At 70.2% G+C, this 57531-nt stretch carries 48 protein-coding genes and 4 pseudogenes (2 of these 52 running past the window's edge); 21 read left to right on the forward strand and 31 right to left on the reverse strand.

What is annotated here, in order from left to right; translation table 11 throughout:
• The 8 genes from ACFYZJ_RS27405 to ACFYZJ_RS27440 all read right to left on the reverse strand — a co-directional run.
• Positions 1-112 carry the start of a hypothetical protein gene (locus tag ACFYZJ_RS27405; RefSeq protein WP_388572203.1) on the reverse strand. 326 nt of this gene lie to the left of the window's left edge, so 112 of the gene's 438 nt are visible here — the first part of the coding sequence; its start codon is at positions 110-112; the stop codon falls past the left edge of the window.
• Between the two features lie 51 nt (positions 113-163).
• Positions 164-1024, reverse strand: coding sequence for a heavy metal-binding domain-containing protein (locus ACFYZJ_RS27410; protein WP_388572204.1), 861 nt, complete (start codon positions 1022-1024; stop codon positions 164-166).
• Positions 1025-1037: 13 nt separating this feature from the next.
• On the reverse strand, positions 1038-1979 hold the full coding sequence (locus ACFYZJ_RS27415) for a heavy metal-binding domain-containing protein (protein WP_388572206.1): 942 nt from the start codon (positions 1977-1979) through the stop codon (positions 1038-1040).
• A gap of 235 nt (positions 1980-2214) precedes the next feature.
• Positions 2215-3231: an aminotransferase class I/II-fold pyridoxal phosphate-dependent enzyme gene (locus tag ACFYZJ_RS27420; RefSeq protein ID WP_388572208.1), complete on the reverse strand. Its 1017-nt coding sequence runs from the start codon at positions 3229-3231 to the stop codon at positions 2215-2217.
• Between the two features lie 5 nt (positions 3232-3236).
• A complete protein-coding gene (locus tag ACFYZJ_RS27425; protein ID WP_388572210.1) occupies positions 3237-4253 on the reverse strand; it encodes a 3-oxoacyl-ACP synthase III family protein in 1017 nt (338 codons plus the stop codon).
• On the reverse strand, positions 4250-4900 hold the full coding sequence (locus ACFYZJ_RS27430; RefSeq protein ID WP_388572212.1) for an SRPBCC family protein: 651 nt from the start codon (positions 4898-4900) through the stop codon (positions 4250-4252). The genes ACFYZJ_RS27425 and ACFYZJ_RS27430 overlap by 4 nt, the downstream gene beginning before the upstream one ends.
• Positions 4875-6662, reverse strand: coding sequence for a thiamine pyrophosphate-binding protein (locus tag ACFYZJ_RS27435; protein ID WP_388572214.1), 1788 nt, complete (start codon positions 6660-6662; stop codon positions 4875-4877). Before ACFYZJ_RS27435 ends, ACFYZJ_RS27430 begins: the two co-directional genes overlap by 26 nt.
• Positions 6638-7654 (reverse strand): GlxA family transcriptional regulator, encoded by a 1017-nt coding sequence (locus ACFYZJ_RS27440; RefSeq protein WP_388572216.1) that lies wholly within the window; start codon positions 7652-7654, stop codon positions 6638-6640. Before ACFYZJ_RS27440 ends, ACFYZJ_RS27435 begins: the two co-directional genes overlap by 25 nt.
• A gap of 416 nt (positions 7655-8070) precedes the next feature.
• Here ACFYZJ_RS27440 and ACFYZJ_RS27445 point away from each other — a divergent pair, with 416 nt between their 5' ends.
• Complete coding sequence (locus ACFYZJ_RS27445) at positions 8071-9582, forward strand: glycoside hydrolase family 43 protein (protein WP_388572473.1); 1512 nt, start codon at positions 8071-8073, stop codon at positions 9580-9582.
• A gap of 58 nt (positions 9583-9640) precedes the next feature.
• Here ACFYZJ_RS27445 and ACFYZJ_RS27450 read toward each other — a convergent pair whose 3' ends face one another.
• Positions 9641-11905 carry an alpha-L-fucosidase gene (locus ACFYZJ_RS27450; RefSeq protein WP_388572218.1) on the reverse strand — a complete coding sequence of 755 codons (2265 nt, stop codon included), beginning with the start codon at positions 11903-11905 and terminating at the stop codon, positions 9641-9643.
• Positions 11906-12372: 467 nt separating this feature from the next.
• On the opposite strand from ACFYZJ_RS27450, the gene ACFYZJ_RS27455 reads away from it, so the two are divergent.
• The 11 genes from ACFYZJ_RS27455 (at position 12373) to ACFYZJ_RS27505 (ending at position 23629) form a co-directional block, all read left to right on the forward strand.
• Entirely contained in the window at positions 12373-13437 is a 1065-nt protein-coding gene (locus tag ACFYZJ_RS27455; protein WP_388572220.1) for a sugar ABC transporter substrate-binding protein, read from the forward strand.
• Positions 13438-13485: 48 nt separating this feature from the next.
• Positions 13486-15048 (forward strand): sugar ABC transporter ATP-binding protein, encoded by a 1563-nt coding sequence (locus ACFYZJ_RS27460; RefSeq protein ID WP_388572222.1) that lies wholly within the window; start codon positions 13486-13488, stop codon positions 15046-15048.
• Positions 15041-16084: an ABC transporter permease gene (locus ACFYZJ_RS27465; protein ID WP_388572224.1), complete on the forward strand. Its 1044-nt coding sequence runs from the start codon at positions 15041-15043 to the stop codon at positions 16082-16084. Before ACFYZJ_RS27460 ends, ACFYZJ_RS27465 begins: the two co-directional genes overlap by 8 nt.
• 92 nt (positions 16085-16176) lie before the next feature.
• Entirely contained in the window at positions 16177-17502 is a 1326-nt protein-coding gene (locus ACFYZJ_RS27470) for an L-fuconate dehydratase (RefSeq protein WP_388572226.1), read from the forward strand.
• Positions 17495-18397, forward strand: a complete 903-nt coding sequence (locus tag ACFYZJ_RS27475) for an amidohydrolase family protein (RefSeq protein WP_388572228.1) — start codon at positions 17495-17497, stop codon at positions 18395-18397. The genes ACFYZJ_RS27470 and ACFYZJ_RS27475 overlap by 8 nt, the downstream gene beginning before the upstream one ends.
• Positions 18388-18825, forward strand: a complete 438-nt coding sequence (locus tag ACFYZJ_RS27480) for an RbsD/FucU family protein (RefSeq protein WP_388572230.1) — start codon at positions 18388-18390, stop codon at positions 18823-18825. Before ACFYZJ_RS27475 ends, ACFYZJ_RS27480 begins: the two co-directional genes overlap by 10 nt.
• Complete coding sequence (locus ACFYZJ_RS27485) at positions 18822-19859, forward strand: zinc-binding dehydrogenase (protein WP_388572232.1); 1038 nt, start codon at positions 18822-18824, stop codon at positions 19857-19859. The genes ACFYZJ_RS27480 and ACFYZJ_RS27485 overlap by 4 nt, the downstream gene beginning before the upstream one ends.
• A 1-nt stretch (position 19860) precedes the next feature.
• The gene (locus tag ACFYZJ_RS27490) at positions 19861-20622 is read left to right on the forward strand and encodes an SDR family oxidoreductase (protein ID WP_388572233.1); all 762 of its coding nucleotides are present in this window, start codon (positions 19861-19863) and stop codon (positions 20620-20622) included.
• 31 nt (positions 20623-20653) lie between these two features.
• A complete protein-coding gene (locus tag ACFYZJ_RS27495; protein ID WP_388572235.1) occupies positions 20654-21865 on the forward strand; it encodes a PfkB family carbohydrate kinase in 1212 nt (403 codons plus the stop codon).
• A 41-nt stretch (positions 21866-21906) separates the two neighbouring features.
• A complete protein-coding gene (locus ACFYZJ_RS27500) occupies positions 21907-22953 on the forward strand; it encodes an aldo/keto reductase (protein ID WP_388572237.1) in 1047 nt (348 codons plus the stop codon).
• Positions 22928-23629, forward strand: coding sequence for a FadR/GntR family transcriptional regulator (locus tag ACFYZJ_RS27505; protein WP_388572239.1), 702 nt, complete (start codon positions 22928-22930; stop codon positions 23627-23629). Before ACFYZJ_RS27500 ends, ACFYZJ_RS27505 begins: the two co-directional genes overlap by 26 nt.
• Before the next feature lie 613 nt (positions 23630-24242).
• On the opposite strand, the gene ACFYZJ_RS27510 is transcribed toward ACFYZJ_RS27505, so the two are convergent.
• Entirely contained in the window at positions 24243-25946 is a 1704-nt protein-coding gene (locus ACFYZJ_RS27510; protein WP_388572241.1) for an LCP family protein, read from the reverse strand.
• A gap of 482 nt (positions 25947-26428) precedes the next feature.
• Here ACFYZJ_RS27510 and ACFYZJ_RS27515 point away from each other — a divergent pair, with 482 nt between their 5' ends.
• The gene (locus ACFYZJ_RS27515; protein WP_388572243.1) at positions 26429-26791 is read left to right on the forward strand and encodes an ArsR/SmtB family transcription factor; all 363 of its coding nucleotides are present in this window, start codon (positions 26429-26431) and stop codon (positions 26789-26791) included.
• A gap of 160 nt (positions 26792-26951) precedes the next feature.
• On the opposite strand, the gene rodA is transcribed toward ACFYZJ_RS27515, so the two are convergent.
• Together rodA and ACFYZJ_RS27525 are read right to left on the reverse strand one after the other, a co-directional pair.
• Positions 26952-28151: a rod shape-determining protein RodA gene (rodA, locus tag ACFYZJ_RS27520; RefSeq protein ID WP_388572245.1), complete on the reverse strand. Its 1200-nt coding sequence runs from the start codon at positions 28149-28151 to the stop codon at positions 26952-26954.
• Positions 28152-28314: 163 nt separating this feature from the next.
• Positions 28315-29157 (reverse strand): heavy metal transporter, encoded by an 843-nt coding sequence (locus ACFYZJ_RS27525; RefSeq protein ID WP_388572247.1) that lies wholly within the window; start codon positions 29155-29157, stop codon positions 28315-28317.
• A 164-nt stretch (positions 29158-29321) separates the two neighbouring features.
• Between ACFYZJ_RS27525 and ACFYZJ_RS27530 the strand changes: the two genes are divergently transcribed.
• Positions 29322-30728, forward strand: a complete 1407-nt coding sequence (locus ACFYZJ_RS27530; RefSeq protein WP_388572248.1) for an FtsW/RodA/SpoVE family cell cycle protein — start codon at positions 29322-29324, stop codon at positions 30726-30728.
• 611 nt (positions 30729-31339) lie between these two features.
• Complete coding sequence (locus tag ACFYZJ_RS27535) at positions 31340-31855, forward strand: hypothetical protein (protein WP_388572250.1); 516 nt, start codon at positions 31340-31342, stop codon at positions 31853-31855.
• Between the two features lie 48 nt (positions 31856-31903).
• Here the strand turns inward: ACFYZJ_RS27535 and ACFYZJ_RS27540 are convergent, their stop codons facing one another.
• Positions 31904-32812 carry a TolB family protein gene (locus ACFYZJ_RS27540; protein ID WP_388572252.1) on the reverse strand — a complete coding sequence of 303 codons (909 nt, stop codon included), beginning with the start codon at positions 32810-32812 and terminating at the stop codon, positions 31904-31906.
• A gap of 223 nt (positions 32813-33035) precedes the next feature.
• Positions 33036-33173 (reverse strand): annotated as a pseudogene (locus ACFYZJ_RS27545) (S1 family peptidase); the annotation flags it as partial.
• A 196-nt stretch (positions 33174-33369) separates the two neighbouring features.
• Between ACFYZJ_RS27545 and ACFYZJ_RS27550 the strand changes: the two are divergent.
• Positions 33370-34431, forward strand: a complete 1062-nt coding sequence (locus tag ACFYZJ_RS27550) for an alpha/beta hydrolase (protein WP_388572254.1) — start codon at positions 33370-33372, stop codon at positions 34429-34431.
• Between the two features lie 47 nt (positions 34432-34478).
• On the opposite strand, the gene ACFYZJ_RS27555 is transcribed toward ACFYZJ_RS27550, so the two are convergent.
• Positions 34479-35093, reverse strand: a complete 615-nt coding sequence (locus tag ACFYZJ_RS27555; RefSeq protein ID WP_388572483.1) for a hypothetical protein — start codon at positions 35091-35093, stop codon at positions 34479-34481.
• Between ACFYZJ_RS27555 and ACFYZJ_RS27560 the strand changes: the two are divergent.
• The 3 genes and pseudogenes from ACFYZJ_RS27560 to ACFYZJ_RS27570 all read left to right on the forward strand — a co-directional run.
• Positions 35071-35297 (forward strand): annotated as a pseudogene (locus ACFYZJ_RS27560) (hypothetical protein); the annotation flags it as partial. The gene ACFYZJ_RS27555 and the pseudogene ACFYZJ_RS27560 overlap by 23 nt on opposite strands.
• Before the next feature lie 9 nt (positions 35298-35306).
• Positions 35307-35459 (forward strand): hypothetical protein, encoded by a 153-nt coding sequence (locus tag ACFYZJ_RS27565; RefSeq protein WP_388572484.1) that lies wholly within the window; start codon positions 35307-35309, stop codon positions 35457-35459.
• Positions 35460-35546: 87 nt separating this feature from the next.
• Positions 35547-36461 (forward strand): RNA repair domain-containing protein, encoded by a 915-nt coding sequence (locus tag ACFYZJ_RS27570; RefSeq protein ID WP_388572256.1) that lies wholly within the window; start codon positions 35547-35549, stop codon positions 36459-36461.
• Between the two features lie 164 nt (positions 36462-36625).
• Here the strand turns inward: ACFYZJ_RS27570 and ACFYZJ_RS27575 are convergent, their stop codons facing one another.
• The 6 genes and pseudogenes from ACFYZJ_RS27575 to ACFYZJ_RS27600 all read right to left on the reverse strand — a co-directional run.
• Positions 36626-37216 carry an SUKH-4 family immunity protein gene (locus ACFYZJ_RS27575; protein WP_388572257.1) on the reverse strand — a complete coding sequence of 197 codons (591 nt, stop codon included), beginning with the start codon at positions 37214-37216 and terminating at the stop codon, positions 36626-36628.
• Between the two features lie 46 nt (positions 37217-37262).
• Complete coding sequence (locus ACFYZJ_RS27580; protein WP_388572259.1) at positions 37263-38054, reverse strand: nucleic acid/nucleotide deaminase domain-containing protein; 792 nt, start codon at positions 38052-38054, stop codon at positions 37263-37265.
• Positions 38051-38779, reverse strand: a complete 729-nt coding sequence (locus ACFYZJ_RS27585) for a WXG100 family type VII secretion target (protein ID WP_388572261.1) — start codon at positions 38777-38779, stop codon at positions 38051-38053. Before ACFYZJ_RS27585 ends, ACFYZJ_RS27580 begins: the two co-directional genes overlap by 4 nt.
• Before the next feature lie 192 nt (positions 38780-38971).
• Positions 38972-40780, reverse strand: coding sequence for a hypothetical protein (locus tag ACFYZJ_RS27590; RefSeq protein ID WP_388572263.1), 1809 nt, complete (start codon positions 40778-40780; stop codon positions 38972-38974).
• Positions 40777-41622, reverse strand: a complete 846-nt coding sequence (locus tag ACFYZJ_RS27595) for a nucleic acid/nucleotide deaminase domain-containing protein (RefSeq protein WP_388572265.1) — start codon at positions 41620-41622, stop codon at positions 40777-40779. The genes ACFYZJ_RS27590 and ACFYZJ_RS27595 overlap by 4 nt, the downstream gene beginning before the upstream one ends.
• 167 nt (positions 41623-41789) lie before the next feature.
• Positions 41790-41912 (reverse strand): annotated as a pseudogene (locus tag ACFYZJ_RS27600) (aldo/keto reductase); the annotation flags it as partial.
• Here ACFYZJ_RS27600 and ACFYZJ_RS27605 point away from each other — a divergent pair.
• Positions 41905-42075 (forward strand): annotated as a pseudogene (locus ACFYZJ_RS27605) (ABC transporter permease); the annotation flags it as partial. The pseudogenes ACFYZJ_RS27600 and ACFYZJ_RS27605 overlap by 8 nt on opposite strands.
• Positions 42076-42148: 73 nt before the next feature.
• On the opposite strand, the gene ACFYZJ_RS27610 reads toward ACFYZJ_RS27605, so the two are convergent.
• The 6 genes from ACFYZJ_RS27610 to ACFYZJ_RS27635 form a co-directional block, all read right to left on the reverse strand.
• Positions 42149-42454 carry a hypothetical protein gene (locus ACFYZJ_RS27610; RefSeq protein WP_388572486.1) on the reverse strand — a complete coding sequence of 102 codons (306 nt, stop codon included), beginning with the start codon at positions 42452-42454 and terminating at the stop codon, positions 42149-42151.
• On the reverse strand, positions 42399-43118 hold the full coding sequence (locus ACFYZJ_RS27615; protein WP_388572267.1) for a hypothetical protein: 720 nt from the start codon (positions 43116-43118) through the stop codon (positions 42399-42401). The genes ACFYZJ_RS27610 and ACFYZJ_RS27615 overlap by 56 nt, the downstream gene beginning before the upstream one ends.
• Before the next feature lie 861 nt (positions 43119-43979).
• Positions 43980-45410 (reverse strand): M1 family metallopeptidase, encoded by a 1431-nt coding sequence (locus tag ACFYZJ_RS27620; protein WP_388572269.1) that lies wholly within the window; start codon positions 45408-45410, stop codon positions 43980-43982.
• Positions 45407-49366, reverse strand: a complete 3960-nt coding sequence (locus ACFYZJ_RS27625) for a Pls/PosA family non-ribosomal peptide synthetase (RefSeq protein ID WP_388572271.1) — start codon at positions 49364-49366, stop codon at positions 45407-45409. Before ACFYZJ_RS27625 ends, ACFYZJ_RS27620 begins: the two co-directional genes overlap by 4 nt.
• A gap of 773 nt (positions 49367-50139) precedes the next feature.
• A complete protein-coding gene (locus tag ACFYZJ_RS27630) occupies positions 50140-50526 on the reverse strand; it encodes a hypothetical protein (protein ID WP_388572273.1) in 387 nt (128 codons plus the stop codon).
• A 398-nt stretch (positions 50527-50924) separates the two neighbouring features.
• On the reverse strand, positions 50925-52487 hold the full coding sequence (locus ACFYZJ_RS27635; RefSeq protein WP_388572275.1) for an FtsW/RodA/SpoVE family cell cycle protein: 1563 nt from the start codon (positions 52485-52487) through the stop codon (positions 50925-50927).
• On the opposite strand from ACFYZJ_RS27635, the gene ACFYZJ_RS27640 reads away from it, so the two are divergent.
• Complete coding sequence (locus ACFYZJ_RS27640) at positions 52474-52992, forward strand: hypothetical protein (RefSeq protein WP_388572277.1); 519 nt, start codon at positions 52474-52476, stop codon at positions 52990-52992. The genes ACFYZJ_RS27635 and ACFYZJ_RS27640 overlap by 14 nt on opposite strands.
• Positions 52993-53645: 653 nt before the next feature.
• Here ACFYZJ_RS27640 and ACFYZJ_RS27645 read toward each other — a convergent pair.
• The 4 genes from ACFYZJ_RS27645 to ACFYZJ_RS27660 all read right to left on the reverse strand — a co-directional run.
• The gene (locus ACFYZJ_RS27645; protein ID WP_388572279.1) at positions 53646-55391 is read right to left on the reverse strand and encodes a TIGR03767 family metallophosphoesterase; all 1746 of its coding nucleotides are present in this window, start codon (positions 55389-55391) and stop codon (positions 53646-53648) included.
• Positions 55392-56006: 615 nt separating this feature from the next.
• Entirely contained in the window at positions 56007-56273 is a 267-nt protein-coding gene (locus ACFYZJ_RS27650; RefSeq protein ID WP_388572281.1) for a hypothetical protein, read from the reverse strand.
• Between the two features lie 3 nt (positions 56274-56276).
• Positions 56277-56402, reverse strand: coding sequence for a hypothetical protein (locus tag ACFYZJ_RS27655; RefSeq protein WP_388572283.1), 126 nt, complete (start codon positions 56400-56402; stop codon positions 56277-56279).
• 598 nt (positions 56403-57000) lie between these two features.
• A protein-coding gene (locus ACFYZJ_RS27660) for an ATP-binding protein (protein WP_388572285.1) crosses the window boundary here: on the reverse strand, positions 57001-57531 show its 3' portion. It continues 417 nt past the right edge of the window; 531 of the gene's 948 nt are visible here — the last part of the coding sequence; its start codon lies beyond the right edge, outside the window; the stop codon is at positions 57001-57003.

A 57531-nucleotide genomic window follows, 5' to 3' on the forward strand; every position in this document is an offset into this window, starting at 1 on the left:
GGGCGTAGACCTCCAGGTCGGCGGCGTCCCTGCGGAGCGCGGCCGTCAGCAGGTCGAGGGAATCCGATTCCCCGCCGGGCTCGAACGGGACGGGGTGGTGTGGGGAGGTCATCGCGGGGCCTCTCGTGGTGTGCGGTTGATCCGGGTCTGCTGGGCCGGGCGCTCAGCCGTCCAGGCTGAGAACCATCGTCGGGCGCTCGATGACGTGGTCCTCGCGCAGTGGCCGCACGGCCGTGCCGATCGCGAAGAACTCGGTGGTGTGACCGCCCCAGCGGTGGTTGTGCGCATTGAGCTGCACGCCGACGACGCCCTCCGCCTGCAGTTCCTCCGCCTCGTGCTGCATACGCGCCATCGCCAGCTCCCGCGCGTCGTACAGCGCCTGCGTGAACTGCTCGATCTCCACGTTCTTGCCGAGGTTGGAGAACATCTGCCCCATCCGCTGGTGCGCGATGTGGTAGACACAGGTACCCATCACCATGCCCAGCGGTGCGTAGCCGGCGCGGATGAGCGTCCAGAAGTCCTGGCCGTTGAGGTCGGAGGTGAACGGCTGGCCCTTGAGGTTGCGCCAGCTGCCGCCGTTCCCGCCCGGTGCCGGGTGCTCGGCCTTGACGGCGGTACCGACCGCGATGAACTCCGCGATGTCACTGCCGAATTCACGGGCCTCGACGCTGAGCCGCACGCCGACGATGCCGTCGGCGCCCAGCTGGGCCGCCTCCGCCTCCATGCGGGTCATCGCCAGCTCACGGGCGTGGTACATCGCCTGGCTGAGCGTCGTCAGCTCCTGGTTCTTGCCCCAGCGTCCCAGCTGGATGCCCACGTGGTAGATCGAGCTGCCCAGTACGAGGCCGATGGGCCGGAATCCCGCCTCGCGCACCAGCAGGAACTCATTGACCGACAGGTCGCTGGTGAAGATGGAACCCGGCCTGCCCGGCTGCAGCTCGGCGAGCCGCCGCATGGCGTCGGCCGGCACGCCCTGGGCGGAGATGCCGTCGGGACTGCCGTCGGCGGGGTTGAAGACGGTCATGAACGGGTTCCCCTCATCGCATGTCGGTGGCGGTGCGGCGGGTGCTCCGCCGGCGTCGTTCCGGGTCGAGCGGCATCACGGTGAGTGTGCGGGGCGGCTCTTCGCGTGCCGTGAAGCGGGCGACGGTGGTACCCAGCAGCGTCGCCTCGGCCACGTGGTCCTTCTGGTCGTCGTTGCTTCTGCGCAGGCACGACTCGCCCCAGATGCGCAGGCGACCCGCGGAGAGGATCACGCCGTCGCCGCCCCGCCGCCCCGTCTGCGCCCCCAGATGCGCACGGGCGTCGGAGCGCACCGCCTGCACTAGCTCGGTCCAGCCGCTGACCTCGGTGTTGTTCCACGAGCGCGTCTGTGCGCGGGTGCGGTAGTCGTCGTGGCGCACGCCGATGGACATCCCGTACAGCAGCTCCACCGGGACCCATCCTGCGGTCACCAGCTTCGCGAACGCCCGGCCGTCGAGGTGGCAGGTGAACGGCTGCGGTGCCCGTACCGTTCCGGCCGCGCGCACCGCGGTCCCGATCACCTTGAACTCGAGGCAGTTGGGCTGCGCCACGAAGGGCGCGACGGTCAGCTGTGCCGCGACGACGCCATCGCCGCCGAGGGACGAGCACTCCGCGATCATCCGCTCGAGGGCCGAGCGACGCGCCTGGTCGAGCACCTCGACGAGCCCGGCGGACGGGGCGCCGCGCCCGGAGAGGGTTATGGGCGCCGGGGCGGTGCTGAAGACGGACTGCATGCCCCCGTAAAGGCAGTCGTGATAGCCCCAGTACCGGCCGCTGCGGCCCACGTGGTAGACGGCCGAGCCCATCACCTGGCCCACCGGCTCGAACCCCACGGCGCGCAGTGCGGCGAACTCACCGGTGGACAGCGCCGAGGACCACGTGCCGCTGCTCCGCACCTCCGCGATGCGCGCGGCTGCCTCCGGGGGCAGCCCAGCCCCCGTCCATTCCCCGCTCATGGACACCAACTTCCCGCCCCGTGCCCTGCCCAGGGGCATAGCGGGTCGAGTCTACGCCCGGCCGCCGGGGGGAACCGCGGTAGGTCCGCGTCGGACTGCCGAGGGACCGGCAGACGGTTGCGCCCCGGCCGGCCGGGGTCGGCCGGCGCGCTGTTGCGCCGGCCGTTCGCCGGTGCTCAGGCTGTAGGTGACGGCCCCGGCACACGTTCAGGCGCACCGGCGTGCGAGCGCCCGCTCACCGATCCGTGACCTCCCCTCGCACCGGCGCCAGGGCGGACAGCACCGCATCCCCGTCCTCCGGACGGCCGACCGTCAGCCGTACCCCCTGCCCGGCCCAGTGACGGACCTGGATCCGGGCGGTGTCGAGCGTGTGCGCCGCATGGTCGGTGCCGGAACCGGGTCCGGCGGGGAGCCAGAGGAAATTGGCCTGGCTGGGCAGGACGGGCAGCCCGTACCTCGTGAGCCGGCGGTGCAGGCGTTCCCGTTCGCCGATGACGGCGTCCACGCGTGCGGCGAGTTCCTGGCCGGCCTCCACCGTGGCCTCCACCGCGGCGGCGGCCACGGCGTTGATGCCGTAGGGCAGTTGCTGCTTGCGTACGCGTGCCACCAGACGGGGATCGCCCAGGCCGTAGCCCACCCGCAGGGCGGCCAGTCCGTAGGCCTTGGAGAAGGTCCGCAGCACCAGGAGGTTCGGCCGGCCGGCGAGCAGGGGGAGACTGTCGGGGGCCGCGGGGTGGCGCACGAACTCGATGTACGCCTCGTCCAGCAGCACGGTGACATGCTCCGGTACGCGGGCGAGGAACTCCGCGAGCTCGGGCGCGGTGACGAGGCTGCCCGTCGGGTTGTGCGGATTGCAGACCACCACGACGCCGGTGGTCACGTCGATCGCCCCGGCCAGGGCGGCCAGGTTCTGTCGCCCGTCGGGCAGCAGTGGCACGGGAACCGGCTCGGCGCCCGCCATGGTGGCCAGCATCGGATAGGCGTCGAACCCCGGCCAGGCGTACACCATGCGGTCTCCCGGCCGGATCACGGCCCGGAGGAGTTGGAGCGCCACGCCCACCGAGCCGCTGCCGACCGCGACGGCGTCGCCGTCAACACCGCACCAGCCGGCGATCCGCCGGGCCAGTCGGTCGGGGTGGAACGGTGGGTACCGGTGGGCCCGGTCGGCGGTGTCCCGGATCGCCTTCCAGACGGACGGCAGCGGCGGGTACGGGCTCTCGTTGAGTCCCAGGAGGCGCGGGGAGGGGGACACCGCGGTCACCATCCCTGCCCCCAGCGGATCGCGGCGGCCCCGGCGTAGTCCCCGGCGTGGGCGAATCCGGCCAGCACCACCAGGTCGCCCTCCCGGATCCGCCGGGAGCGGATCGCGTCGTCGAGTGTGATGGGCATCGCCGCGCCGAAGAGGTTGCCGTACCGGTCGAAGGTGTCGGGGTGGCGCTCGGCGGGCAGGCCCAGGGCGTCACGCCAGTTGCGCAAGAAGGTGCGGTTGGGCTGGTTGGTGATCAGGTGGTCGATGTCGGTGGTCTTCCTTCCCAGGCGACGGATCAGGTCTCGCGCGACCTGCGGCACCAGGCGGTTGCCCCGCTGAAGCACGTGGGTGACTCCGGTCTCGGTGAACCCGATGTGGACCTGGGCTTCGCCTGCCTCCCAGTACTTGCGCCCGTCGTCACGCACCATGGTCATGTCGCCGGCATGGGCGGCGATGTGCCGGCTCTCGATCCCGAGGACAGGGGCGTGTGCGGAGGTTGTCACGTAGCCGACTCCGCATCCGTCCCCCGGGATGGCGGCCTGGGACAGACCGCGCACCTGTGACTGGGTGAACAACTGGCCCGCGGCGCTCTGGGCATTGCAGATCAGGGCCGTGCGGGCGTCGCCGTGGAGCAGGATCTGCCGGGCGAGGTCGAGCATGTGCACGAAGGAGGCACAGCCGGCGTTGGCCACGTCGATCAGCCACCGGGGCGTCAGACCCAGTCGGCGCGCCACTTCGGTGCCGGCGCCCACGAAGGGCTGGTCCGGTAGTTGGCTGTGCACGAGCAGGACGTCGACGCGGCGGATCGCCGCGCGGCCGTGCCGTTCGATCAGCGGCTGGACGGCACGCTCGACCATGTCCGCGTTGGTCTCGTCGGGCGCCACGTGGTGGCGTGCCGGGGGCACCTTGAACATGGGGCTGTCGCGCAGCTTGTCCTCCGCCGCCGGGTGCTCGGTGAAGAAGGCGGCGGGTACGGGCTCGCCGGGGAGGTAGGTGGAGACGTCGGTCAGGCTCACTGACGTCATCGGGCCACCCGCTTGGCCGGGGAGGTGCTGACGGGAAGACCGTTGCGGTGCCGGTGCTCGAGAATCGCCTTGAGGTTGCGCATTTCGAGGGTGTGACCGGCGTAGAACAGGTCCCAGTACTCGCCCACCCAGCGCCGGTCGGGGTGTGGCGCCAGGTCCGGGTGGGGATTGCGCCGGTAGTACGGGTGACGGCAGTTGGTCCAGGTGATCACCGATCCGGGGCGGCCGAGGACGAGGGCGGCCGGAACCACCCTCATCAGGTAGACCATCCACAGCGCGTCGCCCTGGTCCCAGGCACAGTGGTAGTCGACGGTCATCGCACCGGGGTGCGCCTCGGTCCGGCAGTAGATCCGGGTGCCTTTCTCCAGCAGGTCGTGGCCCACCCACAGCCCCGGTGCGCCCGCGGGCTCGAACCCCCGCAGGCTGCACGTCCACTCCTCCAGATGGTGGCCGCGGCTGAGATATTCGTACGTCGCCTCCGGCGGGCAGTCGACGTACTCCTGGATGGTGCAGTACTCGCCGTAGACCTGCTGGTGCGGGTAGGCGTCCGAGGTCATCTCCAGGCAGCGGGCGGCCAGTTCCTCGGGGCCGGTGTTCTCCACCCGCACGAGGCCCGGGATGTCAGCCAACGTGGATCGGTCGGTCATGGGTGTGTGTCTCCTCGTCGTGGATCGGCCGGTGTCCGGGCGCGACGGCGGCGCCCCGACCGGCTGCGGAGGTGGTCAGGAAGGGCTGGAACGGTGGTGTCTCGCGGTGGTCCAGGTCCATGGCGACCAGGGCCGGCCCACCGCCGTCGTTGCTGTGCAGCAACGCGGACCGCAACTGTGCGGGATTGCCGGCCGAGGCGACGCGCAGCCTGGGGAACATCGCCGACGCGCCGGCTGCTATGCGCGACGGGTGGAAGACGTTCTCGCGGCGGGCGCCGCCTTGGAAGAGCTCCTCGCGCGTGACGCACATGGCGTGCGCGTTGTTGTTGAGGACGACGAAGGTGACCGGCGCGTCGTACTCGACGGCGGTGTGCATCTCCATACCGTGCATGAAGAACGCCCCGTCACCGGCCACCACATAGGTCCGCCGGCCCGTGGCCAACGCGGCGCCGATCCCGGCGCCGAAGGTGTAGCCCATGCCTCCCATGCCCACCGCCACGACGAAGCGGCCGTCGCGGGGGGCCGGCAGAGCGTGGATGGCGGCGGCCCCCACGTTGCCGGCGTCCACGAAGACATGCGCGTCCTGTGGCAGCGCCTCGGCGATCGCGCCGACCGCTGAGGTGTAGCCGGGGGCCGCACCGGAGTCCGCAGCGGGGCCGAGGAGGGACGGCGGGTGATGGGCCGGGCAGGCCTCTGGCCGCGGTGGCAGACGGCGCCCCAGCGTCCGCAGAGTGTCGGCCACCGGCCCGAGCAGAGGGACTCCCGGCACGAAGGGCGGCTCCGGATCGACGCAGACCACGGGCATCCCGGTGAGCAGCGACTCCAGTCCGCCCCGCGCCAGGACGGGAAGGCGCGTGCCCACCAGCAGGCAGGCGTCGGCCCGGCGCAGGCAGTCCTCGACCTCGGGATGGCCCATCACCCCCGCCACGCCCACGAACCGGGGACTGCGGTTGTCGTAGACATCCTTGGCGTCCGGCGACACGGCAACGCAGGCGCCGAGGTGCCGCACCAGGCCGGCCAGTTCCTCGCGCGCCCTCGTCCCGGCCGCACCTTCCCCGGCGATCACCATGACGTGGGAGGCTTGCGCCAGCACACCGACCGCCTCGGCCAGGCAGGCGGGATCCGGCCGTGGGGCGGCGGGCGCGTGCGGCGCCCCTGCCGTCTGCGCCGCCCTGCCCGCTCCTCTCACGGCGTGGGGCACCTCCAGGTGTCCTTGCTGGGCGTCCTTGGGCAGGATCAGCACGGCGGGGCCCCGGGGCTCGGTCTGTGCCACGGTGATCGCGCGGGCCAGCAGCCCGGGGATCGCGTCCGGTTCGGTCACTCGGGCGCAGAAGCGTGAGACGGGTGCGAAGACGTCCAGCGCGTCGAAGGAGCCCCCCTTGCCGCTGGAGTCCTGGAAGGCGCCCCGGCCTTCCTGAAAGGTGGGTGGCTGTCCCACCAGGGCCAGGACCGGGATGCGTGAGGCGTGGGCCTCCGCCAGTCCCGGTACCAGATTCATCGCACCGCCCCCCGACGTGGCCGCGACGACGCCGAGACGCCCGGTGGCCCGGGCGTACCCGTCCGCCATCGTGACCGCGGAGAACTCGTGTTTGGCCACGACACCGCGGATGCGACCGGGGGCACGGTGCACCGCCTCGTACAAGTCCTCGATGTTGGCCCCACCCACACCGAACACGTACCGGACACCGGCCCGTTCCAGTTCGGCGGCGACGTAGTCCACCAGACGCATCCGGCAGGTCATGCGGACCTCCGTTCCGCCCATGCCTGCTCGATGGTCGGGCCGGAGTGCGTCCGCAGCTGGAAGTGGTGCCGGTACTGTGCCGGGGTGAGACCGACGACGGCGGCGAAGGCGCGCAGGAACGTCTCGATCGCGGTGAACCCGCAGCGGCTCGCGATCTGGCGCACCGACAGATCGGTCGCCTCCAGGAGTTGACGGGCCCGGGCGATACGTAATCGCCGCACGTACTGGCCCGGCGTCATCCCCACCGCCTGCGCGAAGACGCGGGCGAAATGACGTGGACTCATGTTCGCGCGTTCGGCGAGTTCGGGCACCGTCAGCGTGCGATGGAGGTTCTCCTGGATCCAGTCCTGAACGGACCGGATCGGCTCCTGATCGGTCAGCTGTGTGTCGAGAACCATGCTGAACTGGGTCTGGCCGCCGGGCCGTTTGAAGTACAGCACCAGGAACTTCGCCACCTCCAGGGCGCACGCCGCTCCGAGGTCGTCCTCCACCAGGGCCAGGGCCATGTCGATACCGGTGGACACCCCCGCGGAGGTGATGTACGGGCCGTCCCGGACGTAGATCGGCTCGGCATCCACCGTCACCTCGGGGTAGCGACGCGCCATCTGCTCCCCGAAGGCCCAGTGTGTGGTGGCCCGTCGTCCGTCGAGGAGACCGGCCTCCGCCAGCAGGAACGCCCCGCCGCACACGGAGGCCACGCGTCGGGACCGTGCCGCGGCCCGCCTGATCCACGCGACGAAGGACGTGTCCGTCAACGCCTCTTTGAGGCCCGGTCCACCGGGCACGACGAGGGTGTCGATCGCCCCCTCCGCCGCCTCCAGGGGATCGGCCTGCACGACGAGTCCCGTCGACGTGGCCACTGACGGGGAATCAGGGGAAACGCACCGCAGACGGTAGGCGCTTCCGTGCTCGGCCATGAGCCGGTTCACCGTGTCGAAGACTTCGAGCGGTCCGCTCACGTCCAGGGTCTGGGCACCGGGGTAGACCACGATAACAACACGTCGTTGTCTCATGGTGACAGCCTGTTCCCGGCGGAGGACCGTCCACAATGACAGGCAGTTGACGATTCCTGCCACGCGCCGGGCTCACTGCGCTGACCGGGCAAAAGACTTTCAGGCGAGCGCAGGGTGAAACAGATCACGAAAGCTGCGACGCAACGGCCGCAGCGGCAGCGCGGGCGCGGATGTCGGTCATGAGGTGGTGAGGGCGTCGAAGCGCATCGACGCACCACCATCGTTTCGATCGACCTATCAACGTCACAAGACACAAGGAATTTTCCTGTTGTGCCGCTCTTGTTTCGCGCGAAAGGCGTCCACTACCTTCGCCGCGAAGCGAAGCGCTTCGACACCCTTCCGAGGGAAGGGTCGCCGCCATGAGCCATGAGTTGAACCTGCCGTCCGGCGGCTCACCCGACGAAAGGACAGAACGGATGCCCCTCCAGCAGCAGGTCTCCCGCGCGGTGAACCCCGTGATCCCCGGCTTCCACCCCGACCCCAGCGTCTGCCGCGTGGGCGACGACTACTACCTCGCGTGCTCCAGTTTCGAGTACTTTCCCGGCGTACCCGTCTTCCACAGTCGCGACCTCGTGCACTGGACGCAGATCGGCAACGCCCTGGACCGGCCGGACCAACTGCGTCTGCCGGCCTCCATGCGGTCCTCCGGCGGGATCTACGCCCCCACCCTGCGCCACCACGACGGACGCTTCTGGCTGATCGTCACGAATGTGAGGGAGGGCGGCGGCAACCTGATCGTCACAGCCACCGACCCGGCCGGCCCCTGGTCGGATCCGATCCTGGCGCCCGGCGTGCCCGGTATCGATCCCGACCTCGCTTGGGACGAGGACGGCACCTGCTGGTGCACGGTGGCCGGGGTCGCCCAGGTCCGTATCGACCCGTCCACCGGGCAGACGTACGGAACACCGCACAAGCTCTGGTCGGGCACACCCGGCGCCAAGGCCCCGGAGGCGCCGCACCTTTACCGGATCGGCGACCACTGGTATCTGCTCCTAGCCGAGGGCGGCACCGAGCGCGGCCACGGCGTGTCGATCGCGCGCAGCGACACGCCCAACGGCCCGTTCGAACCGTGCCCGGCCAACCCGGTCCTCACCCACCGCGGCACGGATCACCCCGTGCAGAACACCGGGCACGCGGACCTGGTCCAGGCCCCCGACGGCTCGTGGTGGATGGTGCTGCTCGGCGTACGGCCGCGCGGTGGCACCCCCGGCTGGCACGTGCTCGGCCGGGAGACCTTCCTGGCGCCCGTGACCTGGGTGGACGGCTGGCCCGTCGTCGGCGAGGTCGCCCTGGACCTGTCCGCGCTCCCGTGGCCGCTCTCTCCCGGCCCCGTCGAGGAGCACCGGGACAACTTCGAGCTCAGCGAGCTGCGGCCGTCCTGGATCTCCCTGCGGGACCGGCCCGCCGAGCACTGCACCACCAAGGAGCGCCCCGGGTGGCTGACGCTCCGCGCGCGGGGCGGCTCCCTGGACGAGCCCGACGTGGTGTTCACCGGCCGGCGCCAGCAGCACCTGTCGTGCCGGGCACGCACGCTGGTCGATCCCTCGCAGGGGTCCGGCGGCCTCGCCGTCCGGCTGGACGAGCGGCACCACTACGCGATCGAGGCGTCCGGTACGGAGGTGCGGGTGATCGCGCGTGTCGGCTCCCTGCGCACGGTCGTGGCCGCACAGCCCGTACCCGACGGCCCCGTGGTCCTCGGCGTCACGATCAGCGACCCGCCGCCTCCGCACGGGCCGTGCGCCGGACCCGACGTCGTCTCCCTCGGCGTCGAGCAACCCGGCGGCACGTTCACCGACCTCGCGACCCTCGACGGCCGCTACCTGTCGACCGAGGTCGCCGGCGGCTTCACCGGCCGGGTCATCGGTATGTACGCCGCGGCAGGCACGGTCCACTTCGACTGGTTCGAGTACGAGCCCCTCAGCCGCTGAACCAGCCCGCTTCCCCCCTGCCGGCAAGGAAACCCCGCCAGGTCGCGGATCTCAGGCGTCAGCCAGTCGGGGCTGCACCGGCAGGCGTGGCGGGCAGTGCTGTGAAGGTCCACAGCAGGTTGGTGCTGCTTCCGTACGCCCACTGCTTGGTGACGGAGCCCGAGGCCACGTTGCCGCCGCCGTCGAGGACCAGGCCTGTGGTGCGGTTGGCGATCGTGTGGTGGCCGTCGCCTCGGTGGGTGATCGTCCACTGCTGGTTCGTGCCGCCGTTCCACGGTGCCTGCCTGGCCTCCGAACCGTCGGCAGTGGCCCCCCAACCGTCGGCGACCATGCCGTTGGTGCGGTTGACCAGCTTGTAGTAGCCGCCGCCGACCTCGACGGCCTGCCACTGGAGGTTGGAACTGCCGTCCCAGGCCCACTGTTTGAGGGTGGACCCGGAGGGCACGTTCCCGCCGCTGTCCAGTGCGAGGCTGTCGGTGACGTTGGTGATCCGGAAGTACGTCGACGGATCGAACTGGACCTTCAGCGAGGTGACCTGGTCGTTGTTGCCGGTGACCCGGAGGTCGGGGTTGTCGGCGGTGAAGGTCCACGAGGTGCCGGTGAAGTTGTCCCCCGAGTAGCCGATCACCTGGAAGCCGGGAGCCAGGCGCAGGGACGAGAGGGTGAGTGGGCCCAGACCGGCGAGCGTCAACCGGTCCGCAGTGTAGTCGCCGACGGCGAGCACGGCGCTTGTGCCGGAGTAGTTGACGTCCTTGAAGACCACGGCGCCGGAGAGGGGCCGCAGGCTGGGGATCTGCCCCGCGAAGGCGAGCTTCAGGACGTAGGCGTTCGCGCTGAACGGCGCCGACGACGGCAGGGTCACCTTCAGTCCGGAGGCGTCCTGCGCAGGCGTGGCGAGGCTGATGTAGGTGCCGGCCGTCGAGTCGAGCAGCTTGACCGAGGCCAGCGAGGAGAGGTCGATCCGGTCGGAACCGAGAGTCTTGATCGTCAGTGAACTGCCGGGCCACCCCAGGACGGTGGCGTACAGGACCGTGCCCGCCTTGTTCCGGGTGAAGCGTATGTCCTGTGCGGTGCCGGCCGTCGGGGTGGTGAAGGAGCCGCCGCCCATCTTCGTCGGGCCTTCGCCGTACGCCGTCCACGGCCGGGTCGAGTAGACCGACTCGCCGAAGCGCTTCAGGTGGTCACCGATGCCGAGCAGGATGTCCTTCTGTGCCTGCGGGATCGTGCCGTCGGCCATCGGCGCGATGTTCAGCAGCATGTTGCCGTTCTTGCTCACCCGGTCGATGAGCGAGTGCAGCATCTGCCGGATGCTGTAGTAGCCGATGCCCTGCGTGTAGCACCAGCTCGAGCTGGAGATGCTGTCGTCGGTGAGCCAGTACGGAGCGGTCAGGTCGGCCGGGCCGCCGCGCTCGTAGTCGAAGACCTCCCCCTTGCTGTCGAGACCGTCCTTGTAGGTGGCGACGACCTCGCGGCCCCAGGCGTTCGCCTGGTTGTAGTAGTACGACAGGAAGTTCAGGCGCTGTGTCTCGTCGACCGCGTCCAGTTTGAAGTCCTGCCAGAGGATGTCCGGTTGGGCGAGGTCGATGACCTCCTTCAGTTTGTCGTACCAGAGCTGGTTCTCCTGCGCGGCGCCCAACTGCCCGTACAGCTTCTTGAGGCTCGGGTCCGACTGCGTGGGGACATGGTCGTAGTAGCCGTTGAAGTTGTACGCGTGGTGCATGGCGACCAGCAGCTTGAGCCCCTTGGCCCGGATCGCCGTGGTGAACAGCTGCAGGAGGTTGAGCTTCGGTCCCTTGGCGACCGAGTTCCACTCGTTGACCTGGCTGTTCCACATGGAGAAGCCGTCGTGGTGTTCGGCGACCGGTCCGGCGAACCTCGCGCCCGCGTCGACGAACAGCTGCGCCCACGCGTCGGGGTCGAAGTTCCCGCCCGCCGACTTGAGCTTCGGTGCGAACTGCACGGTGTTCCCGGCGAGGTCCTTCGCCCCGTTGATGAAGTTGTGGTAGGGCCACACGGACGGGTCGCCGTAGGTCGCGATGTGGTGCTGGTTGGCCGCGCTGCCGGCGATGTACATGTTGCGCGGGTACCACTCGTTGTCGTAGGCGGGAACGCTGAAGACGCCCCAGTGGAAGTAGATGCCGAACTTGGCGTCCTGGAACCACTCGGGGGCGGGCGGGTGCTGGTCGACCGAGGTCCACGCCGGTGTGTAGGCGCTCGGTGCCGCCTGTGCGACGCCGGCCTCGAGACCGCCGCCGCCGACGGCTGCCGCCGCGACGCAGGTGGCGCCGGCCAGGAACTGGCGTCTGTTGAACGAGCTCGACATGAGGACATCCCTGAAGTGGGGGACAAGGGAAGACGCGACGCCCACGCCTCCGGAGCACCGGACGTCACGCACGAAGTTCGACCATGTGACGCACTGATGTCAACGGGTGTGCAGGGATGAAAGCACCCTCTCGACTCACAGCTTCGTTCTTATATAGACGCCTATGCGCCATTTCTTCAGACCCAGACATGGCATGTTTGCGCGGTGCACGAAGGGCGCGACCCCGCACGGGAAGTCCGCGGACAAGCCGCCGGCTGATCACAAACACGCCATTATTGATGGGATTGATTTAGCGCACCGGTCACCGTAGCGAGCTTCAGCTCCACCATTTTGCAGCGACTTCTCCCGACACCTAGACAGCACCCTCGGTCGCCACCTATACATACATCCCATCTCTTCGATGCGGCGGCAGCAGCTATCGCCCTGCACACCATCTCCCGCTCCGGGACCAGCGCGAGGAAGTACCGATGAGACTCAGAACCGCTCTCTGCTCCACCGCCTCGGCCCTGTCCGCCCTGGCGCTGCTCAGCGCCTGCGGCAGTGGCTCGGGCACCGCGTCCACGTCGAACGACGCGCCGCTGGTCGGTGTCGACTACCCGCGTTCCGACACCGACTTCTGGAACTCGTACATCAAGTACACACCGGAGTTCGCCAAGCAGCTCGGCCTCTCGCTCAAGACCACCAACTCGCAGAACGACGTCGCCAAGCTGACCGCCAACGCGCAGACGTTCATCAGCCAGGGCGTCAAGGGCATTGCGATGGCCCCGCAGGACACCGCCGCCATCGCGCCGACGCTGGCACAGCTGGAGGCGAAGAAGATCCCGGTCGTCACCGTCGACACCCGCCCCGACACCGGCAACGTCTACATGGTCGTCCGGGCCGACAACCGCGCGTACGGCGAGAAGGCCTGCCAGTACCTGGGCACCAAGCTCGGCGGCAAGGGCAAGGTCGTCATGCTCCAGGGCGACCTGTCCTCCATCAACGGCCGTGACCGCACCGAGGCGTTCAACGACTGCATGAAGAAGAACTACCCCGGCATCAAGGTGTTCGGCGAGGCCACGAACTGGGACGGTGCCGTCGCCGCGCAGAAGCTGCAGACGGACCTGACCGCCAACCCCGACATCAAGGGCGTCTACATGCAGTCCAGCTTCGCGCTGTCCGGGACGCTCCAGGTCCTCAAGCAGAAGGGCCTGTTGGTCGGCCCGAAGGACACCAAGCACGTGTTCGTCGTCTCCAACGACGGCATCCCCGAGGAGCTGAAGGACATCGCCGCCGGGCAGATCGACGCCACGGTCTCCCAGCCGGCCGACCTCTACGCCAAGTACGCCCTGTACTACCTGAAGGCGGCGATCGACGGGAAGACGTTCCAGCCCGGCAGGACCGACCACGACAGCACCATCGTCAAGGTCCGCGACGGCCTGCTGGAGGACCAGCTCTCGGCCCCGCTCGTCACCGCCGACGGCGGCACCTACGGCGGCGTGCCCAGCGTCAAGAGCGACGACAAGTCGCTGTGGGGCAACAACCTCAGCTGACAGCACGTCAGGTGACGGCTGGCAGTCAACGAGACCAAGGCGGTTGAGATGAGCGACGGGGAACGAGCAGTCAGCCCCGCGCCCGCCCCGGCGTACGACGGACGGATCCCGGCAGATCCGCCCGTCGTCGAGGCGACGGGCATTGTCAAACGATTCGGTCCGACGGTGGCCCTGAACGGCGCCCGGATCACCATCAGGCCCGGCGAGACGCATGCCCTCGTCGGCCGCAACGGAGCCGGCAAGTCGACCCTGGTGTCCGTCCTGACCGGCCTGCAGGCTCCGGACGAGGGGACGGTGACCTTCGGCGGTGAGCCGGCGCCACGGCTCACGGACCGAGACGCCTGGCGGCAGCGGGTGGCCTGCGTCTACCAGAAGTCGACGATCATCCCCACGCTGACCGTCGCCGAGAACCTCTTCCTCAACCGGCACGACCACGGCCGCAGCCGCCTGATCAGCTGGCAGGCCGTACGCCGCCGGGCACAGGACCTGCTGTCGACCTGGTCCGTGGACGTCGACCCACAGACCCCGGCCGGTGATCTCGGCGTGGAGCAACGGCAATTCGTGGAGATCGCCCGCGCGCTGTCCTTCGGCGCCCGGTTCATCATCCTGGACGAGCCGACCGCCCAGCTCGACGCGGCCGCGATCAACCGTCTCTTCGACCGCATCCGCGACCTGCAACGCCAGGGCGTGACCTTCCTGTTCATCAGCCACCACCTACAGGAGATCTACGAGATCTGCGACATGGTGACGGTGTTCCGGGACGCCCGCCACATCCTGACCGCCCCGGTCGCGGAGCTGCCCCGCGCCGAACTCGTCGCCGCCATGACCGGTGAGGCGGCGGCCGACCGCCGCGAGGAACGGACGAGCACCCTCGACGCCGGCACCACGGCCGCGCTCAGCGTCCGGGGTCTGAGCGGTGAGGCCTACGGCGACATCACCTTCCAGGTCGGCGCCGGGGAGATCGTCGGGCTCGCGGGGGCCGCGGGCAGCGGACGCACCGAGGTGGCCGAGACCGTCGTGGGACTGCGGGCCGCCGACAGCGGCGAGGTGGAGATCGCCGGCAACCGTCCGCGTCCCGGCAGCGTGCCCGCCGCGCTCGCCGCGGGCGCCGGGTTCGTCCCGCAGGACCGGCACCACCAGGGCTTCGTGCCCGACATGTCGATCGCGGACAACGCCACGCTGTCCGTGCCCCGCAGGATCGGCAGGAACGGACTGCTCAGCCGCAGCCGACGGGACCGGCTCGCCGCGGGGATGATCGAGCACCTGGCGATCAAGACGCCCGGCCCCGACCTGCCCGTCTCCGCCCTCTCCGGCGGCAACCAGCAGAAGGTCGTCATGGCCCGCGCCCTCGCCGACGACCCCCGGCTGCTGGTTCTGATCAACCCGACCGCGGGCGTCGACGTGCGCTCCAAGGAGTTCCTCCTCGGCAAGGTCCAGGAGACCGCGGAGACCGGCACCGGAGTGCTCATCGCCTCCGACGAACTCGACGACCTGCGTATGTGCGACCGGGTCCTGGTGATGTTCCAGGGCCGCGTGACCTCAGAGATCGCCCGCGGCTGGCACGACCACGAACTCGTGGCCGCGATGGAAGGAGTGGACCTCGATGCCTGACACCGTCCTCGCGGCGGACACCCCCGCCCCCGGGACCACCGAGCCGAAGGCCGGGCGCGGTCTGTTCGGCGGCCGGGTACCCATGGCCCGGCTGCGCGACCTCGCCCTCGTCCCCGCGATCGTCGCCATCGCGATCGTCGGCCAGATCGTCAACCCGGTCTTCCTGCAGGCGGACAACCTCATCAACGTCCTGCAGACCATGTCCGAGATCGCGCTGCTGGTCCTCGCCCAGACGATGATCCTGATCGTCAAGAAGATGGACCTGTCACTGGAGTCCACCATGGGCCTCGCACCCGGCGTCGCGGCCTGGCTCGTGGTGCCGACCGGCGCGGGCCACGGCCTCGGCCTGCTGCCCGGTGCCTGGGCGATTCCCGTCACGCTCGCCGTGGGCCTGCTCGTGGGAGTGATCAACGCCCTGCTGATCATCCGCTTCGGCCTCAACGGCTTCATCGTCACCCTCGGCATGCTGATCGTGCTGCGCGGCGTCCTCACCGGTATCTCCGGCGGCCAGACCTTCTTCCAGCTGCCGAAGTCGATGCTCTACCTGGGCACCGCCGAGTGGTTCGGGATGCCGGCCTCCATCTGGATCTGCCTGGTGCTGTTCGCCGTCGCCATCGTCGTCCTGGGCTGGACCAGCTTCGGCCGCTCGCTGTACGCCATCGGCGGCAACGTCGACGCGGCGAAGGCGGCCGGTATCCGCACCGACCGGGTGCTGTGGATCGTCATCGTCACCGGCAGCGTGCTCGCCGCCCTCGCCGGACTGCTGCTGTCCGGACGCCTGGCCTCGGTGGCCTCGGCGCAGGGCAACGGCTACATCTTCACCGTCTTCGCCGCCGCCGTGATCGGCGGAATCAGCCTCAACGGTGGCAAGGGCACCATGTTCGGGGCCTTCAGCGGCATCCTCCTGCTGTTCATGATCCAGAACGTGCTGACCCTCGCGGGCGTCCCCGCGCAGTGGATCGGCGCCCTCAACGGCCTGATCATCCTGGTCGCCCTGACCATCTCGCGCATCACCGGCGGCAAGGTCCAGGACTGATCAGGCGGCCGTCGCCGCCGCACACCGCTCGCCGCTGCCCGTTCCGTCGCAGGGGGCCCGTGCTCCCACCTGCTCTCACAGGAGTGTCCGTCATGTCCTCTGCCGTGTCCGCATCCGCCCGTATCACCGCCCTCGACGTCCTGGACGTGCGGTTTCCGACGTCCGAGCACCTGGACGGGTCGGACGCGATGAACCCCGAACCCGACTACTCGGCCGCCTATGTCGTCCTGCGCACCGACGCCGGCGACGGACTGGAGGGCCACGCCCTGGCCTTCACCACCGGACGCGGCAACGACGTACAGGCCGCCGCCATCGCGGCCCTCGCCCCGCACGTGGTGGGCCTGTCGGTCGAGGAAGTCTGCGCCGACCTCGGCGCGTTCTCCCGCTCCCTCGTGCACGACCCCCAACTGCGCTGGCTGGGCCCGGAGAAGGGCGCCATCCACATGGCCACCGGCGCGGTGGTCAACGCCGCCTGGGACCTGGCCGCCAAGCGCGCGGGCAAGCCCGTGTGGCGCTTTCTCAGCGAGATGTCGCCCGAGGAGCTGGCCGCCCAGGTCGACTTCCGCTGGCTGAGCGACGCGCTCACCCCCGAGGACGCCCTGGACATCCTGCGCCGGGCCGAACCGGGCCGCCAGGAACGCGTCGCCCGCCTGCTGGAGCGCGGTTACCCCGCCTACACCACCACCCCCGGCTGGCTCGGCTACTCCGACGAGAAGCTGGCCCGCCTGGCCCGGGAGGCCGTCGCCGACGGCTTCACGCAGATCAAGCTGAAGGTCGGCGCGTCGCTGGAGGACGACGTACGACGGATGCGCACCGCCCGCGAGACGGTCGGCAACGGCATCCGCATCGCGGTGGACGCCAACCAGAGATGGGACGTCGCGCAGGCCATCGACTGGATGCGTGCCCTGGCGCCCTACCAGCCGTACTGGATCGAGGAACCGACGTCCCCGGACGACATCCTCGGTCACGCAGCGGTGCGCAAGGCCGTCAGTCCCATCAAGGTGGCCACCGGCGAGCACGTCGCCAACCGGGTCGTCTTCAAGCAGCTTCTCCAGGCCGGCGCGGTGGACATCGTGCAGATCGACTCGGCACGGGTCGGCGGCGTCAACGAGAACGTCGCGATCCTGCTGCTCGCCGCCAAGTTCGGCGTGCCGGTCTGCCCGCACGCCGGCGGCGTCGGTCTGTGCGAGATGGTGCAGCACCTGTCGATGTTCGACTACGTCGCCGTCTCCGGCACCCTGGAGGACCGGGTCATCGAATACGTCGACCACCTGCACGAGCACTTCGTCGACCCGGTGCGCATCGCCGACGGCCACTACCTGGCGCCGGAGCTGCCCGGGCTGAGCGCGCAGATGCACCCGGAGTCCCTCAAGGAGTACGCCTACCCCGACGGACCCGTCTGGACCGCCCGTGTCTGATGTCCAAGCCCTCGTCGACGCCCACCACCACGTCTGGAACCTCGACGTCCGGCCGCAGCCCTGGCTGGACGAACCCGGGCACGAGCCGCTCCGCCGGAGCTTCAGCTCGCACGCCCTGCGCTCGGCCGCGACCCGGCCGATCGCCGGGCGGCGGCTGACGAGCACGGTGGTCGTCCAGTGCGTCGCGTCCGTCCCCGAGACACGCGACCTGCTCGCCCTGGCCGGCAGCGACCCGCTGATCGGCGCCGTCGTCGGCTGGGCGGACCTGACGTCTCCCGCGATCGGCGACGTACTCGACGACCTGCGGACAGGGTCCGCGGGCCGGTACCTGCGGGCCCTACGGCACATCGTGCAGGGTGAGTCCGACCCGCACTGGCTCCAACGCCCGGAGGTGGAGCGGGGATTGCGAGCGGTCGCGGAGCGCGGGTTCGGATACGACGTGCTGATCCGCAGCCACCAGTTCCCACAGGCGATCCGTCTCGCGGAAAGGCTCCCCGAGCTGCCCCTCGTCCTGGACCACGCGGGCAAACCGCCCCTCGTACGGCGGGAGCTGAGCGACTGGACACAGCAGGTGCGGGCACTGGCGCGGCATCCCCAGGTCCGCTGCAAGGTGTCGGGCCTCGGCACGGAGGCCGACCACGAGAGGTGGACCGTCGACGACATCCGCCCGGTGTGGGACGTCCTGCTCTCCGCCTTCGGCCCCGAGCGGCTGATGTTCGGCTCCGACTGGCCGGTCTGCGTCCTCGCCGGCGGCTGGAACCGCTGGGCCGCCACCGTCGAGGAACTCCTGGACGGCTGCTCGGACGCCGAGATCCACGCGATCCTCGCCGGCACCGCGACGGACTTCTACCACCTGACGCCCGCCCCGACGAAGGAGGGGACGACGTGCTCCTGACGGAACTGCTGCACCCCGGAATCCTCGAAGCCCTGGCCGGAGCCGGCCACGGCGCCCGCGTCCTGCTCGCCGACGGCCACTACCCCGCCAGTACGGCCACCGGCGAGCGGGCCAGAACCGTCCACCTCAACCTCAGGCCGGGCCTGCTGGACGTCACCACCGTGCTCGACGTCCTCCTGCGGGCGATCCCCGTGGAGTCGGCCCAGGTGATGGTGCCGCCCGCGGGTGACCCGGAGCCGCCGGCCATCGCCGAGTACCGCGCCCGGCTGGCACCCGCCCCGGTGGAGCCGCTGGACCGGTTCGCCTTCTACGACGCGGCACGTTCCCCCGACCTGGCGCTGGCGATCGTCACCGCCGACATCCGTACGTACGCCAATCTGCTGCTGACCATCGGCGTCCGCGCTGAAGGGACCCTGACCCCACGATGACACTCGCAGTCCGTTACACGGCCGCCCGCACCCTGGACACGGCGCCCGCCAAGACCCGCTCCCCCGGCCCCGGCGAGGTCGAACTGGCCCCCGCCTACGTCGGCATCTGCGGCACCGATCTGCACATCTTCCACGGCGACATGGACGCCCGGGTCGCCGCGCCCGCCGTCCTCGGGCACGAGATGTCCGGCCGCGTGGTACGCGTGGGGCCGGACGTGGAGGGCTGGCGGCCCGGTGACGCGGTGACCGTGATGCCGCTGCGCTGGGACGACACCTGCCCGGCCTGTCGCCGAGGCCGTCAACACATCTGCCAGAACCTCGACTTCATCGGCATCGACTCGCCGGGCGCCATGCAGCAGCGCTGGACGGTGCCCGCTGCCACACTCGTACGTCTGCCGGAGTCCGTCTCGCTGGACCGGGCCGCCCTCGTCGAGCCCACCGCCGTCGCCGTGCACGACGTCGGTCGGGCCCAGGTGCGGGAGGGTGAGCGGGTCGTCGTGGTCGGCGGCGGACCGGTCGGGGTGCTCATCGCGCTGGTGGCGCGGGCCGCCGGTGCGCAGGTCCGCGTGGTGGAGCCGAGTGCCCACCGGCGCCTCCTGGCCGAGGAGTCGGGCCTGGCCGTCTGGGACCCGGCCGCCGGCGACGTGCCCGACCTGGTGCGGCGGTGGACCGGCGACGCGGGCGCAGACGTCGCCTTCGAGGTCTCCGGCGCGGCGGGCGGAGTCGACACCGCCGTGGAGGTGCTGGGCGTGCGCGGCCGTCTGTGCCTGGTGGCCATCCACCCCCGGCCGCGCGAGGTGAACCTGCACCGCTTCTTCTGGCGTGAACTCACCCTCGTGGGTGCCCGGTTGTACGACCGCTCGGACTTCGAGCGGGCGGTGACGCTGGTGGCGGACGGCACGATTCCCGCCGACCGGCTGATCAGCAAGGTCGTGCCCCTCACCGAGGCGCCCGCGGCCTTCGCGGCGCTGGAGGCGGGCGGGGACGTGATGAAGATCCTGGTGGACTGCGGCAACGACACGACGGGAGCCTGAGATGCCTCTTTTCGACCTGACCGGCCGTCTCGCCGTCGTCACCGGCGCCCGGCGCGGCATCGGCCGGGCCATGGCCCGTGCGCTGGCCGAGGCCGGCGCCGACGTCATCGGCGTGAGCGCCTCACTGGAGGAGTCCGGCAGCGCGGTGGAGAAGGACGTCGTCGCCGCGGGGCGCACCTTCGAGGCGATCCGGACCGACTTCGCCGACCCCGACGCCGTACGGGCCCTGGGCGCGGACCTGGCGGGCCGTCGGCGGCCGGTGGACATCCTGGTCAACAACGCGGGCACGATCCGTCGGTCTCCTGCGGCCGAACACCCGGACGCCGACTGGGAGTTGGTCCTCCAGGTCAACCTCAACGCCCAGTTCGTACTCACTCGGGCGGTCGGCGCGGCGATGGTGGCCCGCGGCCGAGGGAAGATCATCTTCACGGCGTCGCTGCTCAGCTTCCAGGGCGGTATCACGGTGCCCGGGTACACCGCCGCCAAGCACGGCATCGCCGGACTGACCAAGGCGCTGGCCAACGAGTGGGCCCCGCACGGCGTCAACGTCAACGCCATCGCGCCGGGGTACATCGCCACCGACAACACCCAGGCGTTGCGGGACGATCCGGTGCGCAGCAAGGCGATCCTGGACCGCATCCCCGCCGGACGCTGGGGCTCCGCGGACGACCTCGCGGGCGCCACCGTGTTCCTGGCCTCCGACGCCGCCGCCTACGTCCACGGCACCGTCCTGCCCGTCGACGGCGGATGGCTGGGCCGATGACCGCGTCTCTCCCCTCCTTCAGGAGGACACCGTGACCGACGTGGTGGCTCTGGGCGAGGTGATGCTCCGCTTCGACCCGGGCGAGGGCCGCGTCCGCACCGCCCGCACCTTCCAGGTCTGGGAGGGCGGCGGCGAGTACAACGTCGTGCGCGGACTGCGCCGCTGCTTCGGCCTGCGCACGGCGGTCGTGACCGCCCTGGTCGACAACGCGGTGGGGAGGCTTGCCGAGGACCTGATCCTCCAGGGCGGAGTCGACACGTCACTGATCCGCTGGGTGCCCGACGACGGTATCGGCCGCACCGCCCGCAACGGGCTGAACTTCGTGGAGCGGGGATTCGGCATCCGGGGCGCGCTCGGCGTGAGCGACCGCGCGAACACGGCCGTGTCCCAGCTGCGCAAGGGGGACATCGACTGGGACACCCTGTTCGCCGGGGGCCCGCGCTGGTTCCACACAGGCGGCATCTTCGCCGGGTTGTCGGACACCACGGTGGACATGGCGGACGAGGCGATGGCCGCGGCACGGCGGCACGGCGTCACCGTTTCCTACGATCCCAACTACCGCCCGAGCCTCTGGGCCGACCGTGGCGGCGCCGCACGGGCCCGGGAGGTGGACCTGCGGCTCGCCCGGCACGCCGATGTGGTGGTGGGTGCCCTCGGCCTCGCCGGACCGTACCCCGGAGCGGTGCGCGTCCGCGCGGACGAGGTGCCGGACGCGCTCGCCGCGGTGGCCGATCTGGTGCCCGGGGTGACGGTGCTGGCCACGACGCTGCGCGGCGTGCCCTCGGCAGGTGTGAACGACTGGTCCTCGGCGGCCTGGTCGGCCTCGACCGGCTTCGTCGCGGGCCCGGACATGCCCGGCCTGCACGTCCTGGACCGCATCGGCTCCGGCGACGCCTTCGCGGCCGGACTGATCTACGGGCTGCTGGCCTCGGCCCCGGGACCTGAGACCGAGCAGGCCGATGGCGGGCCGGCTCACGGACGGCGGAGCGGCGAGGCTCCGGGACACGACCTGCTCGGCCGGTCCCGATCGGAGCACGCACGGCTCCGGTCCACCGCCTCCGAGCCGCTCACGGGTGCAGAGCCGACCGGTGGCCCGCCCACCATCGCCCGTCTGCAGCGGGCCCTCGCCTACGGCACCGCTCACGGCGCGCTCGCCATGACCACGCCCGGCGATGTCTCCATGGCCTCGCTCGCCGAGGTCGAAACGCTGGTGGCGGGCGGCTCGGCCGCCGTCAGGCGCTGATCGGCGCCCCTGTCCCACCCGTAGGACCCGAGGAGCATGTTGTGCGAACCCGGAAGATCATGAACACCACCGTCGATGTCACCGAACTGGGCTTCGGGGCCTCCGTCATCGGCAACCTCTACCGGGTCACACCGGTCCAGGACGCGGCAGCCGCGATCGAGGCGGCCTGGGACAGCGGCATCCGGTACTTCGACACCGCGCCGCACTACGGGCTCGGCCTGTCCGAGCGGCGGCTGGGGGCCGCCCTGCGCGACCGCCCCCGCGAGCAGTACGTCGTCTCCTCGAAGGTGGGCCGGCTGCTCGTGCCCAACGAGCGGCCGCGGGGCGTCGACAGCGAGGGTTTCGCCGTCCGGGACGACCTGCGCCGCCAGTGGGACTTCAGCCGGGACGGCGTGCTCCGCTCCATCGACGCCACCCTGGAGCGTACGGGTCTCGACCGTCTCGACATCGTCTACGTGCACGATCCCGACGACCACTGGCGGCAGGCCGCCGAGGAGGCCCTGCCCGCCCTCGCGGACCTGCGCGACCAGGGAGTGATCGGCGCGATCGGCGCCGGCATGAACCAGTCGGCCATGCTCGCCCGCTTCCTGCGCGAGACCGCGGCCGACGTGGTGATGCTGGCCGGACGCTACACGCTCCTCGACCAGTCGGCGCTGGACGACGTGCTGCCCGCCGCGTGGGAGCACCGCAAGAGCGTGGTCGCCGTGGGCGTGTTCAACTCGGGCCTGCTCTCCCAGGACCGTCCGGCGCCGGGCATGAAGTACGACTACAAGGACGCCCCGCCCGACCTCGTCGCCCGTGCCCTGGCCATCGCCGAGGTCTGCGAACGTCACGGCACCACCCTGCCCGCCGCCGCGATCGCGTTCCCCTTCAGCCATCCCAGTATCATCAACGTCACCCTGGGAATGAGGGATCAGGAGCAGGTCAGGCGCAACGTGGACCTCCACGGTCGGCACGTGCCGGAAACTCTCTGGGACGACCTTCGCACCCAGGGCCTGATCAGGCCGGACGTACCCACGCCGAACAGCGCGGAGAACACTCCGGAGACGGAAGGGGTGCGCGTTGTCTCTGACGGACAAGGCCATTGAGCGGATCCGCGAGCTCATCCGCACCGGCGCGCTGCCACCGGGCTCGAAGCTGCCGCCGGAGCCGGAGCTGGCGGCCCAGCTGGGCCTGTCCCGCAACCTGGCCCGCGAGGCGGTCAAGGCGCTGGCGGTCGCCCGCGTGCTCGAAGTCCGCCGGGGCGACGGCACCTATGTGACCAGCCTCCAGCCGAGCCTGCTGCTCGAAGGTCTCGGCGGCGCGGTCGAGCTGCTGCAGAGCGACTCGGCGGCGCTGCTGGACCTGATGGAGGTGCGCCGGCTCCTCGAACCGGTGGCCACCGCTCTCGCCGCCACCCGGATCTCCGACGACCAGCTGGCCGAGGTCAAGCAGCACCTGGACGCCATGCGAGCGGCCCGCGACGACGTCGAACAGCTGAACGCGCACGACGCGGCGTTCCACCGCGCCGTGGTCTCGGCCACGGGCAACGAAACGCTGCTCACGCTGCTGGAGGGCATCTCGGGCCGTACCCTGCGCGCCCGCATCTGGCGCGGTCTGGTCGACGACCAGGCCGCGGGCAGGACCCTCGCGGAGCACGAGGCGATCTTCGATGCCCTGTCCACCCGTGACGCCGCCCTCAGCCAGGCCGCCGCACTGATGCATGTGAGCCACACCGAGCGGTGGCTGCGGGAGCATCTGAGGAGCGCTGCCCCTACAGGATGATGCCGCCCCCGAGCGGTGCGGAGCTGTGGCAGACTATTTGTTGCAGCCTTGCGCAACAATTGAAGTCAGGGGTTGAGCCCTGACATCGGGGGAGGAAGTGCGTCCATGCCGCGCGAGGACATTCGGCGAGTGCGTGAGGCGAACCTTCGGCTGGGCGCTGCGCTCGCCGAGGTGGAGGGACTCTATTCGGCGTTGTTGAAGGCAGGTTCGTCCGAACGACGCCGACGGCTGCAGGCGGAGCTGGCGCGTGCTGCCGGTCGCCTTGTGGCCCTGGCGGCCGTGCCGGCGGAGTCCCGGTCCCGTCCCGTTTCCGCGCGGCGCTCGCGATGGGCACGAAGGCGGGCCCTGGCCGAGCGCGGCGCCGCGTGGATCACGGCGCGGTACGGACGGAACACGCACTGAGCGCTCGGGACGCCAAGCGTCTCGGACACGTGGTGCACTGCCGGTGCGGCGGCCGCCGAGTACCGCGCGTTCCTCGAAGCCCGGGCAGCGGCCGCCTTCCACCGGGCCGCCGCCACCTGGACCTCGACGAGTGGGCAGCAGGATGCGGGCGGCACCCGGGGTGCGGGGACACGAGGCACGTCCGCCGCAGTGATCGTGTCGGGCACAACCCTCAGGCGTCGGAGTCCGGTTGGTTGCGGGCGGCTGCGTACGCCTGCGCCGGGGTCATGTTGATGCCGTTGAGCTGGACCGTCTTGTAGGGGCTGACCTGGGCGCAGGTCTTGGACTCGTCGGCGGTCTGGGCGTGGGCGTGGGAGACCGCGGCGTGAGTGTCGGCGGGCGCCGCGGAGGAGCTGTCGCCGCCGGCCGGATAATCCGTGCCGCTGGGCCAGTCACTGCCGATCACGAGGGTCAGGCCGCTGACGCTGCCCTGCTTGAGGCGCGAGGAGGGCAGGCCGAGGGCGCGGGCCACTGCCTGGGCCTGCGGTTTCTGACCGGTGCCGTAGGTGAGGGTGGTGGTCGCTGTGGGGGCGGGGGCGTTGGCGGTGGTCGTGCCCGAGCTGAAGCCCTTGCCGGTCAGGGCGGTGGCGATGACGGACGCGCGGCCGCTGACGGTGGTGCCGTTCTCGACCTTCACGGCGACCTGGGAGGGGTCGACAGCCTGCGCCGTGGCGGTGGCAGACGGCGCGGGGGACTTCTTGCCGCCGGACCCGGTCAGGGACTGGTCGTTGACGATGGTGGCGAACAGGGACCTGGCACCCGGCCCGACGACCAGCCGTTCCTTGTTGTAGGGGTCGGGAGCGGTCTGCATGGTGGTGAAGGTGATCGCCTTCGGCGGCACCTTGTTCACGTCCGCGGCCAGACCGATCAGCTTGCTGATGCTGCCCAGCCCGTCATCGACGGTGAGTGCCTTGGTGGCGGCGTCGGCGAGGCCGTAGACGGCCGTGGGGTCGGCCAGGGTGCCCGCGCTCTTGAACTTGCGGAGCATCGAGCTGAGGAACAGGTGCTGGGCGTAGGTGCGGCCCAGGTCGCTGCCGTCACCGAAGCCGTGCCGGGAGCGGACGAACTCCAGGGCCGCGACACCCTTGAGGGTGTGCGTGCCCTTGGACAGTTTCAGGTGCGAGTAGGTGTCGTAGACGTTGTCGCTGACGCACACGGAGACACCGCCGACGGCGTCGGACATGCTGACCACGCCGGAGAAGTCGAGCTTGACGAAGTGGTCGATGGGGATGCCGGTCATCTGGTGAATGGTGGCGACCTGGCAGGCGGGGCCGTACGACAGGGCGCTGTTGACCTGTCCGTAGTAGCCGGCCGTGCTCTGCTTCGACGTGGGGTCGGTGCAGGCGGGGATGTTGGTCATGGTGTCGCGGGGAATGCTCATGACGGTGGCGTTGGATCGGTCGGCGGCGATGTGCACGACCATCTCGACGTCCGCGTTCCCGTTGCCGGACTGCACGCCGGTCTGCGAGCAGCCGCCGCCCAGGTTGCAGTCGGCCTTGCTGGTGCGTCCGTCTGATCCGATCACCAGGATGTTGATCGGGGTGCGGCCGAAGGCGTCCGCCTTCTCGCTGCCCCCGCTGCCGTCGAGCGCGACACTGTGGATGTTGCCGTTCAGATGCTCGTAGAGCCACCATCCGCCGCCGCTGACGACCAGGACCAGCACGGTCAGGCATATACCGGCGATCCGCAGTCCCCTCTTGTCGCGTCGCCGCGGCCGGCCGCGGCGACGCGGGTGGCTCTGGTAGCCGGTGCGGGAGGCAGCCCGGCCGCCCGCGGGGCGCGGATCGGTTGGTCCGTCAGTACGTTGGCGGGGTACCCCGGCGGTGCGGTTGCGCGCGCTGCCCCGGCCGGTGCGGCCGTCCCGCAGGTCGCTCATTTCCCACTCCCACGAACGGTCGGGCCCAGCAGGCCCTCGGGAGTGCGGCCAGGGTCTGCGGCCGGTCCGTCGGGCGAAGTGGGGCGTACTTTGATTGCGTAGTTGCGCAACCTAGCAAACTCATGGCCGGTTCATCACGCGGCCTGCCCTGATTCGCAGGCGAGAAATCTCATGCGAGGGTGCGCGGTTACGCGCAGTCATCATAGTTGTCGGCCCTTCGGCTCGGTGCCGGGCCATCGCCGTGTGGTGGGGCGTAACGGCGTCTGCCCGGGCCGTGTTCGGGAGTGTGAGGTTCGGCTCCGCCGCCTCACCGTCGGCCGGCTCGGCTCTGCGGATCGGCGGTTCCCCCGGCATCCGGCCTTGCCTGGCCGGGGTTCTCGAGGGCCACCGTTTACCTGGGACCGAACGACACACGGCGGATGATACCTACACTGGGTGGGCGCGTATGCGTTGACGGTGAGTGCGGCGGACGGGAGAGGACTGTGGCGAAGACCGTCGGGGACTTCGGTGATCCGCCCGCGGACGTCCTGGAGGAGGCCGCCGCCGCGTTCGGGCTGCTGGCCTCGACGTCCCGGCTGCACATCATGTGGGCCCTCTCCCAGGGCGAGTGCGACGTGAGTCATCTCGCCGACCGGGTGGGCGGGGCACTGCCCTCGGTCAGTCAGCACTTGTCGAAGCTGAAGCTCGCCGGTCTCGTCCGCGCCCGCCGTGAGGGACGGCGGCAGATCTACTACATCGGCGACCCCGACATCGCCACCGTCGTCCGCCTCATGGTCGGCCAACTGACCCAGCGCGCCGAGGAACCGCTCGCGCCGGCGGGCCGAATGCTTGGGGCCCGTGCCTAGGATCTCCCCCGCCTCGGCCAGACGGCGTCGGGGCGCGGTCCCCCGGGGCCGGGCCGGGGCTACGGGAGGCCGGCACCTTGCGGGCGGCCACTGTGGAGCCGGGCGCGGCGACCGCCCTGCAGGTGACTGCACCGCCGGGGGTGAACGGCTCGCCGCGGGCTCACGCCGACAGGGGCCGCTGTACCCGGATCGACTGCAGCAGCCCGATCGCCACCCACACCGCGAACATCGACGAGCCGCCGTAGGAGACGAAGGGCAGCGGAATGCCCGCCACCGGCATGATTCCGAGGGCCATGCCGATGTTCTCGAAGGACTGGAAGGAGAACCAGGCGACGATTCCGGCGGCGACGATCGTGCCGTACAGTTCGGGCGTTTCGCGGGCGATGCGGCAGGCTCGCCACAGGACCAGACCGAGCAGGAAGATGATCAGGCTTCCGCCGACGAAGCCCAACTCCTCGCCGGCGACGGTGAAGACGAAGTCGGTCTGCTGTTCCGGCACGAACTGGCCGGTGGTCTGGGCGCCGTGGAACAGGCCGGCGCCGGTCAGCCCGCCGGAGCCGATGGCGATGCGGGCCTGGTTGGTGTTGTAGCCGACGCCGGAGGGGTCCAGGTTCGGGTCGGCGAAGGCCGCGAAGCGGTTGATCTGGTACTGGTCCAGCAGGTGCAGCTGCCACACCGCGGCGGCACCGACGAGGCCGACGGCGAGCAGGCCGAAGATCCACCGGTTGGAGGCGCCGGAGGCGAGCAGTACGCCCAGGATGGTGACTGCCATGACCATCGTCGAGCCGAGGTCGGGCATCATCATGACGACCATGATCGGCACGGCGGCCAGGCCCAGGGCCTGAATCACCGTGCGGCTGTCGGGGTACTTCCTGTCGCCCGCGTCGACCCGGGCGGACAGCAGCATTGCCATGCCGAGGATGATCGCGACCTTCACGAACTCGGACGGCTGCAGGGAGAATCCACCGCCCAGCACGATCCAGTTCCGGTTGCCGTTGATGGTGGCGCCCAGCGGGGTGAGCACCAGCAGCACCCCGAGGACGGAGATGCCGTAGAGGACAGGCACCGCGTTGCGCAGAGCACGGTGGCCCAGCCAGATCGTGCCGATCATCAGGACGAGCCCGATGCCGAGGTTCATCAGGTGCCGGACCAGGAAGTACTGCGGGTCCCCGTGATTGATTTGGGTCCGGTTGCGGGTCGCGGAGTACACCAGGAGCGAGCCGATGAGCGACAGCGCCAGGGCGGCCAGCAGTATCGGCCAGTCCAGCCGGCGGAGCAGCGAGCCACGGGCGAACATCCGTGTCCAGCGGGCGCGCTGGGGACCGTAGCCGGAGACGGAGAAGGTGTTCGCACCGGTCATGTCAGGGGCCTCCGGCTTCCTCGCCTGTGGATGGCGCGGTCGGTCTCCGCGGGCGACGTCCTGATCGTCGCCTGGGCGGGCGATCTCGTGCAGCTCGGCGGCCGTTGTCGCGCTTGGTCGGATCGCGTCGCCGAGCGGTTCGCGGCGCCCGTGTGGTGGCTCGTCATGCTTTGGCAGGAGCGAGCCTGGCTATGACTTCGCCGGTGGGCGCAGAGGAAGCGGTTCGGCTGGTCCAGCTCTTGTCCGAGGAGGAGCTGTTCCATTCACGATCCTCGAAGTCCACCGAAGCGATGTGCAGTTTGGTGGCGTGGCAGACCAGCCACAGGGCCAGGGCCCAGCCCGTCGTGGTGTCGGTCGCCTGATAGGTGATCTCGGTGGTGGCTGCGGGGGGCGGGTCGGTGACGAGGTCGGTGCCGAACTCGCGCCGGACCTCTGCCGTGACGGCCGTGCCGCCGGTCCGGGCGGAGCCGGGTGTGCCGACGCTCCGTACCTGGCAGCTGAGAGCGGCCCCCTCGTGCCCGGCCAGGGCGGCGGCCAGAGCGGTGGCGTCCTGCTCGTGCTGGGCGTACGCCTCGGGGTAACCGCTGTGCTGGACCTTCTGCGCGGCGACGGTCACGGGCAGGCTCAGATAGTCGGGCACCTTGACGAGCGCGTCGTAGAACTTCGCCGACGCGTGGACGGGGTCGAGTACCTGGGCGGGGGTGCCCCAGCCCTGGGAGGGCCGCTGCTGGAAGAGCCCGAGCGAGTCCCGGTCACCGTAGTCGATGTCCCGGAGCTTGGATTCCTGCATCGCGGTGGCCAGGGCCACGGTGACGGCGCGTTGCGGCAGTCCGCGAGCGGTGGCCACGGCCGCAATGGTCGCGGCGTTGGCGGCCTGGTCAAGGTCGAGCGTGACCGTTGTACCTTCCGTGCCGTGCGCGGTGCACTGCTCCACCAGTGTCGAATGGACGTAGCGCACCGCGAGATAGCCGATCAGCGCCAGAACCATCCCGAGCCCTACGGCCACCGGCCACACCCGGCGCCGTCGCCTCCTTGCCGGCCCGCTCAGTCCCACCGCCCCCTTCGACTTACAGTTGCGTTGTTGCGCAACTCTATATCCTTTCCGGTCGGAGCCCGGGCAGAGATCCATCTCGGGCGGGTCTACTCACTTTCACCCCAAGGGGGAGCCGCATGCGCGGTCGACGCGAGCCAGTTGTGCTCCACGGCCGGTTCACCAGCCGTGATGTGGAACTGGCCTTGCTGCTGGGCGCCGTGCTGATCTGCGGGTACGCCTACACCGAAACGACACTCGCCACCGGCGGCACGTTGACGGCCGCCCTGCCGGGACAGGTCGCGGCCCTGGGTGTTCTGCCACTGCTGTGCCATGTGGCGATACGCCGCTCCGCCCGCCACGCCGATCCGCTGATCCTGCCGGTGGCCACGTTGCTGAGCGGGCTGGGCATCGTCCTCATCCACCATCTCGACATCGCCTACAAGGCCCGCTACGGCTCCCCGGCAGCAACGTCGGGACAGCTCATGTGGTGCGCCATCGCGGCGGTGGGCTTCGCTGCGCTGGTGATCGCCCTGGCGGACCACCGCAGGCTCCAGCGCTACCCCTACCTCGCCATCACCGTCGGCCTGGTGCTGCTGATGGCACCCGCCTTCTATCCCGGTGACGTCTACGGCGCCAAACGCTGGATCTTCATCGGGCCGCTGTCCTTCCAGCCCGGCGAGTTCGTGAAGATCGTCATCGTGGTGTTCTTCGCCGGCTACCTCACCATGCGCCGCGACGCCCTGGCGCTGGCGGGACGTCGGCTCATGAGCCTCTACCTGCCCCGCGGCCGACAACTCGGCCCGATCGCGGCCGTGTGGATCCTCAGCCTGCTCGTCCTGATCTTCGAACGGGACCTGGGCACCTCACTGATCTTCTTCGGCATCTTCGTGATCATGTTGTACATCGCCACCGAACGCACCAGCTGGGTGGTGTTCGGCGTCGCGATGTTCGCCGTCGGCGCCTTCGTCGTCGGCTCCTTCGAACCGCACGTCCACGGCCGTGTGGTGGCCTGGCTGCACCCGATGGACATCTACCTCCCACCGGCCCGGCGCCCGGCCGGACTCGTCTCCGACCAGGCCGCCCAGGCCCTGTTCAGCTTCGGCTCCGGCGGCATCCTCGGCACCGGCCTGGGACAGGGCCATCCGGAGCTCATCGGCTTCGCCGGACGCAGCGACTTCATCCTCACCACCGTCGGCGAGGAACTCGGCCTGGTCGGTGTCACGCTCGTCCTGCTCCTCTACGCGATCCTCGCCGAGCGGGGCCTGCGCACCGCGATCACCGTGACCGACCCGTTCGGCAAGCTCCTCGCCGCCGGCCTGGCCACCTCGCTCGTCCTCCAGGTCTTCGTCGTCACCGGCGGTGTCACCGGCCTCATCCCCCTCACCGGCAAGGCCCTGCCCTTCCTCGCCCAGGGCGGATCCTCCATGGTCGCCAACTGGTTGCTGGTCGCCCTTCTCATCAAAGTCAGCGACACCGCCCGGCGACCCGCACCCCAGCCCAGCACAGACCTCAGCGCCGCCGAGACTCAGATCGTGCGGCCGTGACCGGGCTCGGTCACCGTCACCGACGGGCATCTCCAGCCGCAACCAGGGGTCCGGGTCCGCCCGCGATGACCCGTACGACAAACCGTCCTACACGTAACGCGCTCCCCATGCGCGACGCAGAAGGGCCATGAGCATGCCGGCAACCGGGAGACGACAACACCGCTTCTTCGCCAGGGCAATTCCGCTCGGCGTGGTCGCAGCCAGCGCCACCACAGTGATCATGATCGGCACCCGGCAGGAATCCGGCGTCGAGGTCACTGGGCCGGTTCGCCTTCCCGCCCCCGCCTCCGCCCCCGCCCTGGGCAGCAGGGTCACCGTCACAGGCCGGGGCGTCTCATCGCACAAGCCCGAGGCCGACCCCACCGGCCACCACACTGGTAGCCGTGCACACGGGCATCGGGTAACGGTCGTCAGATGCACCGGTACATGGGCGCAGTCGTCGACGACCGGCTCCTGCCCACCTCGGTGAGCGCCGCCTCAGCGCCAGAGGCGGCGCTCCTGCGGCCTTGGCCGCGAGCAGTTGGGCCTGGTAGGCATGGCTTGTGCGATTCGAGAGTGTTCCCATGCCGGCGGCGGTCGCGGCCCGACCCCGTGACGCTCGCGGGTATCCCGTGCCGGCGATCACTCCCTGGGAAGGGGAGGAGCCCCAGTTCGCGCTGACCGACTACGAGCGCAGCGCCTCATGCGCGCGGAAGCGTCTGTGCTCGGTGTGCAACCAGGGCATGCCCCAGGGGCCGGTGTGGCGTGTCGTGGGGGCCGCGGAGAGCGCGGCGATCGGGGAGGCGCTGAACGCCGGGCGGCCCTACCGCAATCTGGCGCCGACCCTGGAAGGACCGGGGCACCGCGCGTGCATGCTGTATGCCTCGATGGTGTGCCCCTATCTGGCCCGGCCCAACGCCCGGCGCGGCATGTCGGCGGCGGAGCCGGACGACATGACCTCCCATGTGGTGCGGGGCGCCGTCCGGGGCGCCATGGGCGCGGTGGTGGGGTTCGGCGAGTACGAGTACGCCGTCACCGCGGGCCGCGTGCTCTTCCGGTTCCTCGACGTCGTCGAGTTCCTGCCGCACGACACGGCCGACGCACACCTGGACGAACTGCGGGCCGAGCTCGCCCGGACCGCGAAGTGACCCGCACTTGCCGGTCCCGACGCGCCCGGCCCGCCCCGTGTGCCGAGGTCAGGGGCGGTACGCCGCCAGGCCGACCGTCGAGGTGACCTTGGTCGGGCGGCCCGTGCCGTCGGCCGGCAGCGTCACCGTGCCGGACGGGGTGCGCACCGCGAGGGTCTTGCCGTCGGGGGACCAGGCCGGCTCGGTGTAGTCGGTTGTGGCGTGCGGGGTGAGGTCCTTGATGTGGTTGCCGTGCATGAGGTCCTCCACGAGCACGTGGTCGTGGCCTGCGACCGAGCGCACGAAGACGACCTCCTCCTCGTTCGGGGACAGGGCCGGCTCGGAGCCGTGGGTGAGCTTGCCGCCCTGCTGGCGCAGGTAGTCGTCACGGATGTAGACATCGCCGGTGTGGTCGTTGGCGTAGACCGACGTGCCGTAGTGACCGGCGGCGTTCGGCCAGACGTTCCCGGTCTGCGGCAGCGCACCGCCCGGACCGGGGTCGCCGTACAGGGACAGCGTCTTGGGCGTGCCGTGGACGGCCTTGGCGGAGATGTACTTCAGCCTGGACACGCTGTTCGCACGCGCCGCGAAGATGAGGTTGTCCTTGGCGGGGATGTTGTACCGGGTGTCCTTCGCGGTCACCTGCCAGGTCGGGTGGGACCAGTTCTGGTTTCCGGGGTTCTTGGCGACGACGACGCGCCCGCTGCCGTCGGGGTTGGCGATGTCAAGGTTCCCGGAGCCGTCGATGAAGACGGCCTTGGCGCCGTTCGGGGACCAGGCCAGGTCCCGGACGGGTACCCCGAAGTTCACCTTGTGGCCGTCGATCAGCACGTACTTGGTGCCGTTGCTGACCGTAAGGGTGCCGTGCCGGGCGCTGGTGGCGGCCGAGGCGGCGCCCGAGGCGCCCAGCAGCGCCGAGCCGGTGACGGCCGCGGCCACGGCGATGGCGGCGGCCATGGTGCGGGTACGGGTGGTCATGACGGAATTCCCCCAGGAAGGTCGACAGGTCAGGTCGGTGCACATGCGCCAGAGCCGCTCCGGCGTCGTCCTGGTCGCTGAAGGCCACGCGACCGCCTGCCGCTCTGTTACAAGCCGAGCTTGACAGGCCGTGATGCTCGAATCGTCCGTTCAGCGTCACAGGGGCGTAACACAGTGAGCAGCGGTACCTGTGGTGAGCTCCGAGTGCCCAGAGGCTGCCCTGGTAGTTGACGGTGGCGTCGAGTGCGGTGACTTGTCCGCCGTGGACGCCGGTGGTGCTGCCGCTGCGCTGGACCTGCTCGCCGACGCAGGCGTCAGCGGCGTGGGGGATCTGCTGGGTGCTGCCGTCGTAGAGGTCGACGCTGCGAAGTTGCGCCGCCGGTCCTCCCCAGCGGCTTCTGCACGACTGCGTGAATCGAACCCGGGTTCCTCCCTCGGACGGAACCGGTGATCGTCGGACCCCCTCTATCCAAGTAGCCACACTGCGTGGGCATTCTGGACGTCACGACCGGTATTGCCCCTTTCATCCCCGTCCAGTGGTCCGGAAAGGTGGTCGCGTGTCTCTCACCGGAACGCCGTTCTTCGTCGGCCTCATCGTCGCGACGGTCGTGGCGATGATCGGCACGATCGCCCTGTGGCCCAGGATCCGCGGGCCTAGGCCGGCGCGCTGGCTGGCGCACGCCGTGATGATCGGTCTGTGCCAGCTCACCGCGATCAGCGTCGTGGCCACCTGGATCAACAACAGCTACGGGCTGTACGCGTCCTGGGACGACCTGATGGGCAACACCGACAACACCAACGCGGTCGCGATGCCGGGCCCGCCGGCGAAACGCGCGAAATTCAACCACAGCACCGAGGGCGGTGTCCTGGACACGTACTTCCACGGCCAGAAGTCCGCCCTGTCCGGGCAGGTGCTGGTGTGGACGCCGCCGCAGTACGACGAGCCGGCCTACAAGAACAAGCGGTTCCCGGTCATCATGCTGCTGCACGGCGTGCCCGGCTCCCCGCAGTCCTGGCTGGAGCACGGCGGCATGCCGGGCGCCTTCTCGACCTTGCTGAACCAGAACAAGGTGCACCCCTTCATCCTGGTGATGCCCGTGGTCAACCCGGGCAGTGTGGACACCGACTGCACGGACCTGCCCAACCGTAAGGTCGCGACCTGGATGTCGGTGGACGTTCCGGACCTGATCAGCCACAAGTTCCGTACCCTGCAGGGCGCCAGTGGCTGGGGCCTGATGGGCTTCTCGACCGGCGGCTTCTGCGCCGCGAAGCTGCCCCTTCAGTACCCGAAGATCTTCGGCGCGGGCGCCGCTCTCGACCCCGACCCGCTGACCGGCGACAAGTCCGTCCTCCCGGATTCGACCGTGCGTCGGGTCAACAGCCCGACCTACCTGGTGCGGCACGTGAAGTCCCACGTCAACCTGTTCCTCACGACCTCACGCGAGGACCGTCTCAGCCCTCCCTCCTACATCACGCAGTTCCAGGCGGCCGCGGTGTCCTCGCCGGTCACGGTGCGCACGCTGTTCCTGCCGAACGGCGGCCACAACTACAACACCTGGTCCACGGAGTTCCCTCCGGCCTTCGCCTGGCTCAGCCAGTGGCTCTCCGCCCCGCACTGACCCAAGGCCGTGCGCAGCGTTGCGGCGGCCTGCCGCCGCTTCCCCGGCTACGCGCCGGCGAAGGAGCCGCTCCGTGCGGCGCGCCCGCCGATCGCGGCCCCGATGAGCCGCTTCTCGAAGGACCGCGGTATCTGTTTGGGGAATCGTCCGCAACGGCTGGATACCATGGCTCGTTCGAAGTCCTGCTGTGCCCGCTCCGCGCTCGCCCGGATCAGCGTGCGGGGCGCCACGGGGCGGATGTTGACCACGGACGGGTTGTCTGCGGAGCGTCCCAGTTCGGCGGAGACCCCGTCCGGGGATCTGGCGTAGCGGTCGGGCTCTCGCAGGCTGACGGAGGAGGATCCGGCGAGTGCCGCGTCGACGGCCCGGCACAGCGCTGGGAACCGGTCACTGCCCAGGGACGTGTCGACCGGGACGAGGGCCCTGCCGGCGACATGGGCCACCGCCTCGCGGGCGAAAGCGGTCTGCCGGTTGGCCATCGCGGTGTTGAACACGCATCTGCCGATGCCGAGGTGCTCGGCGAGTGCGCACGCGTATGCGGCTTGCAGGACGGCGGCCACGGACGTCCGGTACTGCTTCGCCAGACCGGCTGCCGTGAGGGCGACCGCCGCCGAGTCGAGGCATACGAGGTTGTAGACGGCGCACGTCGTCGGATTCGGCAAGCACACCCGGCGCCACGTACCCCGCCGTGTACACCAGCTCCAAGATCCGCGGCGTGATCGGCATCTTCCGGTCCGACGACGCGGGCCGGACCCGGCCCCGCATCAACGACGACCGACCGCCACCGGTACGCCTGGACCGGCCAGACCATGACCGGAGACCCCCGGATCTACGGCCGCGTCCACTTCGGGACCAGCGGACGGGGGGCATCTACGGTGACCCGAACCGAGGTCTGGCTCCCGGTCACCGCGATCCGCACCCGCCGTCCCGAAGGGGAGACCGACGTGACCCTGCCGCCAGGCAGGACGACCGACTTCTCCTCGGACACAACGCACAACGCGCTCCGCACCATCACGTACCGCACCTGAAGCGTCGCGGTGCGAGCGGCACCACCGTCGAGGGCAGGGTGGGCGGCACCCTGGACGAGAAGGTGTGACAGTGGGAGAGGAGGCGTGATGCGGACCAGCGACGAGATCTATCACCGGGTCCGTTGGGACCCGCGGTTCGACCCGGCCCGGTTCGTGCTGGGGGTCAGCCAGCGTGGGGGTGCCTTCAAGCGCGTCCCGCTGTCCTCCTTCGTACCTGGGGGCGAGATCCCGTGGCACCGGGTGGTGTTCATCGAGGCGGACGGCGAGGTGGTCTGGGACCGGGCCACGGGTGTGGACCGCATCGACGCGTCGGGCGTCGGCCGGGTTCGGGACCGGCAAGCGGACCCCGGCTTCGACACGAGCTCGGGCGGGAGCGAGCCCGTCGGCGCCCTCGGCGTCTCCCCGACGCCACGCACCGCGGTGGCCTGGATCCCGCCAGCGGAGCTGTGGCTGCCGATCCAGGACATCCGCCGGGATTACGATCCGCAGATCCACCGCTGGCCGCCGCACGTCAATGTCCTCTTCGGCTTCGTGCCCGAGTCCGACTTCGAGCGGGCCGCCCCGCTGCTCGCCGCAGCGACGGCCGAGACGCCCGTCTTCACCGCCCGACTGGACGGGGTGCGCACCTTCCGGCACAGGGCGTACTTCACCGTGTGGCTCGACCCCACGGCGGCCGGCACGGCGCCGTGGGCGGACCTGCACCGCGCACTGCAGCAGCGCTTCCCCGGCTGTCGTGGGCCCGCCAAGAACTTCACCCCACATCTGTCCCTGGGCCGCACGAGGGATCCGCTCCGAGTCACCGCCGACGTCGCCGCCCGGCTGGACGCCATGACGGCGACAGTCTGGGAACTCGTCCTGCTCTCCCGCAGGGGTCACGGGCCGATGCGGCCACGTGCCACGGTCGCTCTGCGCACGGGCATGGTGCGCTGGCTGCCCGCACCCGGCCTCGAAGCGCCGGGCCCGGAGGACACAGCGTGGCTCTCCGAGATCACCGACAGGTGAGGCCATAGCCAGGTCAGTCGATGTTGATGCTTGGATCCCGAGAGCGCCGCCCCCGGGATGCCGGCCTGGGACAACGATGCGGGCATCGACCCGGCAAGCTGCCGGCCGCGGTGGAGCACGCCGGCAGCGTCCTCACCCAGCGCCGGGTCACCGACAGGTGGGGCTCAAAGGAAGTGGTGCTCGGGATCCACGATGTAGGTGAGGATCCCGTGCCAGCGAGAATCGGGGTTCTCCAGTGCGGCGGGGTCCACAGACATCATCGCCTCGCGGACGCGGGCCTGTGCGGCCTCGGGGTCGTAAGGAACCTCGATCTCGCTTTCCCATTGCGCGTCGAAGTGTGGGCGTTCCAGTTGGAGGATGTACAGGAAGTGCACGAAGGACCGGAGCGAAGTGTTCCACAGGTAGATCTCGGAGTCGTCGGGCAGGCAGTAGACCGTGCCGGTGTCCGGATCGAAGGCGAGATCGTCATAGGGGATCATGCCCAAGCCGATCCACTTGTCCGCTCCCTCCGGCACGACGGAGTAGCGGTCGGCGAGTTCGCCATCCCAATCCTCGACGCGTTCGAACCGCTCTGCCAGCTCGGCGTCCATGTCGAACCACGGATTGTCCCAGACCGGAATTCCCAGCGTTCCCAGAACTTCCCTGGCGTCAGGGTCACCGACAGCAGGCAGGTTTTCTTCCGGCGCAACAATCAATTCGGCCGGATCAAACACGGTCTCCAGCATCTCACGAGTGAGGGCGGAGGGACGGCTCATGCTCTTTTCCTGTCATTTATGGCTGGCGTTCGAGAATGCAAGGGTATCATCTGTTGGCCTGCAGTTCGGGGAGATAGAATTTCATCTCGTCGTTCCCGGCACCGAAACTGTGTGTGACCTTGGTGTTCGGTAATCTCTCGGCCATCCAGGCACTGCAGTTGACTCCGTTGACGCATGGCGCTCGTTCTGTATAGAGGTGGGTTATTCGGTTTTCTTCTCCCTGCCTGAGGAACGGAATACCGATCATGCGTTCCGAGTGCCGGTACCCGTTGCTCCGCGCGACCAATATGAAGTCGTTCTTGCCGTTCGCGCCGGTCACTCTGGCCGCCGCGTAGTTGTTGCTGGAGAATTCCCCCTTCCTGTCCAGCCCGCCGTAACTCTGGTCTGCGTGGCGGGCGAGCTGTGTGGCCACGGAGAGGTCGGTACTCCCCGCCGTCACCTGTTGCGACGACACCTGCGGCCGTGGGGTTTCCTTGCCTTCCTTGTCCGATTTGAGCTTGGCGTTCTGTTCGCCCTGCTTTGGGCGTCCGATGTTGGCTTCGTCAAGCCCAAGGCGGCCCTTGTCTTCCGCCGTAAGATCGGAATGACTGCCGTCGGGGTGCAGTCGGCGGATACTTCCATCGTCGGCCATATGGTAGATCGGCGTCTCACCCTTGGCGATCTTTTGGATTTCCGCCGCATGCTTGGAATCCGCCTTGAGATAGTTGTGCGAGACTTTCTTGAGGCGGGCATGTGTATCGTGATAGAGGGCTTCTATGGTCTTGCCGGCGTCCTCACCGAGAGCCTTGCCCAGTTTCTTCGCGCCGCCCTCCAGCGCCGCTGTGATCTTGTTGGTCATTCGAACGAGATCCCGGCGGCCCGAACCCTGAACTCCTCCGCGTGCGAGGCGACGGTGCCGGCGTGGGTCTTCATCAGCTCCGCACGGGCCTGGAGTTCCTGCGGATGGACGAAGAAGCCGGTCCCGGCTCCCCCGGCATCGGCCGACACACCGAGCGCGGACTCGGTGGCCTTGAACATCAAACCGCTCGCCGCCCGCCCGACGACCTCGATCAGCGGGTTGACCGCGGCTTCGATGACCTCGCCGATGATGTATTGCTCCAGCTGTTGCTCGAGGTAGTCAACGGCCTTTTCCGCCGCCTCCACGATCAGCGCCTCGGCGGCCTCCGCGAGTCCGAGCGTGGCGACGGCGGCTGCCTGATCGGCTACGAACGATGCCGCCAGGGCGACCAGTTCGGCGATGGCGGCCTCCTTCATGGCCACGATGACGTCGGCAGCCATGTCCAGCGCGGTCGCCACGGCGTGGCAGGCGGTCAGCAGCTCGGACATGTGACTGCCCGACATCTGCCCCCACTTGGCGAGCAGCGCGTCGTAGGAGGCACCCTGGTACACGTCAGCCATCTTCTTGATGGTGGCCGTGGAGTCCTGGTGTGTCTCGTCCACTTTCCTGGCGAAGTCGCGTATGTGCTCAGCGAACTCCCGAACCTTGTCCTCGTTCACGTTCGGCCAGTTGACGCCGATGAACTGGAGCAACGAGACGACTTCCTCCGGTAGTTCAAGGGCCAAGGTTCCCGCTCCCCCGTCAAGTCCACTACGGCTCAACCAGGTTGGCGCGGATCTGTTCGCTCGACGCCACGATCGGGCAAAGGTTCGACAATGAAACGCTTCCTCCACCCGTGTGACGCTGCTGAGATCTCAACCAAGGGCGGCTCGTACACGCCGCCATGCTGTCCGGCACCCCAGGGGCCGGGCCTGGTCTCACTCATCACTCCACAGCCGCGCGGGGTTGAGGCTGAGTGCGTAGGAGCCTTCGCTGCCGCCGACCGTGAGGCAGAGCCGGGAACCGGAAGGATCCGGAAGGCCCGGGGCCGCCGGTGCAGCGGTGCAGGCGAGGGAGGAACACGGGAGGAGAAGCGGAAGGACACGAACCCTGCCGGAAGGGAGATGCCACAGATGGAGTGAGGCGTCATTCCAGGCGACGGCCAGGAGAGGGCCCGCGGAAGTCTGCTGGGTGGTCATGGCAGTGGCGAGGGAGGGCCGCTGCTCGACGGGACGGGGCATCGGGTCCGCGGAGGTTTTCCAGAGGCGGACGGTGCCGTCCATGGCCGTGCTCATCACCAGCGTTTGCCCTTCACCGGGAAGGGCCAAGCACGTGACGGCAGTGATGGGAGCGGAATGCAGGACACGTGAGAGGGGGGCAGTCTCGGCAGCCTCCAGGTCCCATACGTGAACGCTTCCCTGCTCGTCACCGATCACGACGAACCTGCCGCACGGGCTGTGTCCGAGGGCACTGGGCCGCAGATCCGGATGTCCGAGACCCGCCTGGCCGTGGTGGGTTGCGATGCGGCCGAGGACGCCTCCCGGCTCTCCACCGGTGTGGTGCAGAGCGCCAGTGTCACTGAGGAGAAGTGCGCCGTGCTCGGCGCACGCGGCCACACCATCGAGGTGGGGCATTCCGGCTGCGGTCTGCGGGATGGGAACGCCGTACCTGCCGGTGACAGCCTCCACCTCGAAGAGGCTCCCCAGAGGATCAGCGGCCAGGATCTTCCCCGGCTTGCCGGGAATGGCTGTCAGGGCGCTCACGGCCATGTCCTGCCGGACCCAGACACCCGCGTAGGCGTGGTCTGCCAGGAGGGACTGCAGGTAGCGGGAGAGGAGGGGGCTGGGCCCCAGGGCGGCCGTGTGGAGTATGGCCGCCCGCTCGGAGGTCTGGTACTCGACGTCCGAGAGGTGGGGCGCGGCCAGCCTCCATGTCTGCCGAAGGCCGCGCGGGGCGGGGATCCGCTCATCGGCCAGACACGCGGCGATGGAAACGGTCGACCCGTGGAGCAGGAATCCGGGGTCACTGACGAGCGCCGCAATGGCGGGCCCAGGATCGGGTGCGGTCAGTGCCCGGTCCAGGGCATGTTCACGGACGGTGTCGGAGGCCCTGTCCCACCGCACGCGCCCCTCGGGAGTGCGGGGAAGCAGAAAGTCGTCTTCCGTGGTCGGAGCCTCACCGGCGTCCGTGAACAGCTTGTCGCCGACGTCGATGGTCGTCACCGGTCCGACGCCTGGCAGGCCGTCGAGTAAGCCGGTGTCGCCGACCTCGACGACGGCGCGGGTCTGCGGCAGATCCAGAAGAGGGGCAAGAAGATCCCGGACCAAGGTCGCCGGGTCGGCCGCCGGGCGGTCGGCCGGTCCACGGCCGGATCGGTGCAGGTCCACCACCAACACCAACAGTGGCCTTTGGTCCACGGCTAGCCGCTCCAGCAGCCGCTCGGGCGCGAGCGGACCGTAGCCGAGTTGGCGCCCGAGTTCCCACGCGGCAGCGTCCGTGAAGAGTCCCTCGGCCAGGACCGTCGCGTGGACCGTGGTCGTCGGGTGGCTCGCGGAGCCGGCGAGGAACCAGGCCAGCAACTGGCTTTTGCCGCTGCCCCGTGCCCCGCGGACCAGGCAGAGCTTGGACTTCTCCGGCGGGGCGCAGGCCGCCCACTCGAGCAGGGCTGGTCCATGGGTGGCGGCGACCCCGTCGAGGGGCGGCCATTGCGCGATGTCCGGACCTGCGGACGCCGGGGCAAGGCTCACTGTTCCGCCGCCGTGCCGTCGCCCGCAGTGCCGGCATTCTCGCGCAGCAGGCGGATGCCCTCCGTGCGGGAGTCAGCCGACTCGCCGTAGGGAAAGGTGTGTGTCATCTCCACGTGCGGGAAGACCTCGGCCAGCCACATGGAGCAATAGTGGCCCGGCATGAAGCAGGGCTGCAGGTCGGTGTGGATACGCAGGACCTGCTCCGGACCGACGCCGGCGGCCTGCAGCCTGGCCCACAACCGCTCTTCGGGATGGGCGGCGATCGCGCCGGCCTGCGTGACGATCCGCTTGCCGTGCTCGGCGTCGACGTACTCGAAGGCCGCGTAGTTCTCCACGCTCGCGGTGTCACGGATGTCGTCCAGGACGCGGGGCCACCAGTCCTCCCGGTCGCCGAAAGCAGACGGGTCGCAGGCCTGCAGGCGTTCCCGAAGGGTCTCGAACGCCGCGGCAGCCACGGCTGGTCGGTCGGTGGTGACGATGGCGCGCAAGGCGTCAGCCAGTTCCACGAGACAGGAGGCGAAGGCCTCGGGGGAGGAGCTGACGAACCGCCGCTCCTCGTCGTAGTCCAACAGCACCGCCCATACGGCGCCACGCGGGTCGGCGCACAGTTCGAAACCGCCGTCGCTGCCCAGCCGCGCCCAGGAAGCGCACTCTTCGTGGGCGACACGGCGCCCGGCTGCGGCGGCGTACGCGCCGAGCGCCACCGGGTCGCGGTCGAGAGTGGTGAAATAGGGGCCGACCTTGCGCGGTACGCAGATCCCGGCGAGGCGGTGCACCGGGGACTCACCGGACTCGTCGTCGCCGGCCGGACCGAACGTCCGGAATGTGGGTTCGTCGATCACCAGAGGTGCTCCTTGGGCTCCGTTCCGGGCTGCGGTGTTGCGCGCTGCGGGCTTGTCGGTGTGACCGTCAGTATTGCTCCCATTCGGGGTCCTCATCGAACCAGAGGGTCGGGAGTGGCTCAACGCGGCGGGGTCGACGGACCTCCTGGTTCGCCTACACGCACAAAGTACGTGGCGCCGGGTCGCGGGGCGGTGAGCAGCCCGGAGTTGAAGACGCCACCGCTGATCACGCTCCGGCCGCGGGCGGTGGCCTCCGGCAGCCGTTGGGTGAGGCCGTCCTGGTCCAGGAGCGCCACACAGGGCAGCGGTTGGATCTTCCAGGTCTTCGCCGCGACCGTCATCGACGGGGTCAGCCTCAACGGCGGCAAGGGTTCGGTCTTCGGTGCCCTGACGGGTGTGCTGACGCTTCAGCTCGTCGTCAGCGTCATGACGTTGGCGGGCGTGCCGCCCCTGCCGGCCACGTGCAGGGCAGGCTTGCCCTCGCGGTCTGAAGGGATCGCGTCAGGTGTGATCAGGCGGGGGTGTCCTACCGGCGCTCGACCAGGACGTCGTAGTCGAAGCGGGCGCCTACCCGGACCAAGGGCACGAGGTGGGCGCCGGTGATCGCGCGCCGGCGGGCCTGGGCGGATTCGACGAGCCTGAACACCATCGCGACGGCGGCGGCAGAGCTGCCGGCACCGCCGGGTGACTTGGTGCGGAGCTTGACGGTGGAGAACGCGGACTCGACCGTCGCCCGGAAGAAGGAACCACCAGCGGCGAACCCGCACGCGGGGGCCTCAGGCGTCGCCGGGGAGCAGGTGCTGGCCGATCTGGCGGAAGGCCCAGGAGCCATGGCTGTGGGTGAAGACCCACACCAGGTCGAAGCGGTTCGGCCACGCCGCGGGCGCACCGCTGCGCGATGCGCCAAGGGCGTTGACGATTGCCGGAATACGCGAGTGCTCCCAGCAGATCAGGACCGGTTGGAAAGCGGAGAGCGCGGCCTCGGCCAGTGCGGCTTCCTGCGTCTCGGCATAGGTCATGTCCGGTGTGATGCCCATGTGCTGGGCGAGCGGTGTGACGGTCTCCCGCATCCGGTGGGCGCCGGCGAGCGGGCCCCGGTCCGCGGCGGCGTAGATGGTCCTCGGGCGTGCGATGCCGGGTTTCCGGGCCTGGCCCTGGGGCGGGTCGAACAGCACCGTCAGTGCCCTGGCCCGGTCCCACCCGCGTTGGGTGAGGGACTTGGCGTCCGGACGGCCGTTCTCGTCGATGCCGGATTCATGTCGGCCGGGCTTCTCCCCGTGCCGGATGATCATGATGGTGGTGTTGTCAGCGACCGGCACCCCGGAAACGGGCGCGTCGGCCGGGTGGGACGCGGCTTTGCGCGCGTGCCTGCCGCCGCAGCCTGCAAGGACCGCGGACGCGGCCGTCGCGGCCAACACCCGGCGCCGACTGACGGAGGCGCGACCCGCACCGCCGCCGCGCGGCGTCCGCACGGGCGCCTCCGTCCAGCGTTCCATCACGCGAACTCCTTCCCCCTGTGCCGCACCACTGATCGATGCGGGGTAATACGGCATCACCTGGTGAGAAATCCTTTCATGTTGGCCGCCATCGGAACCGGGAGCAGCGACCGACGGTCTCTTCCCGAGAAGGCCGGGCATATCGTCCGGGAGTACCCGAGCGCACACGCCGAGAGCGCATCACAGGAGATGGACGGGGATGAGGGCTGCGAGGACGTCGAGGCGGTGGCTGCCGGTACCGCCGTGTATGTGACGGCCCTGCTGCTGACCGCGTGGTGGCTGAAGGGACAACCTGCGGCAGAGCGCGCCCGTTTGCGCCCCAACAGCAGCAACGTCCACGCAACCGGAGTCCGACGCAACGCACTCCCCCATCGGCCCCTCCGGATGCCGGGCTCGTGCACGCGCTGATGTTCTCGCTGCTCACCGTCCTGGCATCCCCTCCAGCGGCGAGCGACGTCGACTGCCCTCCCATCGCGTTCCGGCAGTTGCCGCCGGATGCGGTGCGCCGATGACCGGCGTGCGCCGTGTGGCGCGCGAGGAGGGAACCGACCGGAGGCCGATACCTCGCCCGTCTTCCTCCGGACGCCGATCGCCGGACCCAGCCCTTCGACGACGTCCGTGACGGCGTACTCGGCTTCCGGGAAGCCTGTTTGACGCGCTTCCCACCTGGTCGACCCAGCGCTCCGTTTCCGTTCCACGACGCTCGTCGCCGACTTCCGCCGGGCTGCCGCCTACAGCGGTCGCCCGGCCCGGGACGGGACCAGCACAGATCCAGCATGCCGACCACTGCCGTCGGCGCCTCTCCGAGCGGCATGCCGGGCCGGGCGGTTGTTCTTCCCGCCCGGCAACGGGCCGCCGACGTCAGCTCCGCGTACTCTCGGCGCATGGTGGGGGCAGAGGCGGAAGGTGCTTGTCGTAGAGCCAGGCACTGAGCAGCGGCTCGACTGTCGCAGGCGTGGAGCGTCCGGCATGGGCGATGAAGGCTGCGGTGTCGATGCTGGTACCGCGATGGATGTCGTGCCAGGCGCGCAGCATCGCGAAGAACCGCTCGTCGCCCAGTGTCAGGCGCAGCGCGTGCAGGGTGCACGCGCCGCGGGTGTAGACGCGGTCGTCGAAGATGCGGCCCGGTCCGGGGTCGGCGATCCGCAGGCCGTCGTGCTTCTTCGCCAGCGAGTGCCAGGCTGCCCTCGCGATGGTGTCGGCGGAGTCCTCGCCGATGTGCTCCGACCACAGCCACTCCCCGTAGGTGGCGAAGCCCTCGTTGAGCCAGATGTCCCGCCAGTCGCGCAGGCTCACGCTGTTGCCGTACCACTGGTGGACGAGTTCGTGGGCGACGAGCGTCTCCCACGTCCGGTCGCCGTCGACGTGGTTGCGGCCGAAGACGGAAACGGTCTGGTTCTCGACGGGCTGGTCGAGGTCGGCGTCCACCACGACCGCGCCGTACGTCTCGAAGGGATACGGTCCGAACCATCCGGTGAACGTCTCGAACATCTCGGGCTGGCGAGCCAGGTCGTACCGGGCCTGCCGGGAGAGGTGGACGGGGTAGGCGTTGCGGCCGGTGACCCGGCGGCCGGTCGTGGTGTCGCGGGCGTGCCAGGTCTCGTGGGTGAAGCGGCCCGTGTACAGCGCGGCGAGATAGGGAGCCATGGGGCCCGGGTGGTGGTACGTCCAGCACTCGGTGGACCCCGTACTGCTCCGCTCCAGGAGTGTGCCGTTGGCGAGCGCCTGGTGGCCGCGTGGCACGGTCACCCGGAAGGTGAACTCGGCCTTGTCGTCCGGTCGGTCGTTGCACGGGAACCACGACGGGGCGCCGAGCGGCTGAGCGGCCACCAGGGTGCCGTCGTGCGGGTCGCCTGTGCGGTCCCAGCCGATCTGGCCGAACGGCGTGCGCATCGGGCCCGGCCGGCCGCCGTAGGCGATCTCCAGGGTGAACGGCGTGCCCGCCGTGATCGGGCGCGGCGCGGGCAGGACCAGCTTGTTCCCCTTCCGGCCGGGGCGCACGGAGACCCCGTCGACCAGGGCGTCGTGGACGCTCAGCTTCGCGAGGTCGAGGTCGAGGTGGACCTGCCGCAACGTCCGCTCGGCGACCGCGTGGACGTGCGCCCGGCCGTCGAGCAGGCCGGCGGCCGGGTCGTACGCCAGGTGCAGGTCGTAGGCGCGGGTGCGGTGATCGTAGGTGCCATGGCTCGCGAAGTAGCGTTCGGCCCGCCGTGACAGGCGGTCCGCGGCCGTCAGGGCCAAGGGGGTGAGCGCCGCGCCGCGGATCAACGCGCGTCGGCTGCACCACATCATGCCGCTTCACCCCCGGTGGACCGCGCGGCGGTGCCGGTCGCGGAGGCACCGGCGATGGGGTTGCCGGCCCAGCGTGTGCCGTCGGGCACCGTCTCACCGCGCATCACGAGGGAGGCTGCGGCGACGGATGCGCCGGTGCCGATCGTGGTGCCGGGCAGGGCGATGCTGTGCGGGCCGAGGGACGCTCCGGCGGCCAGGTGCACGGTGTCCATCCGCATGATCCGGTCGTGGAAGAGATGTGTCTGGAGCACACATCCGCGGTTGACGCTGACCCCGTCGCCGAGGCTGACCAGATCGGTCTCCGGCAGCCAGTACGTCTCGCACCACACCCCCCGGCCGATGCGCGCGCCCAGCGTGCGCAGCCACCAGTTCAAGGCGGGCGTGCCCAGGTGCGCCGCCGCGCCCCACGGCACGGCCAGCACCTCCACGAACGTGTCGAACAGCTCGTTGCGCCACACGAACGACGACCACAGGGGCCGTTCGACCGGCCGGAATCGGCCCACGAGCAGCCACTTGGCGCCGGTCGTGGTCAGGCAGGCCAGGACGGACGCGGCGAGGAGCAACGGGGCGCCGACGAGCGCGGCCAGGCGAAGCCCGCCGCGGTCCAGGGCCTCCTGCTCGGCGAGGAACAGGCACTCGGCGAGGAGTGTGCCCAGGATGACGGGCAGCAGCCGGCACATCTCCACCGCCGCGCGGGCCGCCACCAGCCGCCGGGGTGGGGCGAACGTCCGGGCCGGGTCGGTGCTGCCGGGGACGCGCGGCAACGGCATCACGGGCCGGCCGATCCAGGACATGCCCGGGCTGCCGTGGGCCGGTGCGTCGGACAGCACACCGACGAGTGCCCGGTCGGGGACGTTGCGGCCGGGTGCGACGATGCCCGAGTTCCCGACGAACGCGCGCGCCCCGATGCGCACGGGCCCCAGCCGCATCCATCCGTCGCGCAGTTCGAACGGTGCGACGAGCGTGTCGTCGGCCAGGAAGGCGCCGTCGTCCACCTCCAGCAGGGACGGCAGCGGCAGTACGGTCGAGATCTCGGTGCCGCGGCCGACGCGTGCGCCGAGCAGACGCAGCCAGTACGGCGTGGCCAGACTCGCGTAGAGCGGGAACAGGCTGCCGCGCGCACCGTCGAGCAGGCGGGTCACCAGCCACGCCCGCCAGGCCACGCCGCCGTCCGCGCGGTGCAGACCCGGCTTGATCGACCGGCCCAGCAGACGCACGGTGACCGCGGTGATCAGCATTCCGCACACCGTGGTCAGGACCGCGAGCAGCGGTGCGGCGGCGAGTAGATGCCCGGCCGCGCCCGGGAGTGTCGGCGTGTCGCGCACCAGCAGCCAGGTGACGATCAGCGCCGGGGCCGCCGCGAGCAGGGACAGCACGGGCAGCAGGCCGAGGGACAGCGCGTAGGCCAGGTGCCAGCGGCGCGAGCGGTCCGCCGGCCGGGCGGGTCGGCCGGAGCCCGCGAAGCGTTCGGCGGGTTCGGCCGGCCGGGCGGGGGATCCGGTCCACACCTGGCCGTCGGGGATCCGGTCGTCCAGACAGCCGCCGGCGGTCAGTTCCGCACCGCGCCCCACCACGGCGCCGGGCAGCAGGGTGCTGCGGTGGCCCACCCGCGCACCCGCGCCGACGGTGACGGGGCCGATGTGCAGCGTGTCGCCGTCGAGCCACCAGCCCGCGATGTCCGCCTCGGGCTCGACACTGCATCCGTCGCCCAGCTCGGCCAAGCCTGTCACCGGGGGCATGGTGTGCAGCTGTACCTCGCGTCCGGTCCGGCAGCCGAGGATCCGGGCGTACAGAGCGGCCCACGGGGTGCCGAGCAGGGCGGGAACGCCGAACGCGGCAACCGCCCGTTCCGCGGTCCACAGCCGCAGATGGACACCTCCGCCGCGCGGGTACTCGCCCGGGGTGATGGAGCCGGCCAGCGTACGGGCGAGGAGCGCGCCGATCAGGCAGCGCATCGGTGCGCTGAACAGCAGCACCCAGCCCACCAGGACGAGCCACCAGGAGGTGTGCGGGGCCCAGCGGTGCGGAGCGATCCACCCGAGCACGTTGTCCGCCGCCGCCAGGCCGACCAGGCCGCGCAGCCCGGTGATCCCGTAACCGGCCAGGGTGACGAGGAACTGGACGACAGCGGTTCGCCGGGGTACCGGCCGGGCGGGCCGCACCTCCCGCACGGCGCCGGCCAGGGAGTCGAGATGGTCGGCCATGCCCTGGAGCACGGGGTGCCGGTAGAGGTCGGCGACGGAGAGTCCCGGATAGTCCTCGCGCAGCGTCGAGGCCATCCGGGCGGCGGTCAGGCTGCTGCCGCCGAGCTCCACGAAATCGCTTTCGGGGCCGGGCCGCAGGCCCAGCAGCTGCTCCCAGACGTCCGCCAGCCGTGCGGCCGTCCCGTGCAGCCGGTGCGCCGTGTCGCCCCCGTGGTCAGCGCCGGCCAGGGGCACGGGCCAGGGCAGCGCCTTCCGGTCGACTTTGCCGGACGCACGCGTGGGCAGCTCAGTCACCTCGGCCAGGACCGGTACCAGCGGTGCGGGCAGCCACTCACTCAGCCGTGCCCTCGCCTTGTCGGCCTCGAAGGCGGAGCGGCCGTCGGCCGCCTGCTGCGGGAGGATGTAGCCGACGAGTATCTGGGCACCGGCCGCGGTCGGCTGCACGGCCGCCGCCGCGCCGCGCACTCCGGGCAGAGCGAGGAGGGCCGCGTCGATCTCACCGAGTTCGACACGGCGCCCGCCGATCTTGATCTGGTCGTCGATGCGTCCGAGGAAGACCAGTCCCTCGGCGTCGGCGCGCACCAGGTCACCCGAGTGGTAGGCGCGCGGCGAGCCCAGCGCCGGGCACGGCCGGAAGCGCTCAGCGTCCTTGACCGGGTCGAGGTAGCGTGCGGTTCCGGCGCCGGCGATGACCAGTTCACCCTGCTCGCCGTGCGCCACCGGTTCCCCGGACTCGTCCACCACCGCCAGCTCCCAGCCGGCCAGCGGCAGTCCGATGCGCACCGGCTGCCCGGGCTCCAGGCGGGCGGCGCAGGCCACAACGGTGGTCTCCGTCGGCCCGTAGGTGTTCCACATCTCGCGCCCGGCGCGGGAGAACCGTTCGGCGAGTCCGGGAGGGCAGGCTTCGCCGCCGAGGATCAGCAACCGCACCCGGCTCAGCGCCTCCTGGGGCCACATGGCCAGCAGGGTGGGGACGGTGGAGACGACGGTGATGTCACGCTTCTCGAGCCAGGGGCCCAGCTCGTGGCCGGCCCGTACCAGAGCCCGTTCGGCCGGCACCAGGCAGGCGCCGGAGCGCCATGCCAGCCACATCTCCTCGCAGGAGGCGTCGAAGGCGACGGACAGTCCCGCCAGCACACGGTCGCCGGGGCCGAGCGGACGGTCGGGCAGGAAAAGCGCCGCCTCGGCGTCCACGAAGGCCGCAGCGGACCGGTGGGTGACGGCAACGCCTTTCGGCGCGCCGGTCGAACCGGACGTGAAGATGATCCAGGCGTCGTCCCCAGGAGCGGGCGCGGATCCCGCCGCCGCTCCGGACGGTGCCGCGAGGTCGGCGGGCTGCGGGTGCGGCCCCATGACGTGGCACACGCCGGCCTCGCGGAACACGGTGGCGGCGCGCTCCTCGGGGTCGTCGGCGTCGACCGGGACGTAGGCCGCACCGCAGTGCAGTACGGCGAGGATCGACAGATACAGGTCGGCGCTACCCGACGGCACTCGTATGCCGACCCGGTCGCCGGGGCCGATCCCCTGTTCGGTGAGCCGCCGGGCGCGCCGCTGGGCCTCGGCGCACAGTTCGAGGTAGGACAGCACCTCGGCGCCGGTGTCCAGGGCGGGTGCGTCCGGGTGCAGGGCGGCAGTGGCCTGCAGGACGTCGACAAGGGTGCGGGGCGGCGCAGCTGCCGCAGAGCGGAACAGTGCCCGGCCCCCGGGGGACTCGGGGGACGGTGGCGGGGCATCGAGTGCGGTCGATGTCAAGGTGGTGCCTCAGGCTTTCGGTACAGACGGGCGTCAAATCCCCTTACGGGCCGTCAGATGCTCCTCGTCACCGCGACGTTCACCAACTCCACGCAATTGATTTACTACTCGCCCATGGGGGGAAATTGACCATCCATAGACCGGGATGAGCGCTTTGGATCTCCTTCCATACGCCCGCTCCGATCTCGGAAAGAATTCAAAAAGAGTCTGGTGTATTTTTCTTCCGCGTGAGCTCTGCCAGGGCTGTGGAAGCAAACGAGCCGGGCTGTAACCGAGTCCGGTCGCGATGAGGCACAGACGCCTCGGGCGTCGCCCGCGCCTCATCGCAGGCACTCTGGGACATCCTGCAAGGAGCACGGCATCCCACCCGCCCCGGAACGCGAGGGCACGGCATCCCCTTCCTCCCCGGTGGCCGTCTCCTGTGGCCTTGACCGCAAGCCGTTGGGCCTGGTGGATCGACTGATCGCGCACGCAAGGGGTGCGCGATCAACTGATCGCGCACCCCTTGCGCGTGAAAGTCCCTCCGGTCGAAGGATGTTGACGAGACGACCGCGTGCAGCGCCAGATGCCTTGGCGTCCCGGGCCCGCCGAGGCGCGGCACGGAGTCAACGCGGCGCCGAGAGCCATTGCTTCAATCAGCCGAAGGCCGCCGAGTACTTCGCCGACCAGGTGTTGTAGTTGTGACCGCCGCTCGGCGGCATCAGGCCCGAAGCGCAGCGCCCCGGAATTAGGGCGTGTTCTTGACGCCCGGGTGCACAAGTCCGGTGGCCGCCTCAGCGTCGGCGACCGCGGGCGAATGCCCGGCGCAGGAGCCGGACCAGGAACCATATCAGCAGGACGATGACGAGGATGACGAGGATGACGATGACCAGGAGGAAGATGCCGAGCTTCTTGAAGAAGCCGCTCTTCTTCTTGGTCTTCGAAGTGCGGAGCCGAGCCGACGAGGGGTGATGCCGGGACGTGTGGTAGCGGAGGCTGAGGTTGGAGGCGGTGTTCGGCGACGCGTACCCGGTGCGTACGGTGGCGACGGCCGCCGTCGCCCGCTGCTGCGGGCCGGTCGCGGCGGCCGTCGGTGTCGCCGTCAGGCCCAGTCCGAGCAGCAGCGCCAGGAGCAGCGCCGCCACGCGGCCCTTCATGGGGCGGCGGTATGCAATGGCCATGTGTGACTCCCCGTTTCACGTGCGGATGCCCTTGCTGTCTTACGCAACGGCGGAACTATTATCGCGGACGGACGTTGCTTGCCATCTCCGGATCCGGGCGGGGTTCTCCCTGCGTTACCTGGTACGTGATCGCATGCTGGCGTTCCACGAGGAGGCCTGGGTCGAGACGGAACACGGGCAGGAGCTGTTCACGTTGGTGTAAGGATCGTCTGCCTCAAACTGGGGCCGGGGGCCGGCCGGTTCACGACAGTGCGAGGGGCGTCTGCCGCAGGTCGGCGTGGGCGGCGGCTGCCACCAGAGGGGCACACGCTCCTCCTGGGCGGAGCGGACGCAGGTCCAGGGGGCTCACGTCGAACAACATCGGTGCCTCTGCTCCGTCGCCGAAGGGGATGCCGGGCTCACGGCCGTACCAACTGGGTCTCCGCGGCGCTGACGTCCGCGGTCGGCACCGGCGGGGGCCGCCGGGCGGTGTCGCTGACCTTGATCAGGACGGCGACCAGCAGCCAGTTGGCCACCATGGACGAGCCGCCCTGGGCGAGGAACGGCAGTGCTTTTCCGGTGAGCGGGATCAGCCCGGTGACACCGCCGCACACGACGAAGACCTGCAGCACGAGCGCCGCGGCCAGACCGCCGGCGAGCAGTTTGCCGAACGGGTCGGTGACCGTCAGGGCCGTCCGCAGGCCGCGCTCGGCGAGCAGCGCGTAGAGCAGGATGACGATCGTAACGCCGGTCAGGCCCAGTTCCTCGCCGACCGTGGTCAGGATGAAGTCGCTGCGCCCGGCGAAGCCGATCAGCTCCGGATGGCCCTGGCCGAGGCCGGTGCCGAGGATGCCGCCCGAGCCGAAGCTGAACAGCGCCTGGGCGGCCTGGTCCGAGACCAGTCCCGCCGGTCGCTTGTCAGGCGGCAGAAAGATGTCCATGGGATGCAGCCAGGCGACGACACGGCCGTGCACATGCGGTTCAAAGGAACCGACGACGAAGGCGCCGACGGCGAACATCACGACGCCGAACACCACCCAGCTGGTCCGCTCGGTCGCGATGTACAGCATCATCACGAACAGGCCGAAGAAGATCAGCGAGGTGCCCAGGTCCCGCTCGAAGATCAGGACGAGCAGGCTCAGGATCCACACGGCCGCAACCGGACCGAGCTGCCGCCCCCGCGGCAGATACATGCCCAAGAGCCGCCGTCCGGCGAGCGCGAGGGCATCCCTGCGCAGCGTCAGGTAGCCGGCGAAGAACACCACGATGATGATCTTCACGAACTCGCCGGGCTGGAAGGACAGCGGCCCGATGAAGATCCACCGCTTGGCGCCGTAGACGTCACCGGGATAGAACGCGGGCGCCATCAGCAGGACGAGTCCCACGGTGATCGTGACGTACGGATAGCGCTGGAGCCTGCGGTGGTCCCTGAGAAGGGCCACCGCCGCCGCGAACACCACCACGGCGATGACACACCACACCAGCTGCCCGGACGCCGCCACCGCCGCGTGACGGTAGTGGGCCGCGTAGGCGAGGTCGAGCCGGTGGATGAGGACGAGCCCCAGACCGCTGAGCAGGGTGGCCAGCGGAAGGATCAGCGGATCGGCGTGCGGTGCGAACCGGCGTACCGCGCCATGGCACACCACGGGCAGTGCGATCGCCGCCAGACACGTCAGTGCCATACTCGGCGACAGCTTGCCGCTGACGGCGAGGGCCGTCTCGGCATAGCCGTAGCAGCAGATGAGGACCGCGCCGAGCAGGAGGACCAGCTCCAGGTTACGGTCGCTGAAGCGTCCTGACCGGCTCGGCCGCACGGCGGATTTCACCGGTCCACGCCGACCAGCCATGCCTTCCCCCTCGATCGGTTCCACCGCCGCGATCCCGCTGCGGGCCACGGCCAACAAGGTTATATGGTTGCGCAACAACGCAACTGAACTGTAGCCGAGGCCGGGTAAGAGGAGGGGCGACGTGGCGGCACGCACGAGGGGGCGCCGCAAGGCGTGGGCGGCGGCGACCGAGAGCGTGCTCCCGGCGCTCGTGAGCCACCTCGCCGTCCGGCGCGTGCACTCCACGACTCCCGACGGGTGCACGGCCCAAGGCCCGGACGGCACGACGGTCACGCTCGACCCGGACCAGGCGTCCCACGCCGCGACCATCGCGGCCGTGGCCCATGCGCGCGGCCTCCCGGAACGGGCCGTCACCATCGCCCTGGCGACGGCGATCGATGAGTCCGAACTCCACAATCTCACGTACGGGGACCGGGATTCGATCGGTCTGTTCCAGCAGCGCCCGTCCCAGGGCTGGGGCAGCCCCGCACAGCTCCGCGACCCCGTCTACGCGTCGGGCAGGTTCTTCGACGCGCCGGTCAAGGTGCCGGACTACGTCGGCTGCCGGTCACCGTCGCCGTGCAGCGGGTCCAGCACAACGGCTACCCGGAGTCGTACGCCCAGCACGAGGACATGGCGGCGACACTGGCCGACGTACTGACTGGGCGGGAGGGGCCGGCTCAGTTGCCGGTGAGCCGGCCGATCCGGCTCCCTCCGACACAGGAAGCGGTGCGGCGGGCGCCGTGAGGGAGGCCGGTGACGGTGGCGGTGTTGCGGCAGCCGTCCGGCGGGAGTTCGGCCGCGCACCGGTCGCCCTGCCCGGGATCGGCGGCGGCGCGTCAGCTACCCGATTGCAACGGATCGGCCTTCCACGGGCTGGTCCCTCGCCCTGTGGCTGGTCTGCCACGCCGCCGAACTGCACGCCACGTCCGTGACGTTCCACGGTCGGCGCTGGAGCAGCACCACCTCAGACAGGGGCTGGACGCACACCGCACCCGGTCCCGGGCGGGCCGGGACGCTTGCGGTCGCACTGGGTCAGGCCCGCACGGGCCGCCGTCGGTATCCGACTGCCCCGGCTCGCCGGCCGGACACGGCGCCGTGCGCCTTCCCCACGCCACGACAGTTGGTGTGCCCACGCCGCCACACCGAGACCCGCGGAGCCGCCTTCTGCTCCGGCTGCGGCTACCAGCCGGCCCAGCGGCACCAGTGCTCGTCCTGTTCCGCCCCGGTGCCGGGCGGCGCGGCCTTCTGCCCAGGGTGCTGCGCGCGACGCCGGCGCGAACCTCACCCTCCGAGGCTCGATGCGCCCGCCTGCTACATCACAGGCCTGGCCAGGAGCAGTTCGGTGTTGTGATCGGCGGCCGTGCCGATGCGGGCGGCAGGGGTGGCGAAGGGGTCGTTGTAGGCGAGCTCGCGGTACAGGGCGGCCAGGCCCCGGTCCGAGGTGTCGGTGAAATCGGTGGCGTACGGGGCGGCGGACTCGATGAGCGTGGTGAACAACGACAGAGTGCCGTCCTGGTTGTCGACGATCTCGACGATCCGAGCGTGGTGCGGGTAGTCCACGTGGGAGGCGGTGTTGATCTCCCAGAAGGCCCGCTCGGGGACGGTATGGCCGTGCGGGATGATCCGGTTCTCGTGGGTGTGGCCGTTGACCCAGGCCACCACGTTCGGGAAACGCTGGAGCAGCGCCACCAGTTCGCCACCGCTGTGGCGGCCCTCGAACGGGTGATAGGGGTCGGGCAGCAGGTTGCCCATCGTGCCACTGGTGTGGTGGCTGAAGACGACGACGAGTCTGCTGTCGGATCCACCGCGCACCACGTGGCCGTCACCGTCGTACCAGCGGCCGCTGTGTGCCTTGAGGACCGACTCGAGCCAGCTCAGCTGGGCGGTGCCCAGCGAACCGTCCGCGAAACCCGCCCGGTTGGTGGTGTCGAGGCTGACGCCCAGGATGCCGTCGGCGAGATCGAAGGTGTAGTAGAGGTGCCCGCTGCCGACCGAGTCCTGGGTGAAACCATGGCCCACGGGGCCGGCGCCGGTGTACGCGGGCTTCAGGTGCGCCTTGGCGAACTCGACCGGGCTGAACGGGCGGCGCCCCTCGTCGGGCGTGACGGCGCGAACCGCACTCCCCCTTGTCAGCAGCTTGCTCAGCAGGACCACGGCCTCGCCCGGGTTGTGCAGCAGGGCGTCCGCCAGCCTGGCGGCGGTCGCATCGTCGCAGCCTTCCACCTTGCGCGAGCCGGTGTACAGGTCGTTCAGCAGTCCCAGGTCGGGCAGGCTGCCCGCGATGCTGTCGTCGTGGTTGCCGACCGTGGTGTACCAGGGCACGCTCAGCCCGGGTGCGTCGAAGGGGCGGATCGCGCTGCTCAGGAAACCGGGTATCAGCGGCAGGCCCTTGGCCTTGTAGGCATCCTGCAGGGACGACTCGGGGTTCCAGTACTGCGTGCTGCCGGAGTTCTGCACGCCCTCGTACCGCGTGGGGTCGCCGCTGTTCGGAGTGATCCGTCCGCCACTCATGACGGTCAGGTACCAGTCGAGCTCGATCAACTCGTGATTGTCCGTGTTGTCCCCGGTGGCCATCACCAGGCTGAACGGAAGCCCGGTGTACGGACCTCGGCGCACGGCGTTCACGCGCTCGATGAGGGCAGAGGCACCCCGCACGGTCAGCGCCTCCTGCGGCCGGTGCGCACTGTCGTTGAAAGGCGCCAGGTACTCGAACCGCACCGGCGACTCGGTGTCCGTCAGATGCAGGTCGGTGAACTGCACGAAGGAAGCCAGCCCGGTGCGGCGGCCGTCCCGCCCGGACCCGGCGCCGGCCAGCTCGCCCCGCACCACCAAGGGCCAACCCGGGCCCGCCACCAACCGCTTGTACGCCCCATCACCGGTCGGCGTCGCCACCTGCTCGAGAGTGGTCCCGTCGATCCGCACCGCTCGCGCCGCCGTGACCGCCGAAGCCTGGTCCCGCGCAAGCGCCCGCCCGGGCGTCAGTACCGGCCACAGGGCAGCCCCTGCGGCCGTCGCAGACATGCCGGACACAAACCGGCGGCGGCTCATCCCGCTCATCGATCCCCCTTCGCCCGCGGCACTTGGTCGTGACGTCCGCCCACGGGACGCGTCCGCCGCGCCCACCCTACTGATGAGTAGGAGGGTGTCCAGAGCCCTGGGGAAAACGTCTGGAAAACACGCGAGGCGGGGAGGGGCGTGATCTGAGAACGAACAACGAGCCGTCTCAAGGCGGCATCGCCGGCCGCCGTCCCGGTCGACGCCGACGACACCGAGAAGCCGACGGCCACCGGGTTCCGCGCTGCAGGCCTATGCCAGGTGCCGGGACCGCACCTGCAACCCGCCGAGCGGGTACCGCCGTCCGGAGCAGCGGCGGGGTCCGCGCCCGCCCGGCCGCCACGAGATCACGGAACACGCCACTCGCCGCATCCGCAGGGACGGCCCGCACTGAGGTGCGGCCGGCCTCATGAGTGGGCAGGGGAAGGTGTCCACCGCACACGAGGTGCCGAGGAGGGGGTTGACCAGGGACGCGGGGTCCTTCACGAAGGCCGGCGTCGCGGTGCTCGCGGCGTGGGCGCTCCCGATCGAGGGATCGGCACCCTTCAGGCGTAGCAGGCCTGCTGTTCGGCACGCTGTCGCCCCGCCGCCCCCGGCAGGCGCCACGGGGTGTGCGGCTCACCACAGCCACACGCCGACGGCGATGATCGCGAGGCCCACGACCCCGAAGCACCCCGTCGTGGCAAGGAGCACCCGCCAAAGACCCTTTTCACGCGGCTGTTCGGCGTGGCGCCACGTGGTGAAACCCACGGTCACACCCGCGAGGATGAGTGCACCCCCAGCAATAACGACCAGCGCCGAGAAGAAGCCCTTCCAGCCGGGGTCGTAGTTCGGGTTGTTGTGGGCGACCCCCGCGAGGATCACGTTCCCGAGCTCACCGTACATAGATCACTCGCCCACTTTCTCTGCGTTCTTGGCCAGGTTCCGGACCTCCGACTCGATGCCGGAGCCCGCCGCGTGGACCGCCGTGTCGAGGCCGGTGCTGAAGGAGTTCTTGCTGCACGGCACCGTCACCCGGCGCTCGCCAGGTCAGGACCATGCCCCGAGCCGCGGGGCACGTACGCACACGACGACGAGAAGTGACCAGCCCCGCGCATGCCGGCTCGAACGACGTGACCATCGCCCCGCACAAGAACCTCGATGTTTCGACGACGGCCGACCTCGACACGCGGCTGGAGCGGCGTGGTACCGAACCCGTCGCCCTGGCGGCCGTGGCCGGCACGACAGGCTCACGACCGACGAACTGCCGGCGACGGGCCAGGAGTTCGCCGTGGGGTGGGCCGACTGCTGCGGGCGGTTGCTGACGTTCAGCGTGCCGGCGTACCCGGCCGTCGGCCGCGAACGGAAACCCCGGAGGTGTCGCAGGAGGCCGGATCGTGGGCCTGCATGTTGCCGTTCGGCAGCCGCTCGGCGATCGGCTGGATCGTCGTGCGCCGGCCTTCGGGCACCGGAGTCCGCGGACAACACTCGCTCCACCGCCGCCGATCCCGCCGCGGCAACGGCCCGAACCTGTCGGCAGCGCCAAGTGAGATCACCCAGGTGACGAAGCACTGGGGCAGATGCCGAGGGCCACGGGGTCGGGCCCATCCGTGGGGACGGCAAGCAGCCTTCGTCAGGCTGACTCCGGCTCCCGAGTGCCGTTCCGGAAGACGGCGGTGACGGCTTTGCCTTCGAGCGCTGGACGGGCGTGCCAGGAGTCGGCGAGCGCGGCGACGAGGTGCAGGCCCCGGCCGGACTCAGCCAGCGGGTCCGCTTCGGCTGCCCTCGGCCAGCTCGTCGTACCGCCCTTGTCGAAGACCGTCAGCGCGGTGACGTTCCGGTCGTGGCGGAGCATCAGGCCCCTGACGCCGGCTGTGTGGGAGACCGCGTTCGCCACCAGCTCGGTGACGACGAGGAGGGCGTCCGGCAACCTCGCTCCGAGAAACTCCGCACATGTCTTTCGCACCGCTTCCCGAGCCCGCTGCTCCGCGCGCCCAAAATCGGCGAGGCTGATCACCCGGCAGGCGTCCGTTGAAGACGGTACCTCCACAAACACGCTTTCTCGGTCAGGACTGAGTGTTCTGTTCACGATGGGTGCCCTCGCATGTGTCGGCGGCTGACGCTCCTGTGCACCCTGCTCGCGCTGCCTGTCCTCCCACGCCAG

Origin of the sequence: Streptomyces sp. NPDC001848 (assembly GCF_042891915.1) — a bacterium.
Lineage (GTDB): Bacteria > Actinomycetota > Actinomycetes > Streptomycetales > Streptomycetaceae > Streptomyces.

What these genes read in the sequence shown, in the direction of transcription:
- ACFYZJ_RS27410 (WP_388572204.1), bottom strand. Translation starts at nt 1,024, where the DNA reads ATGACCGTCTTCAACCCCGCCGACGGCAGTCCCGACGGCATCTCCGCC.
- ACFYZJ_RS27415 (WP_388572206.1), bottom strand. Translation starts at nt 1,979, where the DNA reads ATGAGCGGGGAATGGACGGGGGCTGGGCTGCCCCCGGAGGCAGCCGCG.
- ACFYZJ_RS27425 (WP_388572210.1), bottom strand. Translation starts at nt 4,253, where the DNA reads ATGACGTCAGTGAGCCTGACCGACGTCTCCACCTACCTCCCCGGCGAG.
- ACFYZJ_RS27430 (WP_388572212.1), bottom strand. Translation starts at nt 4,900, where the DNA reads ATGACCGACCGATCCACGTTGGCTGACATCCCGGGCCTCGTGCGGGTG.
- ACFYZJ_RS27435 (WP_388572214.1), bottom strand. Translation starts at nt 6,662, where the DNA reads ATGGGCGGAACGGAGGTCCGCATGACCTGCCGGATGCGTCTGGTGGAC.
- ACFYZJ_RS27440 (WP_388572216.1), bottom strand. Translation starts at nt 7,654, where the DNA reads ATGAGACAACGACGTGTTGTTATCGTGGTCTACCCCGGTGCCCAGACC.
- ACFYZJ_RS27445 (WP_388572473.1), top strand. Translation starts at nt 8,071, where the DNA reads ATGCCCCTCCAGCAGCAGGTCTCCCGCGCGGTGAACCCCGTGATCCCC.
- ACFYZJ_RS27450 (WP_388572218.1), bottom strand. Translation starts at nt 11,905, where the DNA reads ATGTCGAGCTCGTTCAACAGACGCCAGTTCCTGGCCGGCGCCACCTGC.
- ACFYZJ_RS27455 (WP_388572220.1), top strand. Translation starts at nt 12,373, where the DNA reads ATGAGACTCAGAACCGCTCTCTGCTCCACCGCCTCGGCCCTGTCCGCC.
- ACFYZJ_RS27460 (WP_388572222.1), top strand. Translation starts at nt 13,486, where the DNA reads ATGAGCGACGGGGAACGAGCAGTCAGCCCCGCGCCCGCCCCGGCGTAC.
- ACFYZJ_RS27465 (WP_388572224.1), top strand. Translation starts at nt 15,041, where the DNA reads ATGCCTGACACCGTCCTCGCGGCGGACACCCCCGCCCCCGGGACCACC.
- ACFYZJ_RS27470 (WP_388572226.1), top strand. Translation starts at nt 16,177, where the DNA reads ATGTCCTCTGCCGTGTCCGCATCCGCCCGTATCACCGCCCTCGACGTC.
- ACFYZJ_RS27485 (WP_388572232.1), top strand. Translation starts at nt 18,822, where the DNA reads ATGACACTCGCAGTCCGTTACACGGCCGCCCGCACCCTGGACACGGCG.
- ACFYZJ_RS27490 (WP_388572233.1), top strand. Translation starts at nt 19,861, where the DNA reads ATGCCTCTTTTCGACCTGACCGGCCGTCTCGCCGTCGTCACCGGCGCC.
- ACFYZJ_RS27510 (WP_388572241.1), bottom strand. Translation starts at nt 25,946, where the DNA reads ATGAGCGACCTGCGGGACGGCCGCACCGGCCGGGGCAGCGCGCGCAAC.
- rodA (WP_388572245.1), bottom strand. Translation starts at nt 28,151, where the DNA reads ATGACCGGTGCGAACACCTTCTCCGTCTCCGGCTACGGTCCCCAGCGC.
- ACFYZJ_RS27530 (WP_388572248.1), top strand. Translation starts at nt 29,322, where the DNA reads ATGCGCGGTCGACGCGAGCCAGTTGTGCTCCACGGCCGGTTCACCAGC.
- ACFYZJ_RS27540 (WP_388572252.1), bottom strand. Translation starts at nt 32,812, where the DNA reads ATGACCACCCGTACCCGCACCATGGCCGCCGCCATCGCCGTGGCCGCG.
- ACFYZJ_RS27570 (WP_388572256.1), top strand. Translation starts at nt 35,547, where the DNA reads ATGCGGACCAGCGACGAGATCTATCACCGGGTCCGTTGGGACCCGCGG.
- ACFYZJ_RS27575 (WP_388572257.1), bottom strand. Translation starts at nt 37,216, where the DNA reads ATGAGCCGTCCCTCCGCCCTCACTCGTGAGATGCTGGAGACCGTGTTT.
- ACFYZJ_RS27580 (WP_388572259.1), bottom strand. Translation starts at nt 38,054, where the DNA reads ATGACCAACAAGATCACAGCGGCGCTGGAGGGCGGCGCGAAGAAACTG.
- ACFYZJ_RS27610 (WP_388572486.1), bottom strand. Translation starts at nt 42,454, where the DNA reads ATGGCTCCTGGGCCTTCCGCCAGATCGGCCAGCACCTGCTCCCCGGCG.
- ACFYZJ_RS27615 (WP_388572267.1), bottom strand. Translation starts at nt 43,118, where the DNA reads ATGGAACGCTGGACGGAGGCGCCCGTGCGGACGCCGCGCGGCGGCGGT.
- ACFYZJ_RS27620 (WP_388572269.1), bottom strand. Translation starts at nt 45,410, where the DNA reads ATGATGTGGTGCAGCCGACGCGCGTTGATCCGCGGCGCGGCGCTCACC.
- ACFYZJ_RS27630 (WP_388572273.1), bottom strand. Translation starts at nt 50,526, where the DNA reads ATGGCCATTGCATACCGCCGCCCCATGAAGGGCCGCGTGGCGGCGCTG.
- ACFYZJ_RS27645 (WP_388572279.1), bottom strand. Translation starts at nt 55,391, where the DNA reads ATGAGCGGGATGAGCCGCCGCCGGTTTGTGTCCGGCATGTCTGCGACG.
- ACFYZJ_RS27650 (WP_388572281.1), bottom strand. Translation starts at nt 56,273, where the DNA reads ATGTACGGTGAGCTCGGGAACGTGATCCTCGCGGGGGTCGCCCACAAC.